General features: G+C 65.9%; 39 protein-coding genes and 2 pseudogenes (2 of these 41 running past the window's edge). 12 read left to right on the plus strand and 29 right to left on the minus strand.

Annotation, left to right across the window (positions count from 1 at the left end; genetic code table 11):
* The 18 genes and pseudogenes from PDM28_RS18335 to PDM28_RS18420 form a co-directional block, all read right to left on the minus strand.
* Window positions 1–212: the 5' portion of a flagellar basal body rod protein FlgC gene (locus tag PDM28_RS18335; protein ID WP_311183150.1), read on the minus strand. The gene continues 163 nt to the left of window position 1, outside the view; the window shows 212 of its 375 coding nt (coding positions 1–212); it begins with the start codon at window positions 210–212; its stop codon lies off the left edge, out of view.
* A gap of 2 nt (window positions 213–214) precedes the next feature.
* Complete coding sequence (locus tag PDM28_RS18340; protein ID WP_311183151.1) at window positions 215–583, minus strand: flagellar basal body rod protein FlgB; 369 nt, start codon at window positions 581–583, stop codon at window positions 215–217.
* Between the two features lie 13 nt (window positions 584–596).
* Window positions 597–1,733, minus strand: a complete 1,137-nt coding sequence (locus PDM28_RS18345) for a flagellar basal body P-ring protein FlgI (protein ID WP_311183152.1) — start codon at window positions 1,731–1,733, stop codon at window positions 597–599.
* Window positions 1,715–2,422 (minus strand): annotated as a pseudogene (locus tag PDM28_RS18350) (flagellar basal body L-ring protein FlgH). The gene PDM28_RS18345 and the pseudogene PDM28_RS18350 overlap by 19 nt, the downstream one beginning before the upstream one ends.
* Window positions 2,304–2,984, minus strand: a complete 681-nt coding sequence (gene flgA / locus PDM28_RS18355) for a flagellar basal body P-ring formation chaperone FlgA (protein WP_311183153.1) — start codon at window positions 2,982–2,984, stop codon at window positions 2,304–2,306. Before flgA ends, PDM28_RS18350 begins: the two are co-directional and overlap by 119 nt.
* Before the next feature lie 3 nt (window positions 2,985–2,987).
* Entirely contained in the window at window positions 2,988–3,761 is a 774-nt protein-coding gene (locus PDM28_RS18360; protein ID WP_311183154.1) for a flagellar hook-basal body protein, read from the minus strand.
* Between the two features lie 11 nt (window positions 3,762–3,772).
* The gene (locus PDM28_RS18365; RefSeq protein ID WP_311183155.1) at window positions 3,773–4,462 is read right to left on the minus strand and encodes a flagellar hook-basal body protein; all 690 of its coding nucleotides are present in this window, start codon (window positions 4,460–4,462) and stop codon (window positions 3,773–3,775) included.
* A gap of 3 nt (window positions 4,463–4,465) precedes the next feature.
* Complete coding sequence (locus tag PDM28_RS18370; protein ID WP_311183156.1) at window positions 4,466–6,526, minus strand: flagellar biosynthesis protein FlhA; 2,061 nt, start codon at window positions 6,524–6,526, stop codon at window positions 4,466–4,468.
* The gene (locus tag PDM28_RS18375; protein ID WP_311183158.1) at window positions 6,523–7,590 is read right to left on the minus strand and encodes an EscU/YscU/HrcU family type III secretion system export apparatus switch protein; all 1,068 of its coding nucleotides are present in this window, start codon (window positions 7,588–7,590) and stop codon (window positions 6,523–6,525) included. The genes PDM28_RS18370 and PDM28_RS18375 overlap by 4 nt, the downstream gene beginning before the upstream one ends.
* A gap of 2 nt (window positions 7,591–7,592) precedes the next feature.
* Window positions 7,593–8,351 (minus strand): flagellar biosynthetic protein FliR, encoded by a 759-nt coding sequence (locus tag PDM28_RS18380; RefSeq protein ID WP_311183159.1) that lies wholly within the window; start codon window positions 8,349–8,351, stop codon window positions 7,593–7,595.
* A 3-nt stretch (window positions 8,352–8,354) separates the two neighbouring features.
* A complete protein-coding gene (locus PDM28_RS18385; RefSeq protein WP_068854410.1) occupies window positions 8,355–8,618 on the minus strand; it encodes a flagellar biosynthetic protein FliQ in 264 nt (87 codons plus the stop codon).
* A complete protein-coding gene (locus tag PDM28_RS18390; protein ID WP_311183160.1) occupies window positions 8,615–9,682 on the minus strand; it encodes a tetratricopeptide repeat protein in 1,068 nt (355 codons plus the stop codon). Before PDM28_RS18390 ends, PDM28_RS18385 begins: the two co-directional genes overlap by 4 nt.
* A 719-nt stretch (window positions 9,683–10,401) precedes the next feature.
* Window positions 10,402–10,677: a DUF6966 domain-containing protein gene (locus tag PDM28_RS18395; RefSeq protein ID WP_311183161.1), complete on the minus strand. Its 276-nt coding sequence runs from the start codon at window positions 10,675–10,677 to the stop codon at window positions 10,402–10,404.
* Window positions 10,674–14,114, minus strand: a complete 3,441-nt coding sequence (locus PDM28_RS18400) for a LysM peptidoglycan-binding domain-containing protein (protein WP_311183162.1) — start codon at window positions 14,112–14,114, stop codon at window positions 10,674–10,676. The genes PDM28_RS18395 and PDM28_RS18400 overlap by 4 nt, the downstream gene beginning before the upstream one ends.
* A 96-nt stretch (window positions 14,115–14,210) precedes the next feature.
* Window positions 14,211–14,660, minus strand: a complete 450-nt coding sequence (locus tag PDM28_RS18405) for a hypothetical protein (protein ID WP_311183163.1) — start codon at window positions 14,658–14,660, stop codon at window positions 14,211–14,213.
* 8 nt (window positions 14,661–14,668) lie between these two features.
* Window positions 14,669–30,970: a putative Ig domain-containing protein gene (locus tag PDM28_RS18410; protein ID WP_311183164.1), complete on the minus strand. Its 16,302-nt coding sequence runs from the start codon at window positions 30,968–30,970 to the stop codon at window positions 14,669–14,671.
* Between the two features lie 137 nt (window positions 30,971–31,107).
* On the minus strand, window positions 31,108–31,452 hold the full coding sequence (locus PDM28_RS18415; RefSeq protein ID WP_311183165.1) for a hypothetical protein: 345 nt from the start codon (window positions 31,450–31,452) through the stop codon (window positions 31,108–31,110).
* 38 nt (window positions 31,453–31,490) lie between these two features.
* Window positions 31,491–32,051 (minus strand): tetratricopeptide repeat protein, encoded by a 561-nt coding sequence (locus tag PDM28_RS18420; RefSeq protein ID WP_311183166.1) that lies wholly within the window; start codon window positions 32,049–32,051, stop codon window positions 31,491–31,493.
* Window positions 32,052–32,200: 149 nt separating this feature from the next.
* Here PDM28_RS18420 and PDM28_RS18425 point away from each other — a divergent pair, with 149 nt between their 5' ends.
* On the plus strand, window positions 32,201–32,437 hold the full coding sequence (locus tag PDM28_RS18425; RefSeq protein WP_311183167.1) for a hypothetical protein: 237 nt from the start codon (window positions 32,201–32,203) through the stop codon (window positions 32,435–32,437).
* A gap of 396 nt (window positions 32,438–32,833) precedes the next feature.
* Here PDM28_RS18425 and PDM28_RS18430 read toward each other — a convergent pair.
* Window positions 32,834–33,076 (minus strand): annotated as a pseudogene (locus PDM28_RS18430) (SymE family type I addiction module toxin); the annotation flags it as partial.
* 412 nt (window positions 33,077–33,488) lie between these two features.
* Window positions 33,489–34,238: a ferredoxin--NADP reductase gene (locus PDM28_RS18435; RefSeq protein WP_311183168.1), complete on the minus strand. Its 750-nt coding sequence runs from the start codon at window positions 34,236–34,238 to the stop codon at window positions 33,489–33,491.
* A 105-nt stretch (window positions 34,239–34,343) separates the two neighbouring features.
* Here PDM28_RS18435 and PDM28_RS18440 point away from each other — a divergent pair, with 105 nt between their 5' ends.
* Genes PDM28_RS18440 through PDM28_RS18455 form a run of 4 tightly spaced genes read left to right on the plus strand, consistent with a single transcriptional unit; the run spans window position 34,344 to window position 37,856 of the window.
* Entirely contained in the window at window positions 34,344–35,303 is a 960-nt protein-coding gene (locus PDM28_RS18440; protein WP_070209484.1) for an ABC transporter ATP-binding protein, read from the plus strand.
* Window positions 35,300–36,100, plus strand: a complete 801-nt coding sequence (locus PDM28_RS18445; protein ID WP_102946246.1) for an ABC transporter permease — start codon at window positions 35,300–35,302, stop codon at window positions 36,098–36,100. The genes PDM28_RS18440 and PDM28_RS18445 overlap by 4 nt, the downstream gene beginning before the upstream one ends.
* Window positions 36,100–37,038, plus strand: a complete 939-nt coding sequence (panE, locus tag PDM28_RS18450) for a 2-dehydropantoate 2-reductase (RefSeq protein ID WP_311183169.1) — start codon at window positions 36,100–36,102, stop codon at window positions 37,036–37,038. Before PDM28_RS18445 ends, panE begins: the two co-directional genes overlap by 1 nt.
* Before the next feature lie 44 nt (window positions 37,039–37,082).
* Window positions 37,083–37,856 carry a Rossmann-fold NAD(P)-binding domain-containing protein gene (locus PDM28_RS18455; RefSeq protein WP_311184732.1) on the plus strand — a complete coding sequence of 258 codons (774 nt, stop codon included), beginning with the start codon at window positions 37,083–37,085 and terminating at the stop codon, window positions 37,854–37,856.
* An 80-nt stretch (window positions 37,857–37,936) separates the two neighbouring features.
* On the opposite strand, the gene PDM28_RS18460 is transcribed toward PDM28_RS18455, so the two are convergent.
* On the minus strand, window positions 37,937–38,752 hold the full coding sequence (locus tag PDM28_RS18460; protein ID WP_311183170.1) for a TatD family hydrolase: 816 nt from the start codon (window positions 38,750–38,752) through the stop codon (window positions 37,937–37,939).
* 81 nt (window positions 38,753–38,833) lie between these two features.
* On the opposite strand from PDM28_RS18460, the gene hrpB reads away from it, so the two are divergent.
* Both hrpB and PDM28_RS18470 read left to right on the plus strand, forming a co-directional pair.
* Complete coding sequence (gene hrpB / locus PDM28_RS18465; RefSeq protein WP_311183171.1) at window positions 38,834–41,338, plus strand: ATP-dependent helicase HrpB; 2,505 nt, start codon at window positions 38,834–38,836, stop codon at window positions 41,336–41,338.
* Window positions 41,339–41,501: 163 nt separating this feature from the next.
* Window positions 41,502–41,891: a hypothetical protein gene (locus tag PDM28_RS18470; RefSeq protein WP_070207147.1), complete on the plus strand. Its 390-nt coding sequence runs from the start codon at window positions 41,502–41,504 to the stop codon at window positions 41,889–41,891.
* Between the two features lie 100 nt (window positions 41,892–41,991).
* Here PDM28_RS18470 and PDM28_RS18475 read toward each other — a convergent pair whose 3' ends face one another.
* A complete protein-coding gene (locus tag PDM28_RS18475; protein WP_311183172.1) occupies window positions 41,992–42,528 on the minus strand; it encodes a pseudouridine synthase in 537 nt (178 codons plus the stop codon).
* A gap of 53 nt (window positions 42,529–42,581) precedes the next feature.
* Complete coding sequence (locus PDM28_RS18480; RefSeq protein WP_311183173.1) at window positions 42,582–43,436, minus strand: class I SAM-dependent methyltransferase; 855 nt, start codon at window positions 43,434–43,436, stop codon at window positions 42,582–42,584.
* Window positions 43,437–43,610: 174 nt separating this feature from the next.
* On the opposite strand from PDM28_RS18480, the gene PDM28_RS18485 reads away from it, so the two are divergent.
* On the plus strand, window positions 43,611–44,561 hold the full coding sequence (locus tag PDM28_RS18485; protein ID WP_311183174.1) for an aldo/keto reductase: 951 nt from the start codon (window positions 43,611–43,613) through the stop codon (window positions 44,559–44,561).
* 63 nt (window positions 44,562–44,624) lie between these two features.
* On the opposite strand, the gene PDM28_RS18490 is transcribed toward PDM28_RS18485, so the two are convergent.
* Both PDM28_RS18490 and PDM28_RS18495 read right to left on the minus strand, forming a co-directional pair.
* On the minus strand, window positions 44,625–45,512 hold the full coding sequence (locus PDM28_RS18490) for an NAD(P)/FAD-dependent oxidoreductase (RefSeq protein WP_311183175.1): 888 nt from the start codon (window positions 45,510–45,512) through the stop codon (window positions 44,625–44,627).
* Complete coding sequence (locus PDM28_RS18495) at window positions 45,502–45,954, minus strand: Rrf2 family transcriptional regulator (protein WP_311183176.1); 453 nt, start codon at window positions 45,952–45,954, stop codon at window positions 45,502–45,504. The genes PDM28_RS18490 and PDM28_RS18495 overlap by 11 nt, the downstream gene beginning before the upstream one ends.
* Window positions 45,955–46,147: 193 nt before the next feature.
* Here PDM28_RS18495 and PDM28_RS18500 point away from each other — a divergent pair, with 193 nt between their 5' ends.
* Complete coding sequence (locus PDM28_RS18500) at window positions 46,148–48,271, plus strand: methyl-accepting chemotaxis protein (protein ID WP_311183177.1); 2,124 nt, start codon at window positions 46,148–46,150, stop codon at window positions 48,269–48,271.
* Between the two features lie 31 nt (window positions 48,272–48,302).
* On the opposite strand, the gene PDM28_RS18505 is transcribed toward PDM28_RS18500, so the two are convergent.
* Window positions 48,303–49,205, minus strand: coding sequence for a LysR family transcriptional regulator (locus PDM28_RS18505; RefSeq protein WP_311183178.1), 903 nt, complete (start codon window positions 49,203–49,205; stop codon window positions 48,303–48,305).
* Between the two features lie 107 nt (window positions 49,206–49,312).
* Here PDM28_RS18505 and PDM28_RS18510 point away from each other — a divergent pair, with 107 nt between their 5' ends.
* Window positions 49,313–50,527: an MFS transporter gene (locus PDM28_RS18510; RefSeq protein ID WP_311183179.1), complete on the plus strand. Its 1,215-nt coding sequence runs from the start codon at window positions 49,313–49,315 to the stop codon at window positions 50,525–50,527.
* Window positions 50,528–50,597: 70 nt separating this feature from the next.
* Entirely contained in the window at window positions 50,598–51,401 is an 804-nt protein-coding gene (gene dkgB / locus PDM28_RS18515) for a 2,5-didehydrogluconate reductase DkgB (protein WP_311183180.1), read from the plus strand.
* Between the two features lie 247 nt (window positions 51,402–51,648).
* Here the strand turns inward: dkgB and PDM28_RS18520 are convergent, their stop codons facing one another.
* From PDM28_RS18520 to mgtE, 3 genes are all read right to left on the minus strand, one after another.
* On the minus strand, window positions 51,649–52,347 hold the full coding sequence (locus PDM28_RS18520; RefSeq protein ID WP_311183181.1) for an alpha/beta fold hydrolase: 699 nt from the start codon (window positions 52,345–52,347) through the stop codon (window positions 51,649–51,651).
* 66 nt (window positions 52,348–52,413) lie between these two features.
* Window positions 52,414–55,143: a bifunctional acetate--CoA ligase family protein/GNAT family N-acetyltransferase gene (locus tag PDM28_RS18525; protein WP_311183182.1), complete on the minus strand. Its 2,730-nt coding sequence runs from the start codon at window positions 55,141–55,143 to the stop codon at window positions 52,414–52,416.
* 68 nt (window positions 55,144–55,211) lie between these two features.
* A complete protein-coding gene (mgtE, locus tag PDM28_RS18530; protein ID WP_311183183.1) occupies window positions 55,212–56,579 on the minus strand; it encodes a magnesium transporter in 1,368 nt (455 codons plus the stop codon).
* Window positions 56,580–56,886: 307 nt separating this feature from the next.
* Between mgtE and PDM28_RS18535 the strand changes: the two genes are divergently transcribed.
* Window positions 56,887–57,671 carry the 5' end (the start) of a monovalent cation:proton antiporter-2 (CPA2) family protein gene (locus tag PDM28_RS18535; protein ID WP_311183184.1) on the plus strand. Its footprint extends 1,018 nt past the window's final position, so the window shows 785 of its 1,803 coding nt (coding positions 1–785); it begins with the start codon at window positions 56,887–56,889; its stop codon lies off the right edge, out of view.

The raw sequence follows: 57,671 nt of genomic DNA on the forward strand, positions 1-57,671 counted from the left end.
TGGCCCGGGTCACTGACTTCACGGGTATCTGCCGGAACTGCCTGCAGTTGCGCCGCGAAGTCGCGACCCGCGCCCACCTGCCAGCGCTGGGCACTTCCGTCCGCCGGCAGCGCCACATTGGCACTGGCAATGTTGCGGCTGGCTGCATCCAGGCGCAGACGCTCCTGCGCCATGCCGGCACGCACCGTGTCGAGAATGCTGTCAATCGCCATGCTCAGCTCCTTCCTGTTACGGCAAGGCGCATCAGACCGAACTGGCGGCTGAGAACTTCGCCCAAGGTCTGGTAGTTCATCGACGCCGCCGACATCTCCGCCACCTGCGTGTCCAGGCCCAGCGCCGAGGCTTCCACCGTCGCGTCGTGCGGCTTCAGCGCAGACAGTGCGCGCAGCCCATCGGAGAGCGCCGCGGACGATGCGTTGCCGCTGCCATAAGCTTTAAGCAGACCCTCCAACTGTGCGAAGTCCGCCGTCTGCGCGCGCGCCCCCGGCGTTCCGGCTCGGGCCACATTGTTGCTGGCCAGTTCCGCCCGGAGTTGCTGCAGGCCCATGGACAGCCTTACGGCGTCCAGCGTTGATGCTTCCATCCACGTTCCCCTGTTATTGAATGACCAGCTCGCCATCGAGCGCGCCGGCGGTCTTGATCGACTGAAGGACGGCAATCACATCGCGCGTAGTGAGACGCGCCGTACGCAACGCTCCAATTAGGTCGGCCACCGAGGCGCCTTCTGGCACCTGTACCAGCGGTGCCACGCCCTCCTCGGCGTCGATCCGCGTGGAAGGTGTCACCACCGATGCAATGCCCCGGCTGGGACGGAAGTACACACCGTCTGGCTGCGACACCTGGAACTCGTTGCTGATCTCGACCTTCAAGCTGCCATGCGAGACGCTGACCCGCCCCAACCGCACGTCGCCACCTGCCACCACTGTGCCGGTTCGCTCGTTGACCACCACCCTCGCCTTGCGTTGCTGCTCCAGCGTGAGGTTCTCCAGCCTCGAGATCACTGCTATCAGGTCACCTGGCGGACGCGCGAAGGTGACACTGACCTTTCCAGCATGTTCGGCACGCGCACCGCTTACCTCACCCATGCCGCGAATGGCGTCTGCAATTCGCGTGGCGTTGGTGAAATCCGGCTCATTGAGCACGATCGACAGCGATCGGCCGTCGGTGGCGACCTGCAGCGGCGAAGCCTGTTCGATGCTGCCGCCTGATGGAATCCAGCCCACAGTGGGGTGATTGCGTTGCAGCGAAGCTGCCAGGCCCTCGAACTGGTAGCCGCCGACCGACAGCGCGCCCTGGGCCATGGCATACAGACGGCCATCGGCACCGCGCAGCGGCGTCAGCATCAGGGTGCCCCCCGTGAGGCTGCGCGCATCGCCGGACGAGGCTACCTGTACGTCTACCAGCTGGCCGGGCTCGGCGAACGCAGGAAGGCGAGCCGTGACGATCACCGCCGCCACGTTGCGGCTGGCCACGTCCTGGTCTGAGACGTTTACGCCGAACGTGCGCAGGGTGTTGGCCACCGACTGCACGGTTGCGCGGTTGCGGCTGGAGTCACCAGAACCGGACAGGCCGAACACCAGCCCATAACCTGTCAGCTGGTTCTCGCGGACGCCGGCCACGCGGGCAATGTCCTTGACCTTCACCGTTGCGGCCATAGCGGGGTCGATGGATGCCAGCATGGCCAGCAACGAAACGAGCAGAACGCGCAGGGTGATCACAGCAACCTCAGCCATTTCAGGGCGCGGTAGATCATGCTCTGGCGCTGGGAGGTACTTACATCGCCCACCCCGTCCAGTTCGATGTCCGCATTGGCGATCCGGTGCGACCAGACCGTGTTGTCGGCGGCGATGTCCTGCGGACGTACGCGTCCACGCAGGCGAATATGCTGTCGTTCGCGGTTGACCAGCAACGTCTGCTCACCCTCGATGTCCAGCATGCCGTCAGGCTGCACCGACACCACCTACACCGAAATCTGCGTACGCAGTTCGCCACTCCGCGTGGTCTGGGCGCCGCCGGCAACGGAGCCGTTCAGCCCGGCCTTGGCCGAGTAGTCGGTCGTGGGCGAGGACAGCGAAGCACCCAGACCGAGCTGGCTGGACGCGTCGGTCGCAGCCTGGGACTTGGCCCGGGTGGCTTCGGCCACGTACACAGTGAGCACATCACCGGGTCGGTATGCACGGTGGTCGGCCATCAGCGGCCGGTAGTTCTCTACGTCCACCAAGGTCTGTCGCGCCGGCGGTGCCGCCAGCGCGCAGGCCGTGACCATCGCCAGCAGCACGCCGGCGGTGAAGCGTTGCGGGAACTTACTCATGAACCTGTACCTTCCCGGGTGCGGTGACCACCGCGACGATCGCTTCCTGCGCGTAACTGGGGCGGACCGGGATGCGCTCGCCGAGTCGCCCGTCCTGCAAGGCAACCGCATCGGCAGAAAGCCGGATGGAACCGCGCTGCACCAGCAACTGCACGCTCTGCATGCCCTGTACCGCCGGGCGGGCTTCGACGCTGCCCTCGGTGAGCGGCATGCCCGCGCGTACATCGGTACGCAGCCGGTAGTCATCCCCCGGATGCTGCTGCAGGATTGCACCGGCGCAGCACACCATGTCCACCTGGGCGGCTTGAAGCCGTACGTCGCCCAGTGCAGTGCGCGCGGCGTAATCCGCCGCAAACACCTGGACCGTGCGCACATCGCTGGCCGTGACCGGCATGCTGAGGGTGCGCACCAGGCGACCATCTACCCGCAGCCGCACCGGCACCGTGGCCCGCGCGCGTGGCCAGCGTCCGGCCACCTCGCCCACCTCTGCACTGACCGCACCGGCGGGCAATGGCTGGACCTGCAGAGCACCCACTGCAACCTTCGCGGTGCTGCCCCCGGCCTGTAGACGCGCCTGCAATGTCTCAGCGACCTGTGCAGGCAAGGCGTCGCCGTTGCCGACCACAGGCATGGCGGCAAGAGTGAACGACAGCAGCAGGGATGCGAGCGACATGCCTCAACGCCTCAGGTTGTTGATGGTGTCCATCACCTGGTCCGCCGCCTGCAGTACGCGAGCATTGAGCTGATAGGCGCGCTGCGCAAGCACCAGGCTGGACATCTCTTCGATGATCTCCACGTTGGCCATTTCCATCTGGCCCTGGCGGAGCTTGCCCGCACCGTCATCGCCGGCACGGCCGTAGACCGCCGTACCTGCCTGCGCTGTAACCGCATAGAGGTTGTCGCCAATGGAGCGCATGGCGTCAGCCGCAGCGAACCGAACCACCTCGATGGTTCCCACCACGGTGCGTTCCAGTTCCGCCGGCATCTGCACGGTCACCTCCCCTTCCGGCGAGATCCGCAGGTCGGCGCCTTCGCGCGGAATCTGCACGTCCCCGGACAGCCTCAACCCCTGGAAATTGCGCAGGTAGCCGTCTTCGTCCAACCGGAACTGGCCACTGCGCGAGTAAACCAGGCTGCCGTCGGTGGCCTCGAACTCGTAGAAGCCATTACCGTCGATGGCGACATCCAGCGGGCTGCCGGTCTGGCGCATTTCGCCAGGTTCGAACGAAGTGCTGGTGGAAGTGATTCGCACGCCACCGAGGCGCTGTTCCGGCTGGGACTGCTCAAGGGTCTCGCCCAGTGCTGGCAGCGGCGTGGCGATGTCCGCGAAATTGACCCGGCTGGCCTTGAATCCAGGCGTCTGCAGGTTGGCCACGTTGTTTGAAATGGTGTCCAGCTGCCGCTGGCCACTGCGCAGGCCGGTGGCCGCGATATGCAATGCGTCGATCATGGATATCCCTCTCAGTTCTCGCCGATCTTGTTGATTCCGGTGTCCAGCACCTGGTCGTAGGTACTCATCGCCCGGCGCACCGCGTCGACGTGGCGGGTCAGCTCCATCAGTCGCAGCATTTCGTCGGCCGGGTCCACGTTGGCCTGCTCCACCGCGCCCTGCACGACGCTGCCCTGCCACTGCGCGGGTGCACCCTCATAGCGGTAGGCACCATTGCCCATGCTCCGCAGCTGAAGGGGTTCGGCAACGGCTACCAGCTGAAGCTGGCCGAGTGGCTGCTGGCCAGCCCACAGCTGGCCGTCGGCCTGCACGCGCAGCGGCGTGTCTGCGCTCAACTGACGGGGGTCGATGCTGATCGGGCCGGACTGGCCCAGCACTGCGTCGCCGTGGCGGGTCACCAGGTTGCCGTCCGCGTCGAGCTGGAAGCTTCCCGAACGCACCAGCAGCTGCTGGCCCTGGCGCTCGACCACGAAGAAGCCCGGCCCACGGAGCGCGAGGTCGAATGAGCGACCGGTCTGCGCCAGGCTGCCGTCGCGCTGGTCGGGCACCACGCTCAACCCGGCCTGCGTCGCGAAGTCGCTGCCCATGCGCTCGGCCCGGTAGCCCGGCGTCTGCAGGTTTGCCACGTTGCGGCTGATCGAGGCCAGTGTGTCCACATCCGTGCCCAATTGTCGGCCCAAGGCCTGCAAGGTATCGGTCATCGCTTACTGACTCCGGATGGCGGCAAAGGAGCGCACTGGCAGCGTGGCCGGGATCTCGTTGAGGCTGATCACCGCGAGGTACGGCATCGAGCGCGAGAGCAGCTGGCGCAGCGAGCGACGCACCGGGCCAGGACAGAGCAGCACCGGTACCAGGTTGCGGCCCATCATCGACTCGCTTTGCGCAGCCAGGCTTTTCATGAATCCATCCAGCTGCGCGATCTCGCCGAACAGGCTGCCGCGTCCCTCGCTGCCGCGCACGCTGGACAGCAGCTCGTGTTCGAGTTCCGGCGCCAGCGTCATCACGTGAAGATCGCCATTGGCGTCACGCAGGCTTTGGCAGATGCTGCCGCCCAGGCGCTCACGAACCCGCTCAGCGAGATCCTCGGCGTTCTTCACGGTTCGCCCGGCGTCCACCAGCACTTCAAGGATGGCCTCGAGGTGGCGCACGCTGACCTGCTCGCGCAGCAGAAGCTGCAGTACCTTCTGCACCTCGGAGTAGCTCAGGATGGCCGGCACCAGCTCTTCCACCAGCGATGCGTTCTGCTCGCGCACCCGCTGCAGCATCCGTTCGGTGTCCTGCCGGGTCAGCAGGTCCGCTGACTGCCGCTTGACCAGCTCGCTCAAGTGGGTGATCAACACCGTATCCGGCTCGACCAGCGTGTAACCGGCGGTGCGTGCGGTCTGCCGTGCCTGGGGTTCGATCCACTGCGCGGGCAGGCCGTAAGCTGGGTCGCGGGTATCAGGGCCTTCCAGGCGTGCGCGCTGGCCGCCGGGATTGATCGCCAACACTCGATCGGTCATCAGGCTGCCTTGTCCCACACGGCACCCATGGAAATGGACCTCGTAGCTTTCCGGCGGCAGCTCGCTGCGCTGCTGCTGCACCTTGGGCATGACAAAGCCAAGGTCCTGCGCAAACTGGCGCCGCAGGTGTTCGATCCGCTCCGCCAGGTCGCTGTCTGGGCCGGTAAACGTATCGAACAACGCGCCTCCAAGGCGGACCTCGATCGGCTCGATACGCAGCAGCTGGCCGATCTCCTGCGGAGCCACAGCCCCGGCCTCCAGACGCGGCAGTTCAATGTCGGTGTGTTCTTCGGCCTGTCGTGCCTGCTCAGAACGCATGGCCAACCAGGCCAGCGCCCCCAGGATGCACAGCACCACCAGCACCGGCGCCACCGGGAAGCCAGGCAGCACCAGCACGATCAGCAGCACCACCGCCACGATGACCAATGCCTTGGGGTTGGCCAGGATCTGCTTTGGAATTTCCGACCCCAGCTGCGCGTCTGCGGCAGCGCGGGTGATGATGATGCCGGTGGCCACGGCAATCACCAGCGACGGGATCTGGGTGACGATGCCGTCGCCAATGGTCAGCAGGGTGAAGCGCTGCACCGCTTCCCCCCATGGCAGGCCAAGCTGGGCGATACCGATCGCCAGGCCTCCGACGATGTTGGTGAGGATGATCACGATACCGGCAATGGCATCGCCCTTCACGAACTTGGTGGCACCGTCCATTGCACCGTAGAAGTTGGCCTCACGCTCGATCTGGCGACGCCGTTCACGCGCCTCCTTCTCATCGATGAGCCCCATGTTCATGTCGGCATCGATGCTCATCTGCTTGCCCGGCATCGAATCCAGGGTGAAGCGCGCGGCGACCTCCGCCACGCGCTGCGCACCGCTGGTGACCACCACGTACTGCACGACCACAAGGATGATGAAGACCACGATGCCCACGATGTAGTTGCCGCCCACGACGAACTCGCCGATCGCGTTGATCACCCGGCCGGCATCGGCACCCTCCAGGATCAGGCGGGTTGCCGAGACGTTGAGCGCGAGCCGGAACAACGTGGACAGCAGAAGGATGGTGGGGAACGTGGAGAACTTGAGCGGTGAATCGGTAAAGAACGTCACCAGAAGGATCAGCAGCGCCATGCTGATGTTCAGCACCAGCAGCAGGTCCAGCAGCATCGGCGGCACTGGCACGAACAGCACGATGAGCACGCCCAGCACCAGCGCCACCATGGCCAGGTCGCGCTTGCCTTCCCAAAGCTGGGCGAACAAGGCCTTCATGCCGCCGCCCCGCGCTGCGCCCACAGTCGGCGATAGAGCGGCGCAAGCGTTCCGTACTGCGACTCGGGCACCATCTGGTCGATGTCGCACTCGCGATACAACGCCCGCGCCAACGTCATGGAAGGCCAGACCGGCACGCTGTGGCGCGAGGCCAGGCTACGGATGTGCGCTGCCATCATGCCCGCGCCCTTGGCGATCACCACTGGACCAAGGGTCTGGCCCGGCCGATAGCGCAGGGCAACGGCCACATGGGTGGGGTTGGTCAAAACCATGTCGGCTTCCGCGACACGACCAAGCGCACGGCTCTTCTTCAGCAGTTCGCGCAGCTTCTCGCGGCGACGGCCCTTGATGCCGGGGTCGCCGTCACGACGTTTCACTTCTTCCTTGAGCTCACGCCGGCTCATGCGCATCTGCCGCATGAAGTTGCGACGACTGAACATCAGATCTGCCAAGGCCACCAGGCCCAGGATCATCAGTACGTACACCGAGGTGCGGACGAAACCGTGCAGCAGCAGGCTGCCGGCGTCGCCGGGAGACGTGCGCATGGCGGATTCCACCAGTTGGGTGGCGTGGCGTACCGTCAACCAGCACAGCACCGCCAGCAGCAGGAACTTCACCCCCATCTTTCCAAGCTCCCAAAGGCTGCGCAGCGCGAACAGCCGCTTGAACGCCTGGGCCGGGTTGAGCCGCTTCGGGTCGGGCGTGAGCGGGTGGGTAGTGAAGATCAGACCGGTCTGCAGGACATTGCCCAGCACGGCCGCCACCATCAACGCCAGTACCAACGGCATCAGCGCATGACCCAACGGCGCGCAGATCGACGCGATGCCGCGCATCAATCCCATGCCCGGCGTGGGTGCACTGGCCGCCACCTGTACCATCGCGCGGGTGGCGTTGGCCAACGCCGCGGTGATATCCCCGACGGTGAGCGTCAGCACACTGGCGAACACAATCAGTACCAGTACGCCGGTGATGTCCTGGCTGCGCGCCACCTCGCCCCGCTTCCGCGCTTCTTCGAGCCGGAACGAGGTGGGCTGTTCGGTCTTGTCCTGGTCGGCATCCGACATGCTCAGCCTCCCAGTACCGTAGGAACGCGCGCGAACGCGTCATTGAACAGACGCGAGAACAGCGTGGGCACGAATGGCAGTGTGGCCATCAGCAGACCGACTGCAGCCAACAGCTTCAGCGGCAGCGCAAGGAAGTACACATTTGCCTGCGGCATCGACCGGGTGGCATAGGCAACACCCACATCCACCAGTAGCAGGCCGAGGATCACGGGCAGGACAATCATGAAGCCCAGCAGGAAGCTCTGGCCCAGCATGCCGGCCAGGCCATCCCACTCAAGCCGCACACCGCCTCGACCCAGTGGCACCGTCTGCAGGCTCACCGCCAGCATGCGGTAAAGTTGCAGGTGGAGGTCGAGCACGAAGAAGAGCGCAGTGGCAACCAGCATCAATGCGGTGCCGAACACGGCCTGCATGTCATTCTGGCTGCCCGGGTTGAACAACGCACCGGCGCTGCTGCCCGCCTGGATGTCCAGCACCCAGCCTGCCGTGTGCAATGCGGCATTGGGTAGCATCACCGCCAGACCAAATGCCGTTCCAATCAACAGTTCGCCGCAGATGGCGGAGATCCACGCCGGTCCGCCCTGCAGCGAAACGGCCGCCGGCATCAAGCTGGTGCCCAGCCATGCCAGCAGCATCAGTAGTGCAATACGCACCATGCCGGGCGCCCAACGCAGCGGCGACAGCGGAACCAGCAGGACAGTCGGCAGGAACCGCAGCATGGCGAGCAGGTAGGTCGTCAGGAAGTCATGGAGGGCGGGCATTGCTCAGAGTCCCGACGCTGTCTCGAACATGCGGCGCGCCAGCTCTACCGCTACGCCCAGCATCCATGCACCAAGGGTTACGCAGACGATGACCACCACGATGATCTTGGGCACGAACGTCAGCGTCATTTCCTGGATCTGGGTGACAACCTGAACAATGGAGATGAGCAGCCCCACCACCAGCGTAGCCAGCAGGATCGGGGCACTCATCTTGACGGCAGCGAGCAGCGTTTCGATGAGCAGACGCATCGCGAAGTCTGCGGTCATCGGCTCGGCTTCGCCCGCCCGGTGAGGATGCGCATCAGGGCATCAGAGAATGCCGGGATAGGCATACCTGCCTCCACCCCGGCCGAGCTCAACAGCGACGCAAGCCCCTGCTGGGCCAGCAACGCTTCGCCCCGGCCGCTACGCAGCACCACCTGCGCGTACTGCGCGGTCATGGAGCGCGGATCCAGCCGGAACGCACGCTTCAGCGCCTCCTCGGCTTCATGGCGCCGACCCTGAAGTGCGTGCACCAGTGCAAGGCCACCGTGGGTGTCACCGAAGTTTCGATCCACAGCAAGTGATTGCTCGAAGCTCGCCTGCGCTGCGACCACGTTGCCCTGCAACAACTGCGACCACGCCAGTGCGTGCCATGTGCCGAGGTGCTCGGGCATGGCACGGGCGGCCTGCTGAAGGGTGCGCTCGGCATCCGGCATGCCCCCCTGCAACATCTGACTCTGACCCAGTCCGGACAACGCGCGGCCAGAACCCGGATGCGTGTCTGCGGCGCGCTGGAAATAGCCCAAGGCCACGGCGGGCTCAGACCGCAGCGCGAGCGATCCAAGTACCAGCAGCGCCTCATGTTGATGCGCCTGCAACGCAACCGCCGCGTTCGCATGCAGCTGTGCCCTGCCGAGCTCATCGTTGTCGAAGAGTGCCAGCGCAAGCACACCCTGCACCTGCGCGTCTGCTGGGTGTTCCGCTCCAAGCGCACCGAGCATTGCTACCGCATGCGTCAGGTCGCCGGCCAGCATGGCCAGGCGTCCCTGCAGCAGCTGTAGCGAGGGGTTGCGACCGTGCTTTTCCTGCGCGGCCGCAGCGGCCACCGCAGCATCATCCAGCCGCCCAAGGCACATCAGCGCAAACGCGTAGTCATGGTCGACCGCAACGTCGCTGTCATACTGACTTCGTAGAGTTTCCAGGCAATGCAGCGCAGCGCTGTAGTCGCCCACGGAAAGTGAGAGCTGGGCCAAGCGGTGACGGAAGCCGGGGCTTTTCGACGCAGGGTGATCGGCTAGAACGGCATAGGCATCGCCTGGCTGACCATCGAGCACCAGCTCGTCAGCCAACGCCCATGCCAATGTTTCGTTTCCCCGATCTGACGCCAAAAACCCGCGCAAACGCGCGGCACGCGAATCCGTGCGGACCATGATTGGTGACTACCCCTAGCTACCACTCGCCGCAGCCCGGAATACCGGGCCGCCCCCTGAACATCCCCTGCATGGGTCAGCCCGAGCGCCGATCATAGACGTGAGTTTTGCGTGAAAGCAAGGGTCTTTGGATAACCACTTGGTGCAAGGGTAGAATGAAGTTTGGGTCTTGCGCGCAGGCCAGAACAGTAGTAGCGATGGATGATTTGGCAAATCAGTTATGTTGCGAGCAGACAGTGGCCGCATAGCCGGCCCGCCGCCAATTGAACAGAGGCACTGGGAATCTTCACCATTACTTGCACAGCAAAGTCCGGTCGATTGCACAATTCCACTGATCTTGACCTACTTTGTGCGCGGCTTATTCCTCATAAGACAGCTCTTACTATTAATTACGATTCTGTAGGCGTCTTCAAGAGCTGATACGGATGTCTGCCGGCATTCCGCGATCCACCGAACCTGCACTGTACCTCGTGGAGGATAGGGCCTTCGGCCAGTCAATCCACCCGATGCATGCGTCTAGGCGGACGACCCTCCAACAAGACCGCATAGCACCAGAGCCACGTTCTCGCAGCAAATGGGCCGGAGCGAGTGAGCATTCCTATTGCTGCGGATGCGCGCTGGCGAGACCAAGGAGTAGGCTAATTTCGGCTACAGAGCGTGTAGAGCCTCTCCCTGAGATCATCAAATTCATTGTTCTCTTTGACCGCGGGCCTCCCCTCCAGATATAGAACTATGTCACTCAGTGAACCCATTCCTCCATACATTGCCAATATCCTCGCCTCTGCGGAGATTGGATCAATCTTCAGATCACGCTGATGCCGTTCAAGCGCAAGAGCCCAATCTGGCAGTGAGCTAGCTCTAAGGAGCGTGATCATTCTGCAAATAATGAAATCGATGTCCTGTACTTTTGTCATCTCAATGGTCTCGAACCAAGAACTTCTACGCCGTCAATTTGCCAAGGCTTTAGCACGACGATTTGTTGGGTGCCACCGACATAGATTCCCCCCTGCGAACCCACCTCTCCGACGTAAACCTGTGTTCCCTTGGGGATTTTAACCGCGAACGCGGTATCAATTGGAGATTTTCCGCCCCCTGGCCATACCGGAAGCACGGCTTTGTCCACCCGGCTCTGCAGCGCACCCAGCGGCCGGTCGCTACTGAAGAACTGTCCAAGCTCCGTATCCTTGGTCCCTGCTCTGTAGAGAACAGTGTCCTGCTCGAGGACAACAACTCGATAGCGGCCGCCCGAGAACGTGGCAGCCACGGAGTCTGCTAACGGCCCTGGTTCGACGAGTGAGTATGCCCCCTTTGTCTCACCAAGGCTTCTGACGCCCCACCCATCCAGCTCCCTTGCCGCCAAACCTCTCGCTGCAAACGGCGCATACTCCGTCACGCCCTTTGCCAGGCGGATGCCTTGCTTCGTGATGCCAAATATCAGGGTCGCGGACTCCACGGCTCCAGCGGCCGTCACTTCTCCATTCGAGTACTTGAGGTGTGGAATGTCATAGATGGTGTCAGTGCCGCGGAGCGCCCAGCCTACAGGCGTGGTCAGCGTTGTAAGATTTATCGCGTCTATTCCGACGTTTGCGACCAATTTGAGAGGGCCGGTCAAGATGTCCAATCCCTCGGGCTTTGTCCCCCGCCTCATGGCATCCGCAGCCGTGGGCGCAACTAGGGATGTTGCACTTATGCCTATCGTCTTCAGCTCTTCTATGTCGCTAAATCGGTACTCCATACTTGCCGTGTAGTGCACGGGTGCGTAGATACGCAAAGCAGGACTACCATCAGGGGAAACCGCCTGCACGGCAGGTAGGTTGGTGATAACAGACTCTGGCGAATAGGGACTTGATTTCCCATTGGCAAGCTTATAGGCGAGCTCGTACTTGTCTTGCTGATTGAGGCCGCGCATGTCGGTGAGGGGCTCAGCCCATGCGATCAGCCTATCCGAATAGCTGGCAAACTCCGGGCTGTCATCACGATATCGCCCATCAATACCACGCCTTGCTTGTGGCGCAGTTTTTGCGGAGGTCGCAAGTGGCGCTCCATCGGCCGCATCGTCCTTCATCGCGATCGTGCGTTCACGGACATTAGTGGTGCCGCTCTGGAAGTCAGCAATCAGAGACTGCATCCCCTGCTCGCTCTTCGCGCTCAACTCTGCGTTGATCTGGCTGAGGCTTTCGTTCGCTTCCTCCAGGCTGCGCTCGAATCGATTTGAGTAAGGCGCTGCAAGCTCAGTGCCCAACGCATTGCCAAACGCGTCGGCAACCCTGTCGCCGGTGTTCCAATGCTCCTTGGATTTGAGCGCCTTGCCGACACCGTAGGTAACTGCGCCGGCAACGAAGTTGAGTGCCGTATTGCGTGCCACTGCCGTCCAGCTAAAGCCCTCCGCTCCATCAGTCCTTGCAACGACGGTCGTGTTTCCATCCAGCCCGGACCTGGTATCGGTCCCGAACATGCCCGACTTGTTCACCCCTTGGCTGATTGCAACCGCTGCGAGGTTCTGACCCAGCTGGCGATTGCTCCAGCTCACGTCGTAGCCGGCCCACTTGGCGTACTGGTAGTTGGTTGCATAGCTGGTCGCCGCGTAAGAGTAGGCGTTGGCGCCACCTACATAGGACGCGGTGTAGGCAGCTGCGGCGGAGACTGCGATGCTCTTGTAGTCGATCTGACCCGGCATGCCGTGGCCGATGGGATCGAAAACGGTAGTAACCGCATCGTTGGCATTGCCCTGGAACGGATTGGCGGTCATGCTCGCCCACCGACTCCAATCGAACTGCCCATTCAGCATTGCCGCGCTGACCTGACCGGCATGGTTGCCTGCGGCTGCACCCGCTGCGTATGCAGCTTCCGCGTTGCCAGAGTAATACGCGACCACTGCGGTCACCACCACCTGCACCACTATCGCAATGACCTTCGACAGTGCGCCACACTTCTGCGGCGGCGGCGGCGGGATGAAAGGCAGCCCAGGTGCGGTGCTGCCAATGGCTGCTCCCGGATCGTAAGGCTTGAAGGTGTTTGCGTTGTTGCTGCTTACCGAGCTTTCAGGCGTATTGATCCGTGTGCCGGCCCCAATCTCCGCATCGGCATCACCAAATCCGTTAGCGTCGGCCAGCACGTACCACAGCTGATCAGTGCCGTAGATGCGCTGGGCGATGGTGCGCAGGGTGTCGCCGGCCTGGGCCACGGTCTGCCCGCCGCCGGCGTCATAGCCGCCCCGCCCTGCCAGGCTCTGGATCTGCTGGGTGTTGTATGGCTTGTTGAGGAAGACGCCTTGGTAGCCTTCACGAATTTCCGCAATCTGCTGGCCGTTGGCGTGCACCAGCCGTGAGTTGGCCGGCCCGGCCATGCCGTCCTGGGTGAAGGTGCCGTTGCTGGACAGCAGGCCTTCGCGACGATTGACCACCTTGCCGTCCGCGTCGTTGGCGTAGTAGCGCATGCGGTCGTCGATGTTGCCGTTCTGCAGCGGCGTGGTTTCACGCTGCGAGAGCAGCCGACCGTATGCGTCATAGGTCAGTGTGTTGGTAGTCGTGCGGTAGCTGCTGTTGCTGCTTGTCGCGGTGACGGTCTTCTGCAACCAATTCTCGCGTCCCTCATAGGTGGTTGTGTAGGTGTGGGTGTACTGCGGGGTGACATACCGGTAGCTCACCATCCGGCCGAGCACGTCGTAACCGCCGGCGTAGTCGGTGCCTGAGCTGAAGTCGAGCACGCCCAGATCGGTGGACTCGCGCCCACCGACGTTTGCGTTGCCCATCAACCACATCTGCCTGTTGTCACTGCGCTTCAGTGTCTGCTGGACAGTGATGCGACCGTCGCCGTCGTAGGCACAGGTTTCCGCGGCAGACAGCCAACCGCCGTAGTAGTACGTGTCGTAGTACTCGTAGTGCTCGCCCGGCCCGGTGCCGGTTTCGTGAACCCAGTAGCTGTTGGCTGCGAAGTAGCTCAGCGAAGCGGTCATGTGGTTGGCCGCGTCATAGGTCAGCTGCTTGCGAATGCCACCGCCTGCCTCGAACACACCATTGCGGATGGTGTCGGTGTAGTACTCGAACTGACGGCTGCCGCGCAGATCGTAGGAAGTGCGGTCGATCCAGTACAGCGACAGGCCATTGGCGGTGCGGTTGGTAGTGCGCGAGACCACGTTGCCGGCCGCGTTGTAGGCCAGGCTGTAGGAGTCCTCGTTGGCCAGGGTCAACACGATCTGGCCGTTCTGCAACGTAGCGTTGTTGACCAGGATGCGGCTCTCGCCGTCGTAGGTGTGCCAGTACTCCTTGGTTTCAGCCGGTACCGCGCCGGTACCGCTGGCGACCGCGACGTTGCCCAGGCCGGACGGCGGTGCGCCGCCCGCGATGTTCACCGGACCGGCCCATGGGGTCAGCGTCGATGTTGCACCCGCTTGCGCGGTGCGGCAAAGGCTCCAGACGGTGGAGGAGTGGGCGCGGGTGCGAAAGCTTCAACCGGTCCCTACGCGCCCAAGCGCCCAATTCCGGCGATTAGCTCGAACATCTTCGAGAAGCTGCATTGCATCGACCGTCCTTTCCCCAGAGCCCCGCACGTACGACTCCAGCGCGTCGCACAGAACGCCGTAGAATTCTTGACCGCTCATGTAAACCTCTGGATGCGCGAGGTTGTATGCCTCGGGCTCTACATACGCGCGGAAGCTTGCCCACGTTGGCCATGATTCGTAACCAGGCTCGCCCGAACTGGAAGATGAATTACGTCGCTCCACTTCCCATCCTGGCTCTCCTGAAGCCCCGGCAAAATAGTGTCCATCCGTAGCAAGCCAAGATAGATCATCCAGCCTATCTTCCATCAACAGACAGTTGACAGAAAAGACCATCGCAGCATTTGGATTCTCCTGTGGCGAGAACCCATTGAAGAAGTCAAACTTTTTCGCACTCATCGTTTCGCCTAATCGATTGGGTGAGCGTTCCCTACGTACCAATCTCCAGACGGGGATTGATTCATGTACGAGCGCATCTTCACTCCATTGACATTGCTTTCGTGAACGAGCTTCGAAGGATCCTTGAGGAACGCCTCATATCCCAATCTACCCGCCGCATCCGCGTTTCGCAGCATAGCACTGTCGCTTATCACACTTGGATCATAGACTGTTTTCCGGCCAATCATCTGTGCACCGTTAGGCTTAGTGTACGGATATGAAAGTTCGAAGATGCCCGGCGTACTCGTCGGCGTAAGGGTGGGCGTCAAGCCCCTAGTTCTTAGCTCATCCAAGGCGTTCTGCATATTGTGCGTCCCGTGCAGCTTGCCTGCATTCGTGAAGCCGTGAGGACCAGCAAGATGCTCCGGAAGGTCGGTTCGATACGAAATTCCGTCGGGATACTGCGCGGGGGAGGCAGTACCCCCTCCATTGGTGGAAGACAGCTTGATCGATCCTCGTTGCGCTCCTGGGCTGCCATAGCTTCCACGACTACCTACCAATTCCAGCTTCTTAGCTGCGGCATAGCCGTCCCTGACCACTGTCTCCAGCCTGTTCCTGGCTATCTCAAGATAGGACTTGGCACTTGTGGCCGCCTTGATAATCATCTCCCTGCCCGAAGCAGCCGCGACGCCAATGGTTGAGGCAGCCATTCCCACGGTGAACTGAGCGGCAAGTTCGGACGCAGGTCGCACGGCCTCAATTTCGTCCGGGCCGTGAGCACCAAAGCCACCTTCAGCATATGCACTGGAGAGGGGCTTGATCAGGTACTGATCCATCTTGCTGTTGACCCACTCACCTGCGACAGAGTCCAAGCCCAATCCAATGATTGTCTTCGGGATACCGCCGAGAGCGAATTGGGTGACTATGATTGCTCCCCGCACGTTCTGTTCGCCGACAGTCTCAATCGCACGACCCAGCGCCGCTTGGCCGTCCATGATCACGCCAGACGCCGCCACACCGAAGCTGTAGAGACTGGATTTCTCCGATTCAACGCGGCCCCCGATGATGTCAATGTTCAGCCCGACGCTAGTCGGTTCATTTAGCTGGTACTCCCCAGCTATGGCCGCTCGATCAATTCCATTTGTTGCTCTAGATCCTCTGCTCAGCAGGACCTGCTGTTGGTCGGGGGTCAGGTCGTCGAAGCTACCCATCCCATAGGTCTGGAAGGCCATTGCATTTCGCTGGTCCTGGGCGGAAAGCAGCTTCTGCATGTCCGCTCCCTTAACGAGCGCACGCGCTTCTTCAGGGCTGTAGCCGGCATCGCGCAGCGCCCCGTAAGCCCCCTTCGATGCGCCGATCAGGCCCTCGGTCGCGGCGGACTCTCGAATTCCGCGGATAGCCGCATTGCCAAGTGCGTTTCCAAATGCATCGGCCGCCAAGCTCCTGTAGTCGACGTCATCACCGATGCCCATGGCGCGACTTGTGTGCAGGCGCATTGCCCCACTCAGCATCCCATTTCCCATGTCGTGCCAGAACTCGCCGCTCCCGCCTGCGTCCGTGGTGGGGTTCCAGCCCAGCTTGTCGCCGATGCCGGTGCTGATTGCTGCGGATACCGCATTGGCTGCGATGCTTCTCCAGCTGAAGCTTGCATCTACGCCGATCGCCCGGCTGGCGGCGTAGCTGCTGACACCCCCAGCCATCGAGGACGCTGCAGCACGGGCATAGTTGACGTCCCTGATGAAGTTGCCGAACGTACCTGCATTCGCCGCAGCGCCAAATCCGGCGGTGGCCATCGCAGTCGCGCCTGCCACCGCAGCGTTCTTCCAGCTAAAGCTGGCGACACCCATCATGCTGCCCGCTGCCTGGCCTACGGCACTTCCTACGAAGGCGCCGAGGCCTGCGGCGCCAAGTCCCGCTACCCCCAAGTTACCCGAGAGCGCCGCCATTCCGGCAGCCATGATCTGCCCTGACGTGGCTGCGGCGGCCGTGGTAGCCGCTGCCGTGCCTGCACCCGCTCCGAGTGCCCCGCCGCCCACGGCCGCCCCGCCGCCCACGGCCGCCCCGCCACCTACGGCCGCCCCTCCTCCCACCGCTGCCCCGCCACCTGCGGCGCCGGCGGCTGTGCCGCCTGCCGCTGGCGCCGCCGCGCCCGCGGTGTATACCGTGACCACGATGATGATGACGATCATGATGATCATACCGAGCGTGCCGCACCCACCGCTCGGCGGCGGCGCGATGTAGGGCAGGCCTGGCGTGGTATTCCCGATAGCCGAGGCCGGATCGTACGGCTTGAACGTGCCCGCGTTGTTGCGGTTGACCGACGCCTCGGGGGTGTTGATGCGCGTACCGGCACCGATCTCCGCGTCTGCATCGCCAAAGCCGTTCGCATCGGCCAGCACGTACCAGAGTTGGTCCGTGCCATACACCCGCTGCGCAATGGTGCGCAGGGTGTCGCCGGCCTGGGCTACGGTCTGGCCGCCACCGGCGTCATAGGTGCCCCGCCCTGCCAAGCTCTGGATTTGCGGCATGGTGTAGGGGCGGTTGGCGAAGACGCCCTGGAACCCTTCACGAATCTCGGCAAACTGCTGCCCGTTCGCCTGCACCAGACGGAAGTTGGACGGGCCGCCTACCCCCTCCTGAATGAATACCCCGGAGCTGTTCAGCGTGCCTTCGCGACGGTTGATGACCTTGCCGTCCATGTCGTTGGCGTAGTAACGCATGCGGTCATCGATGCTGCCGTTCTTTAGCCGCGTCGTTTCGCGTTGGGACATCAGGCGCCCGAACGCGTCGTAGCTGAGTACGTTTGTGGTTGTCTTGTAGTTGCTGTTGGTGCTGGTGCCGGTGATGCTCTTCTGCAGCCAGCTCTCACGGGACTGGTAAAGCGTGGTGTAGGTATGGGTGTACTGCGGGGTGACATAGCGGTACATGGTCAAGCGACCGGCGATGTCATATCCCCCGGTGTAGTCGGTACCGGAGTCGAACCTGAGCACGGACAGATCGGTGGACTGGCGACCTCCCGTGTTGTCCACATTGCGAAGCCACGTGTAGGTGGTGGTGTCGCGAACCAGGGTCTGCTGGACCGTGATCCGTCCATCACCGTCGTAGCCATAGGTTTCGGCACGGGAGAGCCACCCACCGTAGTAGTAGGTACCGTAGATCTCGTAGTGTTCGCCCGGGCCGGTGCCTACTTCGTCATTCCACACGCTGCCACTGGCGAAGTAGCTGTATGACGCGGTGAGGTGATTGGCGGCATCATAGGTCATCCGCCTCTGGATGCCACCGCCGGACTCGAACTTTCCATTGCGTATGGTGTCGGTGTAGTACTCGAACTGGCGGTTCCCACGCAGGTCGTACGAGGTACGGTCGATCCAGTAGAAGTTGACCCCGTTTGCACTGCGGTTGGTGGTGCGCGAAACCACATTGCCCGCCGCATCGTAGGCGAGGCTGTAGGAATCTTCGCCGGCCAGGGTCAAGACAATCTGGCCGTTCTGCAAGGAACCGTTATTGACCAAGATCCGGTTCTCACCGTCGTAGGTGTACCAGTACTCCTTGGTCTCCACCGGCACTGCGCCGGTGCCGCTGGCGGCCGAGACATTGCCCAAGCCCGACGGCGGCGAGCCACCGGCAATGTTCACCGGGCCGGCCCAGGGGGTCAGTGTGGAGACTGAGCTTGCCTGCGCGGTAGCCGCGGACAGCATCATGGGCTGCTCGGTCCCATCGCCGGAAACAAGGGACGATGCGAATGCTTCGTCTTCTATGCTTTCGAGCAGGAACTCCCCGCCGCGCATCGACATCATCATTGCCTCTTCGTCGTTTGAGGCAATGATCGGCTCGACCGGGCCACCGGGCTTGTACTTGTAGTACTCGGAGGTGACCGTGAAGGACACATCCACGTAGAGGCCACTCGGGTCCGTGGCGCGGATGATGATGGTATGCGTTGCCCAGGCACGCTGGTCGTTGTTTACGCCGGAGAACTGGTGACCCACACCAGGCGTATAGCTGTACGACAGGAATGCGGGCTTCTGGATGATGGCGTAGCTGAGCGGGTTGTTGTCCGGATCAACGAAGGTGTTTGGGTTCAGCGTGAAGCCCGAAGGGCTCACAATGTACTTGTTGGTGCTGTAGAAATGCGCAGCGGGGGAAGGCGGGGTCACCGCAACATAGGGCGCGCGGTTTGGAATGGGAGCGGCCGCCACTGCGATCTGGAAACCGACGTAAGTCACCCCGCCGCGATTGTCCACGCCGGCCATCGTCATGCCATAGGTACCCGCCTGCGATGGTGTGCCACCGATCACGCGGCCGACCGGGTCCCACCACAGTCCCGGCGGAAGTGCCGAGAGCTGGTAGGTCACCGGGTCGCCATCCACGTCGGGGAATGCCGGCAGTACAACACCTACGCCGGTGCCAACCTGCATGGACAGGTTGCTGACGCTGGGTGCGGTCGGCGCATTGTTGGCTTGAACCGTGAGGACAAAGGAGTACGTCCCCACCGCGCCACGACCGTCGTTGGCGTAGATGGTGATGGTGTACGCGCCAGCCGGCGCCGATCCATTGATGGTGAGGTTCGATGCGTTGAACCACATGCCCGGCGGCAAACCACCGGCGTCGTATACCAGCGGGTCACCGTTCGGATCGGTGAGCGCGTTGACCTGGATGGTGGTAGCCAGATTGGACTTGATCATACGGTTACCCATCGACCCCGTGGGGGCCAGATTGGTATAGGCGCCGAATACTGCCTCTGCAGTGGCATACCCGTCGGAGGCGATGACCTTGACTCGGAAAGACGGAAGGTAGCCACCGCCGATGCCCGTTTGTGGATGACGCGGCTGGGTGAATACGGGCATCGGGCCGGTGATGTTGCCGGTATTGGGGTCGATACTCAGCGAGTAGGAGGGCTTCCATGTGGCCGGGATCGAGCGGGTAGCCCATGCCGCATCTGAAGCGTCCCAGAACCATTCCTCATACGCGGGAGTCTCGATCTGGATTGAGTAGGTGAGCCTGTCGCCGTTTGCATCGCTGAAAGCACCCGCCGGCAATGGCCAGTTGACCTGCTCATTAGCCTGGGCATTCCGATTTACAAACCCGCCGTTGTAAACGGGCCATGCATTGGTTACGTAAATGTTGAAGTTGGTGGAATTGCTGCCGCCGCGCCCGTCGCTGACACTCACGGTGACGGTATAGGTACCCAGCGTGGTTGCGTAGCCAGAGAACGTGCGGTTGACCGGATCGAAATTGATGCCTGCGGGAACACCGCTGGCACTCCAGGTCAGCGCGTCACCGTTCGGGTCCACGAAGGTGTTGGCCGGAATCTGGATCCACCACCCGGTATTGCGCCACGTCTCATGCGACGGCAGCCCGCTTGTGAGGACCGGACCGCTGTTGGGTGTGGTGATCGTAAGCGTGGTGGAGGCACTTGCGCCTGCGGTGTCGGTACCGGTGATGGTCAGCGTCCATGACCCGACCGTGGACGGCGTTCCGCTCAAGGTACGGGTTGCCGCATTGAAGCTCATCCACGCCGGCATGTTGCTGACGGTGTACGTGATGACTTCCTGATTGGCATCCGTGAACGCGGGGAAGGCATAGCTCCACGCCGATCCAGCGATCGCCGAGCGCCCTGACAGGGTTGGGGCAACGGGCGCGGCGTTGAGCACGTTGAGGTCGAACTTTCCGACGCCTACGGCACCCTGCGGATCGCGTGCCATTACCTGGATGCGGTAGTTCAGGTATGCCAGGTTGGTCGGCGTGCCGGTGATGGTACCGGTGCTGGCATTGATCGACAGGCCAATGGTGGCCAGGTCGACCAGCGGACCCGGCTGCTGCACCGGGTCCGGCAGATACTCGCTGGGATTGCGCGGGTCACGCACGTACTCCCAGGTGTCCGGCAGCTGCACGTAGGCACTGTAGGTCAGGCTGTCGCCGTCGGGTTCCACGAAGGCCCCCGGCGGCAGAGTGAAGTTCACTGGCGTGCCGTGATTGATGACGCGCATCGGCATGCTGCCGGCAGCGTAGACCGGCGCCGAGTTGACGAACGGCACCAGGTTGAAGCGCATGAACGAGTCAGTGGTGACCCCCGCCGCGCCGATGGTCTCGCCGGGGTTGGTACGGTTGCCGCGGCCGTCGCGGGCCACGATGCGCACCGCGAAGTTGCTGGTCGCGGTTCCCGGTGGCACCTGGCCACTGAAGGTACGGGTGGCCGGGTTGAACACCAGCCACGAGGGCCAGGCCTCGATGTTGAGCCTGTTCTCGTAGTGCGGATTGGAGTCGTCCACGAACTCGCGCCACTGCGTGACCACGTCCGCTTCCAGCGTGTAGCCGTCGCCATCCGGCTCGGTGAACAGGTTTTCAGGCAGGGTGAAACTGAAGTTGCGACCGATGCTCAGGGTAGCGTCATTGAGGGCGACGCCGGCCGTGCGATACGGCGCTACGTCCTGGCCGATGTTCACAAGCACCTTGCTGGTACTGGTCAGGCCGGCGATGTCCCATGCCTTGATTTCGAGACTGGCCGAGCCTGCGGTCGGCGCAGTGCCGACCAGACGCACCGTGCCGGCGGTCTGGTCCAGCGTGGCGGTGATCCAGCTGGGCAGCTTGAGCGCCTCAAAGGAGAGTGCGTCTCCTTCGAGGTCGGTGAACAGGCTGCTGACGGCGAAGGTGACGTCCAGCCTGTCGTGCACGCGAATGCCCGCCAGCTGCAGGCCTTCCGGATGCAGCACCACCGGCGCGCGGTTGGCTCGGACTACCAGCTGCAGGGTGACGCTGCTGGTCTGCCCGTCTGGATCGGTCGCGGTCAGGGTGACCGCGAAGGTCGCGCCGTCTGCGACCGTCGAGGGTACGTTGCCGTCCAGGCGCAACACCGGGTTGGCCTGGTCCAGGAAGGTGAAGTTCAACCAGCCCGGCAGGCCGCTGGCGCGCACCTGCAGCGGGTCGCCATTGGGGTCCACAAACAGCTGGGACAGCGATTGTGACCAGCTGTAGGCGCGACCCTGGACGGCCTCGCCGAGGCTGGGGGCGGCCACTACGTTCGGGCCAGCATTGGCGGCCGTGTGCAGTTGCAGCGTCTTCACCACCGAGGCGCCGTTCTGGTCGGTGGCGCGGATGCTGAGGGTGATGCTCTGGTCAGTGGTGGGGGTGCCGCTCAGGCGCACCACGTACGGGTTGCTGAGGTCCACCTGCAGCCAGGATGGCAGCGAGGCGGCGTTGTCCACGCTCAGCGACAGGACATCGCCCACGTCGTCGTCGATGAAGTACAGCGCGGACGGCAACTCCGCCGCCCACGGACGGCCGGTCTTGGCATTGAGCTGGGCCACGCTCGGGCTCAGCAGGCGCGGTGCGGTATTGGTGCGGCTGCGCACGGTAAACACAGTGGCGACCGCATTGCCTGCATTGGCGGTTTCACGGGCCGTGAGCTTCACGGCCACGTCTGCGTCGCCGCTCCCGGCCGGCGGGGCGGCGATGAAGATGATCTCACCGGTCGCCGCGTCGTAGCGGGCGCCCAACCATGACGGCAATGCGCTGCCATCGGCCAGGGTGATGTCCAGCGTCAGCGCGTCCTGCTCGGCGTCGCGGAAGACGTCGGTGAACAGTACCTTGAACTCGGACTGGGTACCCTTGCGCACGGTCCTGTCGGCCACCGGCTTGACTGCGGTGGGGGCGGTGTTGGTCACCGGCATCGCAGCCGCGTTGGGTCCATGGCTGGACTGAGCCAGCACGCGGCGGCGATTGCCGACCGCGTCGTAGTCGTAGCGGATATCGAACATGCGGCGGGCGTTGCCGCCAGCAGACGCGTCGTCCTGCACCACGCGCTGGATGCGGTTGTGGCTGTCGTACCAGGTGCGGGTGTAGGTGTGCACCAGCGCGCCGGAACCGTCGCGGGTGTACACCTCCTCCAAGGTCCTGTTGCCGGCCGCGTCGTACTCGTAGTAGGTGAAGTTGCCGCCGCTCTCTTCGATGCGGCGCAGCTGTCCGTTCGGGTAGTACTGATATGTGCGGCTGGTATCGACCGCCTGCCCGCCATTGCCGGTTTCCTGCACCAACTGGCCGCTTGCGGCGTAGTCGTAGTTGAAGTCGCGTGTGCCCAGGTCGTTGTGGTCGCTGGTGCGGCCGAAGACGTCGTAGCGCCAGCTCAGTTCGTTCATGCGAACCTGCTGGCCATCACGGTCGGCGCCCCACGTAGTGCTGAGTGCGTTGCTTTCCAGGATCTTGCGGCCCAGCACGTCGTAGCCGTACTGCTGGGTCACGCCCATCGCGGTCTGGCTGCGCACCACCAGGTGCCGGCTGTCGTAGTCGTACAACGCGGTGTAACCCAGCGCATCGGTGACAGCCAGGCGGTCGCCGTTCTCGTTGAGGCGATATTGCTGCAGCGTGGTGCGGTAGCGCGCCGTTCCGGCGTCATTGAGCAGGTAGTCGCCGATGGCGGTGACCCGCCCAAGCCGGTCGTACTGCTTGGAGGTGATGTAGCCCAGCGCATTCTGCTGCAGGCGCTGGTTACCCAGCGCATCGTAGGCATAGAGGGTGGTGGCACCCACGCCGTCGCGCGACTTCACCAACTGTCCGGCGGCGTTGTACTCGCTGGTGCGCATGTGCCCGTTGGCATCGCGTGTGGCGACCAGACGGCCGTACACATCGTAGAACCACTCGTTTACCGGGCGTACCCAGTTCCGCGCACCGGTCTCGCTTACCACCTCGACCAGCGGGCGCTCGTCGCGGGTGACCTGGTTGAAACTGTTGTACTGATAGTTGGTCTGGTAGCCGCGCGCGTCGATGATCTGGGTGACGTTGCCCCAGCGGTCGAACTGACGTGCGACGGAGGACACCCCGCCGTTGGCGGCCGGCGTGTCGGTGCGCAGCGCGCGACCGAGATTGTCGGTCTGGATGCTGGTCACGGCCGACACGGCCGACTGGCCGTCCCAGCTGCTGCGGCTCTGGCGCACCTGATACCCGGCCAGGTTGTAGCCCAGGCGAACGTCCGCGCCGCCCTCATTGGACTGCACCATGTTGCCGCCGGCGTCGTAGCCGTACAGCAGCTCGCCGGCCAGTCCGGCGTGGGTCTTGCTGACGATCTCGCCGAATGCGTTGTAGCGGGCGGTTTCGGACAGGTCAAGCTGTTCGGTACCGCCGATGATGCGCTTCTGGGCGGTGGAGAGCTGGCGGCCGGTGCGGTCGTAGGTGAGTTCGGTGATGACAACGGCGTTGCGCTCGGCGCTGGACCCGGCCAGCGTCTGGCGGGTGCGGACCACCTTGTCGGCCGCGTCGTAGCGGTAGGTCTGCGTATTGCCCTGCGCGTCGGTGGTACGGACCAGTCGGCCCTGGCGGTCGTACTGCTGGGTCTGCAGCTGATCGCGCGCGTCGTCGGCGGCCGGCGCCCCCTGCCCGGTCACCCAGCCACTGGCGTAGCGGCGCATCTGCACGGCATTGCCGAATGCGTCATAGACAGTAGTGGTGTACGGCGATACCAGTTCAAACAGTGCGGTGCTGGAGAGGTCGGCGTTGACGTTGGCGTCAAGCTGGGCTTCGGCGCTTGCGCGCAGCACAGCACGCTCTGGCTCGCGCACGGAGATCACGCGCCCCAGTGCGTCATAGGCCGTGGCGGTGGTGCCATTCTCGTCGCTGGTCTGAATGACGTGGCCCAGCGCGTCGTAGCCAATCCGGGTCTGCACGTCGCTCTGGCCGGCGCTGCCATCGGCGCGTTGGAACTGGCGGGTGGAGGTCTGACTGGTCTTACGGCCCAGTGCATCGTAGCTGTAGCTGGTTCGACGGTCGAAGCCGGTGACCGCGTCGCCCGGGGCCGGCACCGCGGGGGCCTGGGAGCCCAGCAATGCGGTGGACAGGGCACGGGCATGCTCGGTCTGCACCGCCACTTCGCCGGTGGCGGTGTACTCGGTGCTGGTTGGGTAGCCTTCGGCATCGACGGTGAGCGTCACCCGGCCCAGTGCATCGTAGTAGTGCCAGGTGTGTGCCCACTGTGCGTCGGCCTGGTCGGCCTGGCCGCTCATGAGTTCGGACAGCCGCTGCAGGCTGCCGTAGCCGTCATACTGGTAGCGCACGGTCGGCGTACCCTGCCGAGCCACGCCGTCGGTGCCGTAGTACTCGCGCGTGGAGCTGAGCGTCTGGACCTTCTGGCCCAGGCTGTTGTAGCTGGTCAGCAACTGACGATCGGAGGCGTTGGCGACCAGTCCACCGCCGTCGCGCAGCTGCAGCTGGGTCAGCGCGGTGCCCGCCGACCATCCGGCCAGCGCGCTTGTCTGCAACGCTGTGGCGAAGCGGCGCAGGCCGGTCTGGTTGCCAAAGGCGTCGTAGCTGTAGCCGGTGACGTAGCCTTCCGCGTCCACGTCATAGGCCAGCTGCCCGAGCGCGTCGTAGGCCTTGTAGGTGTAGTTGCCGCGAACGTCCTTCTGGACCACCGCACGGTTCAATGCGTCGTAGCTCACTTCCACCGAGGGGCGCTGGCCGCTTGCAACCAGCAGGCCAGAGGCTTCGTCGATTGCCCATGCGTCCGGGAACAGGGTGCGGATCTGGTTGCCGCGGTTGTCGTACTGATATTCGGTTATACGCGGCGTACCACCGTCTGCGTCCTCGCTGCGACGGACCACGTTGCCCAGGCCATCGTATTCGGTACGCGTGACCAGCGACCTGTGGGCAATGGTGAACTGCCCGTTGGTGCCCACGGTGGCTACATCCACCGCCGGTGAGGTTTCGCTGGTGCGTTGTCCCGCCGCGTTGTAGCCGTAGGTCCAGATCTGGCCGGCGGTGTCGGTGAAGGAGGTCAGCTGGCCGGCGGCGTCGTAACCGAAGCGTTCGATTTGGCCCAGGGCGTCGGTGTGCAGCACCGAGCGACCGGCGGCGTCGTAGCCGCGGCTGTCCAGTCGGTACTGTGCCGCGGGCTGTGCAGCGGCCCATGCGGTCAGGCTGGCCAGGCTCTGGGATTCTGCCGCACCGGGCTTGGGCAGGTAGGTGACGCTAGCCACTGCCTGGCCGACGACGTCGTAGCGGGTTTCGCGCACGCTGCCGCTGGCATCGATGCTGAACCGCGGGCGCCCTGCGGCATCCAGCACTGCACGTTCGGTGCGGTACTCGCCGGCGCTGCGCAGCGGTGCCACCAGCGCCTGAAGCGACGCGACGGTCTGCTGCGTGTCGAAGATGACGGCACGGCCGTACACGGTGGTGCTGATCCGCGCACTACCCTGGTAGCCGTACTCGGTGACGCGGCCCTGGCCATCGGCATCCCGGCGCACTTCAAAGCGGACGCGGCCTGCAGCGTCCAGTACAACGTACTGACTCTGGTCCAACTGAGAGCCCACCAGCGCACTGCCAATGGCCTGCACACTCACGCTGCCGCTGCCGAGGTCCAGCCGCAACTGCGCGGTCAGGGTAAGCCGGTTGGCATAGGAAACCGTGGCAACCTGCAGGCCGGAAGCGTCGTACCGGCGCTCCATGACGCTGCCGTCGGCGGCGATCTCGAAGCGGGTGCGCCCCATGGCATCAAGGACCTGCCAGGTGACGGCTTCGCGGCTGCTGTCGCCCTGCACGTAGTAGAGCACCCCGGCCACACCGATGTCGCCGGTCAACAGCACGGGACGAATGTTCGCGAGCGTGAGGGTGTTGGCGTAGCGGATCTGGCGTACGACGCGGCCGGCGCCGTCGCGGTCGTAGCCGGTAACCCCACCTGCACCGTCGATGGTCAGGCGTAGCTGGCCGTCGCTGTCATAGACGTTGTAGCTCTGTACGTCGCGGTTGTCGTCGGCGGCCAGGCGCGACTGGATCTGCGCTGCGGTAGCCGCTTCCGGCAGGTCGCTCACCGTAATTGCGTTGGCGTAGCGACGCTGCGCCAGCACGTTGTCGGTCCGATCGTACCAGTAACGGGTAACCCCGCCAGCTGCGTCGATGGTGAGCTCGACGCGGTTGTTGGCGTCGAGCACGAACCGCGTGACCTGGCCCGCAGGATCGATGCGCGCCACAACGTTGCCATTCTGGTCGTAGCGGAACTGCGTTGCCAGATTCAGGCGCCCCACGCCGGCGTCCACGGTCTGGCTGATGCGCCTGCCGAGTGCATCGTAGGTATAAGTGGTAGTGCTCGCCTGCGCAGTGCCGACGCCGGTGGTGACCGACAGCTGCTGCCCAGCTGCGTCCCAGGTATACGTGGTCTTCAATGCAAGGCCGGCGGGGTCGACAACGCTCTCGACCAGGTTGCCGTTGCCATCGAACCGGTTGCGGACCTCGGTACCACGTGCATCCACCACGCTGAGCTGGCGCCCTGCGGCGTCGTAGGCATAGCTGGTGGTGAGGTTCAGCCCCTGCGGGTCGAGACTGCGCTTGAGCAGCCGGCCAGTCGAATCGTAGGTGTAGGAGACGCTGCGCCCGCTGGCGTCGGTGCTGGTTGCCAGCAGATCGCGCGAATCGAACGATTGGGTCTGGCGCGTGCCATCGGCGCTTGTGATGGCCGTCTGGTTGCCGCTGGCGTCATATTCGTAGCGAGTGGTGTTGCCCAGCTTGTCCGTGACGCTCAACACCTGCCCGTGCCGGTTGTGGGTGGTCGTGATGACCAAGCCTTCGGGCGAGCGCGCAGTGACGGTGCGGGTGGCATCGTCGTAGCTGTAGGTGGTCACACCGCCTTCGGCATCGGTGCTGGTCAGCACGCGGTCAAAGGCGTCGTAGGTCTGCGTCTGCCGCTGTTCGACGCCGTTCGCCGACTGCCATGTGGCAATCTGGCGGCCATCGCGATCGTACGACCACTGGCGTACCTGGCCACGCCCGTCGGTGCTGCTGATGACACGACCGAAGGCGTCGTAGATCCAGCTCTGGCTGGCCTGTGCGGCGCCTTGGCCTGCAATCAGTGCCGTGCGCTGCCCGCGTGCGTCATAGCTGCTCTGGGTAACGCGCTGCTGGCCCTGGCCCATCTCCAGGCGGTCGAAGGTCTGTTCGCCGAAGGCGTTGTACTCGTATCGGCGCCGGTTGCCCTGCGCATCGATGGTCGAGGTCAACTGGCCCCGGCGGTCGTACTCCATCTGCACGCGCACGTCGGTGCCGGACACGAACTGCAGCGTGCTGATGGCCGAGGCGACGCTGGCCCGGCTGCCAGGATTGGGGATGGTCAGCCGCCCAACGTAGGTGATGCTGTCGATCACCTGGCCGAAGGTGTCGTAGCGGGTTTCGCTTACCTCGCCGACGCCGTTGGCGATGCCCTGCGCGTCGGTGGTGCCGCGCACGGTGTGGGTCAAGCGACCGGCTGCGTCGTGGAAGTACCAGGTGCGGTTCCCTTGCGGATCGATGCTCTCGATGCGCAGGCCCAGTGCGTCGTAGGTGTGGCGAACGCCGTACTGCGCGTACACCGCGTCCAGCTGTGCCTCGGTCATGCCGGGCAGCAGATGGGTGGCCCCATTGCCGGAGAGCTCGCCGACCAAGTTGCCGAGCGCGTCGTAACGCAGGTAGCCCTCACGGATCTCGCTGGTCCCGACCGCGACCTGGGTGGCCACCAACTGGCCCAGCGTGTCGTACTTGTACTGGGTAACCGTGCCTTCCGCGTTCACTTCGCGCACGACACGTCCGAGGGCGTCATAGCTGCTCCGGGTTTCCCGGGCGCCGCCGCCTTCTACGCGCGCGAGCAGGGCTTGCAGGGTTTCGGTGCCGGTCAGCGCATCCAGTCGGCGCGCGTAACTACGGGTAGCACGGACGTTGTTGGTGCTGTCGTAGACGACGTCGCTGAGGTAGCCCTCCGCATCGAGCACGGCAACCAGGCGATTGAGACCGTCGTAGAAGTTTCGGGTGATCTGATCCTGCGCGCTGGAGGTCGGGCGGATGGCCGACAGCGTGCCGGTGGCGCGGAGACCCGCGCTCACCGCGGTGGCGTAGGCCACGGTTCGTACCAGGCGCCCAGCGGCATCGTAGACCTGCTCGGTGAGGTAGCCGGCCGGGTCCAGAGTGGCCACCTGTCGCCCGTTTGCGTCCTGGAAGTAACGGGTGGTCCGGGCGGTATCCAGGGTGCCAGCGGCATCCAGCAGCGTGGTTTCCACCAGCTGGCCGGCGCCGTCGTAGCGGAAGACGGCCTGGTTGCCGTCTGCGTCCAGGCTACGCACGCGCAGCCCGGTACTGTCGTACTCGTTGCGCGCCACGCGGTCGTTGGTCTGCGCGGCGGGGCGGTACTGCGACCATTCGGTGACGGTGACCGTACCGGCCTGCACCCACGCTGCGGTATTCAGTGCCGTTGAATGGACGGTGGTGGCCACGACCCGGCCGAAGGCATCGCGCTCGTAGGAGACTGCCGTGCCGGTGGGTCCCACTTCGGCTTCAACCTGGCCTTGGTTGTCGTAGAAGTAGTACGTGCGACCGCCGGCAGGGTCTTCGCTGGCGCGCAGGCGGCCGTAATCGTCGTAGTAGTTGCTGTTGACCCGGCTAAGCGACCCGTTGCCGCTCATGGTCGTGATGCTGACGGTACGTCCGCTCTGGTTGCGCGACTCTATCGAGCGCCGCACCATCGCGCCGGATTCGCTGGTCATGACCCGAGTAATCAACATGCCGGAATCGGCATAGTTCCAATAGCTGGCTGAGAGCATTGCTGAGCCGCTACGATGAACTTCGGACAGCAGTCGACCCATGCCGTCATACCAGTAGCTCGCAGTCTCACGCACCTGTGCATCGGCCGGGCCGCGCAGCGTCAAGGTTGCGAGCAGCTGACCCTTCGCGTCGTAGGTGTACTGCTTGGTGGCAGCAGCGTCATCCAGCACACCATTGCCGGTGGCATCTACCTGCGCATACTCAACCCGGGAGAGAAGGCGACCCCACGCGTCGTAGCTGACGTCCACCCGCGAGCCGGCTGCACCCTGCTGCCCGGCGGCCCAACTGGTAACGGCAGCCAGTGTGATGGCACCGTCGTAGCGAAGATCGGCGTAGGTGCGTTCCGTGGCCAGCTGGCCAATGCCGGAGCCGGCCGCGTGGTACGCATACTCATGCACATCGCCGGTGGGGCTGACCACGAAACGCAGACGGTCCTGCCCGTCATACAGGAACACGGTGGTGATGCCACCGGTGGGCACCGCCGCGCTTCCGGCGCCATCCGCATCCACTCCGGTGTAACGGGTTTCGCTGGTGACCTGGTTGCTGGCCGAGTACGTGCGCTGGATGGCGCGGGCACTGCCATCGGCCACCACCAGATCCCACTGCCAGAGCACGTTGCCTCGGGCGTCGTAGCTGAAGTCGGTCTGCTGCAGGGTCTGAGCGCCACGCAGGGTGGCCACCTGCGTGATGTTGCCGTCGCCATCATAGGCATAGCGGGTTACATCGCGCAGTCCATCGCGTGCAGGCAGCTCGATGCGTCTCAGCTGGCCATCGGCGTCGAATTCATAGGTCCAGGTGGCGCCGGTAGGATCGCTGACGTCGGTGCGGCGCGTTGCCGCGTCGTAGCGGTACGTCACTGTCTGCCCCACGCCGCCAGCATCGTTGGCGTTGACATCACCCACGGTGGCCGTGACTACCCGGCCCTGCCCGTCGTAGCCGTAGCTCATCAGGGTGCCGTCGCTCTGCCGCACCAGGCTGATGCGCAGGCTGTCACCGTCGTACGCGTACGTCGTGCGGTAGAGCAGGCCGTCGTTTCCTCCGGTGTCTTTCCACGCTGCACGGTCAGTCGCGATGTTCGGAGTCAGGTCAACGAGCGACCACGACAGGCGGCCAAGTGCATCGTAGCCGTAACTGACCCTTCCGCTTACCTCGTCCGGCTGGTCGCCATGGACCTCGATCTGCTGCAGGCGACCCAGGGTGTCATAGCTGTAGCGCAGGGCCGCCAGCGAATCGGCGTCGCGAACGGCCACGATGCGGCCCTGGGTGTCGTAGTCAACTATCCACGACACTGCGTTGCTGCGGCCGTCGCGGAGCGAGAGCAGGCGCCCCTGTGCCTGAGCGTCATCCAGCGCGGCGTAGGTCTCGGTGGCCCGGCTGGTGCCTTCGACGTAGGTCCAGAGTCCGGTGTCCGGCGCGAGGGTCAGCTCGTCGTGGGCACCCTCGCCCGAGGTGGCGCGGTAAACGTTCGGCGCTATGTAGGCGAAATCCTGGAAGCCACCGTCACCGGTGTGGCGGCGCAGGACGCTGCCAGCCTGGCCTACTTGCCCCTGCAGCAGTTCAACCCGCCGTTCGAAGCCTGTGACCCAGCCATCGGCACCCGCTTGGGCGGTCGTACCCAGGCTGTTGTAGGTGCGGGCACTGCCCAGTGCCGTTCCACGGAACAGCAGCTGTTCGTCCTGCGACTGGAACACGAGGTTGCCGTTGGCCACATTGACGTACTGGCGGTCGGTCCCCTGGCCGCTGCGTGCCGATCCTGCGCCAGCACCTGCAAGGCTTGCGTTGAACAAGCCCAAGCCATTCCCCGTGAACACTGCGACCATGCCGATTCCCTGCCGTTCCGTTCGGAGCCCGGAAGGAAATCCGGGCCATCTCTGGGAACAATCCAGCGGCGCAGAAAAAAGTTTAGGGGTAATTCAGGATTTTTTTAACGTACCTGCTGGAGCTCGGCGACCAGGGCGTCGAACTGCGCGAGGTGCTGGGCGTCCTGCTCCAGCGTGGTGGCGATCGCGTCCAGCATGGCCGCCCACTGGCTGTGTTCCCGCAGGTCGGGACCGAACTGCCAGACCAGCACGGCGCGGATGATCCGGCGTCGCGCCTGCTTCATGGCACCTGGATCGGTGCGGTCCACGTTCTTCGCCGCGTCGACCAACTGCGGTCGCAGCGAAGGGCGGCCGGCACCTGCTTCGGTCGAGACGGCGGCGTTGGATGCCTTGCCGGTACTGCGCCTGCGGGTATCCGACGCCAGCTCGGCCTTGAGCAGCGATACCAATGAGGACGAAGAACTTGCCGGACCCAGTCGCATTGACGTCAGTGTCGCCCGTAGCCGCTCAGCAGCATGGACGCGGCCTCGGGAGCCGGCGGCCCGACTACGGCCGGGCCAGGAGCGGGGGCACCCTGCCCTCGCAGGCGCTGCAGCCACTCCTGCATATCACCGGTTACGCCAGGATTGGAAGAGGCGAGCGCCAGGCCTTGGGCGAGGAACTGCTCCACGCGGCCATGCTCGCCGCGGCTCGCAGCCGTGACCGCCTGGGCGTAGCAGCCGAGGTCGTCGGTCCGGTCGGCCAGGGGAGCAAGAACCGCCTGCACGGCGGCCGGATCCCCACCCAGTGTCAGCAGGCGACCCAATTGGAAGCGGGCTTCCGCGAACTCCGGCGCAGACGCCAGCAGTGCGCTCCAGGTCGCCTCGGCGCGCGCGAACATGCCCAATTGGGCGTACTGGGCGCCCAGCAGGTGCTGGGCGTGGCGATGGCCCGGCTCGAGCGCAAGCAGCCGCTTGAGTGCCTCCAATGCCTCGCCGTCGCGGCCGTTCTGCATGGCACTCAGGGCGATATGGAAAAGCTCTTCAGCGTCAAGGATGTCCAGCGACATGGAGAAGGTTGGCCGTTACGGGATGGACCGCGAGCATAGCGTACTGCTCGCCAGCCACGGGGATGCGGTAGTGTCGTTCTGTTTCCACCCTGCCGGTACCTCCGATGCTCCTTCGCGCTACAGCTCAGTTCGCTTGCCTCACCGGGGTCATGTTCGCCATGGCCATCTGGGGCACGTCTGCGCGCGCCGCTGAGGTGGCCGGCGAGAAGGATGCCCGCATCGCCTGGGGCGAATCAGGCCTGTCCCTGCCGGTGGTGATCAAGGGAAGCGGCGGCGGAAAGATGGACCTGCGCGAGCGCATGGCCTTCCACAAGGTCCCGGCTGTGAGCATCGCGCTGATCGAGAACGGGCGGATCGAGTGGGCGCGTCGCTCCGCATGCTGCTGAATCACAGTGCGGGGCACGACGGTGCACGGTTACTTCGGGTATCCGCAGGGGCAGGCTTTGCCCTCCCTTCTGCAGGTTCTGGACGGCGCCCCACCGGCCGATTCGGATACGGTGACGGGGTTCTCGCTGGTCTGGGGCACGAGCACTTACCAGGCCGTTCGTAGCTGAGTAGTCCACACCAGATTGGCCGTGAGGCTTGTGGCCCAAGGGTTTCGAGTACGCGGTCACAGCTTGCCGGGTCCATTTATGGCGCATTATGGTAGCGCCCATAATTATGGCGATTGGCATAAGCACCCATAATGAACACGCTTGCGGACATCCAGTACTTTCCCCGAGAACAGTAAGAATGCCCGCACATGGCGGGCATTGGTTGGCATTCGCAGGGACCAGACCTCCTCAGTGCGTTTCTGCTTCCACCTTCGCGTAGAAGAACCTTGTCGGGGTGATCCTGGACATCGGGTGGTAGGTCACTCCGGGGCGGCCGGTGGCGAGTGGAAACTTCACAGGCGGATCCACCTTGATGGTGATGACGCCTTTCCTGGCTTCGATCTTCAGCTTCGCGCCTGCGGTGAAGCCGATCTCACGAAGCCATTGGCCTTGGATCTTCAAGACCGGAATCTGCTTTTGCACGGTTGACCTCCAATGGTTGTAGCCCTCGCCGGAATGGCGAGGGGATCGGAGCCCACATCCGGCATGCTCGAGAGTTTTGCGCTCCGAGGTTCACCGTGCGCGTTGGTTCGCAACAAGACAATTAGATTTTGTCTATCGATTCGCGCAGTTTCATTGACGACCCCTACGCTGTGGCGTTTTTGCCCGCATTGACGCTTGCGATAGATGCCGTGAATTGCAGAATTGAGAACTGAGTTCGTGATGGATAGGCGCGCTATCCAGTGATTCGGAGAACTCTCAGTTGCGAGAAGTGACGCTATGAGCAGGAAACTCTGCCTTGCTACTGCTCTGCCGAGGTTTTTGGCCTTCATGAGGTTGCCGGCCGGCGGCCGGCACTACCGGTTGCGGGGGCGCGGGAGCCCCAGCCGGGCAGAGCCCGGCGCTACTTGCTGCTGACGTACTTTTCGCGGCGCACCTGGGGGGTGGGCAGGCCGGCGTCCTTCAGGGCTTCGAAGGTGGCGTCGACCATGTCCGGGTTGCCGCACAGGTAGGCGATGTCGGTGGCCGGGTTGGGGGCGAATTCGGCCAGGTGCTGCTGCACGTAGCCGTGGCGCACGTCCGGGTGCGGGTCTTCCGGCAGCTCGCGGGACAGGCACGGGACGTAGCGGAAGCCCGGGTGGGCGGCGGCGAAGGCGTAGAAGTCGTCGCTGTAGAGCAGCTCTTCGGGGGTGCGGGCCCCCTGCAGCAGCACCACCTCGACCCCGCGCTCGGCCATGGCGGTGGCCAGCAGCGGCAGCATGGAACGGTACGGGGTGACCCCGGTGCCGGTGGCGATCAGCAGGTAGCGGGCGTTGTGGTCGCCGGGCATCAGGCAGAACCGGCCGAACGGGCCGCTGGCGGTCACGTGGCCGCCCAGGTCCAGGCCCTCGAACAGGGCCGTGGCAGCGCCGCCGGGCACGAAACTGACTGCAATATCAACGGCTTCGCCCGGGGCCAGGGCGTGGTCGTGGATCGTGGCCAGGGAGTAGCTGCGCTTGGTGGCGGTGCCGTCGGCGTACTCGAAATGGACCTGGATGAACTGTCCGGGCTGGAAATCCAGCGGCTGGCCGTCATCACGCAGGAACTGGTAATGGCCGACGGTGGGGGCCAGCATGCGCCGGTCGATCAGCTTGAGGGGGAATTGAACAGGCACGAATTTGGGAAACAGTGTGTAGCCGGGGCAAACCCCTGAGGCCTTCTATAATAGCCGCTCCCCCGCCCCTATCCAGCGCCGACCCTTGGGCGCGAAGGCAAGAGCTTGGCATCCCAGAATCCCCCCGCGACCAGTACCGCCCCCGCCCTGCGGGTGCGCGACCTCCGCAAGACCTATGACAACGGCACCCAGGCGCTGAAAGGCGTTTCGCTGGACGTTGCCCCGGGCGACTTCTTCGCGTTGCTGGGCCCGAACGGGGCCGGCAAGTCCACCCTGATCGGCATCATCAGCTCGCTGGTGAACCTGAGTGAAGGCCAGGTGGAGGTGTTCGGCAGCGACCTGGTGCGCAGCCGCAGCGCCACCATGCGCCTGATCGGGCTGGTGCCGCAGGAAATCAACTTCAACCTGTTCGAGAAGCCCTTCGACATCCTGGTGAACTACGCCGGGTTCTACGGGGTGGCGCGCGCGGAGGCCGAGCAGATGGCCGAAGTGGAGCTCAAGCGCGCCCACCTGTGGGAGAAGGCGCAGGTGATGAGCCGCACGCTGTCGGGCGGCATGAAGCGCCGGCTGATGATTGCCCGCGCGATGATGACCCGGCCGCGGCTGCTGATCCTGGACGAACCCACCGCGGGCGTGGACATCGAGATCCGCCGCGACATGTGGCGGGTGCTGAAGGAGATCAACGCGGCAGGGACGACGATCATCCTGACCACGCATTACCTGGAAGAAGCCGAGCACCTGTGCCGCAACCTGGCCATCATCAACCACGGCCAGATCGTCACCCAAGGCCCGATGCGCGAGCTGCTGGCCAAGCTGGACGTGGAAGGCTTCCTGTTCGATATCGACGGTGAGCTGCCGGCGCAGCTGCCGGTGATCGAGGGCACCACGATCACGGCGATCGACGGGCACACGCTGGACGTGGACATGCCACGCGCGATGGACCTGAACCGGGTGTTCGCGGCGCTGAACGCGTCGGGGATCCGGGTGCGTTCGATGCGGACCAAGAGCAACCGGCTGGAGGAGCTGTTCGTGCGGCTCACCGGCAACCAGGAGAACGCGGCATGAGCAGCACCCCGACCCCGGTCCTGACCGACGGCCAGCGCAACCGGATCGCGCTGATGACGATCGTGCGCCGCGAAGTGGCGCGCATCCTGCGCATCTGGGGCCAGACCCTGGTGCCGCCGGCGATCACGATGACGCTGTACTTCCTGATCTTCGGCGGGCTGATCGGTTCGCGCGTGGGCGAGATGGGCGGCTACAGCTACATGCAGTTCATCGTGCCGGGCCTGGTGATGATGAGCGTGATCCAGAACAGCTACGGCAACATCAGTTCGTCGTTCTTCGGGGCGAAGTTCGGACGGCACGTGGAAGAGCTGCTGGTGAGCCCGATGCCGAACTGGGTGATCCTGTGGGGTTACGTGGCCGGTGCAGTGCTGCGCGGGCTGATGGTGGGCATCATCGTGCTGATCATCGCGATGTTCTTCACGCCGGTGCGCATTCCGCACCCGCTGGTGACGCTGACCACGGTGCTGCTGGGCGCGACGATCTTCTCGCTGGCCGGTTTCATCAACGCGGTGTACGCCAAGAAGTTCGATGACGTGGCGATCGTGCCGACCTTCATCCTGACCCCGCTGACCTACCTGGGTGGCGTGTTCTATTCGGTGAAGCTGCTGCCGGGCTGGGCCGAAGCGGCCACCCATGCGAACCCGATCTTCTACATGGTCAACGCGTTCCGCTATGGCCTGCTGGGCACCAGCGACGTGCCGCTGTGGGTGGCCTACGCGCTGATGATCGGCTTCGTGGTGGCGCTGACCGCGCTGGCGCTGTGGTTGCTGAAGCGTGGTGTCGGGATGCGCAGCTGATGCGCATTCTTGTACTGGGTGCCGGTGGCACCGGCGGCTACTTTGGCGGGCGACTTGCCCAGGCCGGGGTGGATGTCACGTTCCTGGTGCGGCCGGCCCGCGCGGCACAGCTCGAGCGCGATGGGCTGGTGATTCGCAGTCCGTTGGGTGATGCGGCGTTCCCGGTGGCGCATGTGACGGCGGACGCGTTGCCTGCACTGGCGGCGGAACAGCCGTTCGACCTGGTGATGTTGAGCTGCAAGGCCTATGACCTTGAAAGCTCGATCGAGGCTATTGCGCCGGCGGTGTCTTCGCGTACCACGGTGCTGCCGATCCTCAACGGGCTGCGCCATTACGCAGCGCTGGATGCGCGCTTCGGGCGCGATGCGGTGCTGGGTGGGCTGTGTTTCATCAGTGCGACCAAGGCGGAGGATGGTGCGGTGCTGCACCTGGCACCTGCCGCGAAGATCACCTTTGGCGAACGCGATACGCCCGGCGACCGTGCGCGGGTGTTGGCACTGGCGGCGGCGTGCGTGCAGGCCGGGGTGGACCATGTGGCCAGTGACGTGATCGGGCAGGAGCAGTGGGTCAAGTACACGTTCCTGACCGCGCTGGCGGCTGCGACGTGCGTGATGCGGGCCGATGTGGGCACGATCGTGGCGACCGATGACGGCGCTGCGGTGGTGCGCGGGCTGTATGACGAGTGCCTGGCGGTGGCCGAGGCGGCCGGTGAGCCGGTTCCGGAGAAGGCGCGCGCGATTGCGCTGTCTGCGCTGACCCAGGAGGGCTCGGCGCTGAAGGCGTCGATGTTGCGCGATCTGGAAGCCGGCCAGCAGGTGGAGGCCGAGCAGATCGTGGGCGACATGCTGGCGCGGGCGCGTGCGGCTGGCCAGGCGGCGCCAGTGCTGGCGGTGGCGTATGCGCATCTGCAGGCGTACCAGCGCAACCGCGCGGGTTGAATGTGACCGCCGGTGCGCTTCCGGCGCGGGTGCTGGTGCTGGGAATGGGCTACGCCGGGCGACATGTTGCGGCGTTGCTGCAGTCGTTGGGCGTGGCCTGCAGTGGCACGGTGCGGAATGTTGCGGTGGCGCCGGAGGTCATTCGCGATGCGGAGGCGGTGCTTTGTACGGTGCCGCCGGATGAGGATGGCGATCCTGTTCTGCGCTTGCTGATGAAACAACTGCGCGACAGCGCTTCGCTGCGCTGGGTGGGGTACCTCTCTTCTACTGCGGTGTACGCCGACCGCGAGGGTGGTTGGGTGGATGAGCAGTCGGATGCGGATGCCGTGGATGAGACGGCGCGACGGCGCTTGCTGGCCGAGCGGCAGTGGCGGGCGCTTGCGCGGGACAAGGGCATCGCATCGTCGGTATTCCGTCTGCCCGGACTGTATGGGCGCGGACGAAATGCGCTGGTGCAGCTGGCGGAAGGACGCGCGCGGCATGTGGTGAAGCCGGGGCTGGTGTTCAACCGGCTGCATGTGGAAGACCTTGCAACCGCGGTGGTGGCGGCGATGCGCCGTGCCGAGCCCGAGGCGTTGTATCTGCCCTGCGATGATGAAGCGGCGGCGCCGCAGGCGGTGCTGGCGTATGCGGCGGCGCTGGGCGGATTCGAGATGCCGCCTGCCGTGGCGTGGGACGATCCCTCGTTGAGCCCGGCGTTGCGGCGGTTCTATGCCGGGTGCAAGCGGATCGACAGCCGAGGAACACGTGAGGCGCTGCAGTGGGCGCCGAGGTTCGCGACCTATCGCGAAGGCCTGCAGGACGCGTTCAGGGGGTAGAGCCACGCCCTGCGTGGCTGCAATGCCCGGATGCCAGGAATGGTCGGTGATTCAGCCACGCAGGGCGTGGCTCTACCGGATCATTCGACGGGTGGAAGGCGGAAGAACGTGCGCGTTGCCGCGGTGGCATTCGCTGCCGTGGTCGCCACGTCTTCGCCCCGATCCCGTGCCAGCTCTTCCACGATGTGCTTGAGGAACATCGGCTCGTTGCGGCGATCCTTTGGCATCGGCTTCAGGCTGCGCGGCAGCAGGTACGGCGCGTCGGTTTCGATCATCAGGCGCTCGGCCGGAATGTGCTTCACCAGCTCGCGCAGGTGCGCGCCACGGCGTTCGTCGCACAGCCAGCCGGTGATGCCGATGTACCAGTCCTGGTCCAGGTAGTCGAACAGCTCCTGGCGCTCACCGGTGAAGCAATGCACCACCGCCGCGCCGATGCGGCCGTCGAAGTTCTTCATCTGCGCCATGAAGTCGGCATGGGCGTCGCGCTGGTGCAGGAACAGCGGCTTCAATGCACCATCCGCCGCGCGCACCTCGCTGGCCAGCTGCAGCTGCCGCTCGAAGGCGCGGTGCTGCGCCGGGCGCGGGGCGAAGTCGCGGAAGTAGTCCAGGCCACACTCACCCACCGCCACCACTTCGGCATGCGCATGCAGGGCGCGCATTTCGGCGTCGCACTCGTCGGTGTATTCCACCGCGTGGTGCGGGTGTACGCCGGCGGTGGCGTACAGGAAGCCAGGATGCTGGCGGGCCAGGCCCAGTGCCATCGGCGAGTGCTCGCGGCTGGCGCCGGTCAGCACCATCTGCACCACGCCGGCGTTGCGCGCGCGGGCCAGTACGGCGTCGCGGTCGCGGTCGAAGGAATCGTGGGTGAGGTTGGCGCCGATATCGATCAGTTGCATGGGGCAGCTACAGGGCAGTTGATCGCGCCATTGTAGCGTGCCGCCCGTGCGGGCCCTGCCCGCGGCCCGTATCCTTGCAGCATGAGCTCGCCTGATTTCCCGATTTCCCCGCTGCTGCCGCAGATCGCTGCACACCTGGCCGCGCACCCGCGCCTGGTGCTGGAAGCGCCACCCGGCGCCGGCAAGACCACCCAGGTGCCGCTGGCACTGCTGGACGCGCCGTGGCTGGAAGGACGGAAGATCATCATGCTGGAACCGCGCCGCGTGGCCGCGCGCAGTGCCGCGCAGTTCATGGCGCGACAGCTGGGCGAAGACGTCGGCGAGACGGTGGGCTACCGGATCCGCTTCGAGAACAAGGTGTCGGCGCGCACCCGGGTGGAAGTGGTGACCGAAGGCATCCTGACCCGCATGCTGCAGGACGACCCGATGCTGGAGGGCGTGGGTGCGTTGTTGTTCGATGAATTCCACGAACGCCACCTCGCCGCCGACCTCGGCCTGGCGCTGGCGCTGGATGTGCAGACACAGCTGCGCGATGACCTGCGCATCGTGGTGATGTCGGCCACGCTGGACGGCGAGCGGCTGGCGCAGTTCCTGGACGCACCGCGCCTGAGCAGCGCCGGACGCAGTTTTCCGGTCGCGGTCAGCCACTTCCCGGCCCGCCGCGATGAGGCGCTGGAAGCGCAGGCACGGCGCGCGGTGGAACAGGCGCTGGCGGACCATCCCGGCGACGTGCTGGTGTTCCTGCCCGGCCAGCGCGAGATCTCGCGCACCCTGGCGGCGCTGGACCAGGCGCTGCCGGGCGACATCCAGGTGCTGCCCCTACACGGCGAACTGCCGGTGGAACAGCAGTCGCGCGTGCTGCAGCCGGACCCGAACGGGCAACGCCGGGTGGTGCTGGCCACCAACGTGGCCGAGTCCTCGGTGACCCTGCCGGGCGTGCGCGTGGTGATCGATGCCGGGCTGGCGCGCGAACCGCGCTACGACCCCAACAGCGGTTTCTCGCGGCTGGACGTGGTGAGCATCGCGCAGGCCTCGGCCGATCAGCGCGCCGGCCGTGCCGGACGCGTTGCGGACGGCTGGGCGTGGCGGTTGTGGCCGCAGTCGCAGCGGCTGGAGGCGCAACGCCGACCGGAGATCGCGCAGGTGGAACTGGCGGCGCTGGCGCTGGAGCTGGCGGCGTGGGGCAGCGATGACCTGCGCTTCGTGGATGTGCCGCCGGTGGGTGCGATGGCGGCCGCGCGCGAGCTGCTGCAGCGGCTGGGTGCCCTGGGCGGCAACGGCGCGCTGACGGCGCTGGGCCGGCGCATGCTGGCGCTGGGCACGCACCCGCGCCTGGCGGCGATGTTGTTGGCGGCCGGCAACGGAAGCGAACAGGCGCTGGCCTGCGACCTGGCCGCGCTGGTGGAAGCGCGCGACCCGCTGCGCCAGGGCGGGGATGCGCTGGCCGCGCGCTGGCGGGCGCTGGCGGCGTTCCGGCAGGGCCGTGCACCGCACGACGCGAACCGCGGTGCACTGGCGGCCATCGATGCGGCCAGCAAGCAGTGGCGTCGGCGCCTGCGCTGCGACAGCGCGCCCCCGAACACGGTGGAAGCGCACCAGCTGGGCGACCTGCTCGCGCATGCCTTCCCGGACCGGATCGCCGCCCGCCACCCGACCGACCCGCAGCGCTACCTGCTGGCCAACGGCCGCAGCGCGCGCCTGTTCGACCCCAGCGACCTGCGCGGTGAACCGTGGCTGGTGGCGGTGGAACTCCGCTACGAGGCCCGCGACGCGCTGCTGCTGCGTGCCGCGCCGGTGGACGAGAACCGGCTGCGCCGCGATTTCCCCGACCGCTTCCAACAGGAAGACGTGGTGCGCTGGGATGCGGACAAGCGCGCTCTGGTGGCCCGCCGCGAGAGCCGCTTCGACCGCATCGTGCTGGACAGCCGTTCGGCTGGCCGGGTCGACCCGGCGCAGGCCGCGCAGGCGCTGACCGACGCGGTGCGCGAGCTCGGCCTGGAGGCCCTGCCGTGGACCGACGGGCTGCGCCAGTGGCAGGCGCGCGCCGTTGCACTGCGCACGTGGATGCCGGAACTGGAACTGCCGGATGTCTCCGATGCCGCGCTGATGGCGTCGTTGCCGACGTGGCTGACGCCTGCATTCAACGGGAAAACCCGGTTGGATGCGCTGGATGAGTCGGCGTTGGGCGAAGCGCTGAAGTCGCCGTTGCCGTGGGCGCAGCGGCAACTGGTCGACCGCCATGCGCCGCTGCGGATGGCGGTGCCGTCGGGGATGGAGCGCGGCATCCAGTACGCGCTTGAGGCGGACGGCCACACCCCGCAGCCGCCGGTGCTGGCAGTGAAGCTGCAGGAGCTGTTCGGGCTGGCTGATACCCCGCGCATCGCCGACGGGCGCGTTCCGCTGACGCTCCATCTGCTGTCCCCCGGGGGACGCCCGCTGCAGGTGACCCAGGACCTGCGGAACTTCTGGGCGAGTACGTATGCCGAGGTAAAGAAGGAGATGAAGGGGCGGTATCCGAAGCATCCCTGGCCGGATGATCCCTGGACGGCTACGGCTACGCATCGGGCCAAGCCGCGGGGGACCTGATTCCGCGTGGAGCCACGCAGGGCGTGGCTCTACCCCGGGGTGCGCAAGCTGAATCAATGCTGCGGATTGGTTATGGTGGTGACCGGATCGTGGCCGGCGGATAACACGCCCTACACGGCCCCCGCGCGACACTGGATCCCGAACCGAGGCAAAGGACCCCCCAATGAGCAGACTGACCGTGATTACCGACCGCGCCCTGGAGCGTGCACTGGATCTGGCAAGCAACGCCGGCGACGGCCTGAAGCATGCCGGCAGCCACCTGCGCCACCTCGGCCCGCAGGCGACCGACTGGATCAAGACCGGTGCGGCGCTCGGGGCGGTGAAGACCGGCAGCAAGGTCGCGGCCAAGGCCGTGCGCCGCAACCCGGCGGCGACCATCGCAGTGGCTGCGGTGGGCGTGGGCCTGCTGGGCTATGCGCTGTACCGCAAGCAGCAGAAGAAGAAGCTGGCCAACGGCCACGTGGTCAACGGCCAGGCCGAGCGCATCAACGCGCGCAACCGCCGCAACACCACCGTGGTGGACGAACACAGCGACATCGGCAGCGACGCCTGATTGCTGCACTACGCCGAACTGAAAAACCGCCGGCTTGCCCGGCGGTTTTTTTTTGCTGCGGTGTTGATCGGTGCCGCGTTCAGCCACGCAGGGCGTGGCTCTACCGGAGGGTTCGCCATTGGCCGGGCTGCAGACCTTCAAGATTGTGCGGCCCCATCGCCACACGCACCAGCCGCAACGTTGGCAATCCCACCGCTGCGGTCATGCGCCGCACCTGCCGGTTCCGCCCTTCGCGCAACGTGATCGCCAACCACGCATCCGGCACGGTCTTGCGAAACCGCACCGGTGGATTACGTTCCCATAACGTCGGCGTGTCCAACCGCTCCACCCGCGCCGGCAAGGTCGGCCCGTCGTTCAACTGCACGCCACGGCGCAATGCCTGCAACTGTTCGTCGCCGGGCGTGCCCTCCACCTGCACCCAGTAGATCTTGTCTTCCTTGTGGCGCGGGTCGGTCAACCGGTGCGCCAGCCGGCCGTCGTCGGTCAGCAGCAGCAGGCCTTCGCTGTCATAGTCCAGCCGCCCCGCCGCATACACGTCCGGCGGCAGCCCGAACCCGGCCAGCGTGGCACGTGGCGGCTGGCTGCTGTCGGTGAACTGGCACAGGACGTTGAACGGCTTGTTGAAGGCGATGAGCATGGGTGGGACAGCAGCGGCGGTGCGCCATTGTCCCACCCATCGGGGCTGCGGCGTTACGACTTCACGAAGCGCAGGGTCATGCGGTCGCTTTCGCCGATCGCCTTGTACTTCGCATCGTCTGCGGCGTCATGGTTGTTCACCGGCGGCAGGGTCCACACGCCATTGGGGTGGTCCTTGGTGTCGCGCGGGTTGGTGTTGATCTCGCTGCTGCCGGCCAGCTTGAACCCGGCCGCTTCGGCCATGGCGATCACCTGGGCCTGGCCCACGTAGCCGCTCTTGTCGTCGGCGGGCACGTCGGTCTTGGCGCGATGCTCGACCACGCCGAGCACGCCGCCGGGCTTGAGCACCTTGTAGAAGCCCTTGAACATGCCTTCGGCCTGGTTGGCGGTGCGCCAGTTGTGCACGTTGCGGAAGGTCAGCACCACGTCGGCCGAGTTGTCCGCGCCGAAGGTGGGTGCGTTCGGGTCGAACTGCACCACGGTGGCCTTGTCGTACATGCCCGGGGTCGCCGCGAACTTCTTCTGCAGGCCGTCGATCTGGCGCTGCTGGTAGTCACGGCCCTTGCCTTCGGCCACGGCCTTGGGGTCGACCACGGCGGCGACGTAGGTGCCCTTGTCGCGCAGCAGCGGCGCCAGGATTTCCGAATACCAGCCGCCACCGGGGGTGATTTCGACCACGGTCTTGCCCGGCTCCACGCCGAAGAAGGACAGCGTCTGCGCCGGGTGGCGGTATGCGTCACGCTTCACGTTGGCCGCATCGCGGCCTTTGCCGTCCACGGCGGCCTGCACGGCCGGGGTGATCGCGACCTGGGCGTTGGCGCCGGCCGGCTTGATCGCCATGGCGGGGGCGGCAAGCAACAGGGTGGAGACGGTGAACAGGCAGGCACAGCTGAGCGAACGGGCTTTCATCGAATCACCTACGGTGGACGGGATGCGGCGAGCCTAGCAGCCGCGATGTCAAAGGTGTTCACAAAACGTTAGTGCAGTGCAGCGAAGCGGAACACTGTTTTGTGGCCGGCGCCGCAGCGGTGTCATGGACGGGCACTTATGCTGTGACTCTTGCTTTGGATTGGAGGATTGCCCATGACTGCACCCCGCGAACTCGGCCGTTCCGGCCTGAAGGTGCTTCCCATCGCGTTTGGCGGCAATGTGTTTGGCTGGGGTGCGGACGAGAAGACCTCGTTCGCACTGCTCGATGCGTTCGTCGACGCCGGCTACAACCTGGTCGACACCGCCGATGTGTATTCGGCCTGGGTACCGGGCAACCAGGGTGGCGAGTCCGAAGCGATCCTGGGCCGCTGGTTCCAGCGCAGCGGCAAGCGCGACAAGGTGGTGCTGGCCAGCAAGGTCGCCAAGTGGGCCGAGCACCCCGGACTGTCGGCGGACAACATCAGCGAAGCCGTAGAGGACTCGCTGCGGCGGCTGCAGACCGATGTGATCGACCTGTACCAGGCGCACGAAGACGACGCGTCCACGCCGTTGGAAACCACGCTGGCCGCGTTCGGCCGGCTGATCGAACAGGGCAAGGTGCGCGCGATCGGCGCATCCAACTACAGCGCTGAGCGGCTGCAGGCGGCGTTGAAGGTCTCCGAGGACTACAAACTGCCGCGCTACGAGACGCTGCAGCCGGAGTACAACCTGTATGACCGAGCTGGCTATGAGGACGGGTTGGAGGCGGTGGCGCGCGAGCATGGGCTGGGCGTGATCAGCTACTACTCGCTGGCCAGCGGCTTCCTGACCGGCAAGTACCGCAGTGCCGACGATGCCGGCAAGAGCAGCTCGCGCGGCAGCAGCGTGGTGGGCAAGTACGTGAACCCGCGCGGCCTGCGCATCCTGCAGGCGCTGGACGATGTGGCCGGCAGCCACAAGGCGACGCCGGCGCAGGTGGCGATTGCGTGGTTGATCGCGCGGCCGGGTATTACCGCGCCGATTGTCAGTGCGACCAGCGTGGAACAGTTGCGCGATGTGCTGGCGGCGGCGCAGGTGGGATTGACCGCAGAGGACGTAGCCCAATTGGAGTCCGCAAGCGCGTAGTGCCGGCCGCCGGCCGGCTCCAGGCGATCCCCGACCCCGTGCAGAGCCGGCCAGCGGCCGGCACTACGAGATGAGGGCGTGGTGCAGGCTTACGCCTGCACGCACGCCTTCGGCGCTGGCCAGGGTGATGTTGCCCATCACGGTGGCATCGCCGGCCGCGTACACGCCGGGCACCGTCGTCTGCTTCTGCGCGTCGACGCGGATAAGCACGCCAACCGGGCTTTCATCCAGTTCGCAACCGAGCTGCTCCACCAGCGGTGACGCCATCTGCTGGCGCGCGCTTACGAACAAGGCGCGCAGGTCGATGCGGCGGCCGTCGGCCAGCAGAGCCGCGCTCAGCTGCGGGGCCTCGCCTTCGAGCGCCACCACCTGTTCGGTTTCGATGCGCACACCGCGCCGCTGCAGGGTGGCAAGGGTCTCCTCGTCCAGGTTCATGCCGTGCGCGAACAGGGTAACTTGGCCCCAGTCGGCGAGCACGCCGGCCATCATGCTGGATAACGCATGCCCACCCAGCAGGCCGATCTCGCCGCCGCCGATCTCATAGCCATGGCAGTACGGACAGTGCAGCACGCTGTGGCCCCAGCGTTCGGCGAGGCCGGGCAGTTCCGGCAGCACGTCGGTGATGCCGGTGGCCAGCAGCAGCTTGCGTGCCGCCCAGGTTTCGCCACTGGCGCTGGTGACCGCAAAGCCATCCACGGTGGGCTGCGCGTCGATGACGGTGTCGGTGGCCCAGCGCACGGTGGAGTAGTCCAGCAACTGTGCCTTGGCCTGGCGCAGCAGGTCGCTCCCGGCGATGCCGTCCAGGCCGAGCACGCCGTGCGAATGGCTGGAGAAGCGGTTGCGCGGCAGCCCGCTGTCGACCACCAGCACGCTGCGGCGCGCACGCGCCAGCATCATGGCGGCGGAGAGGCCGGCGAAACTGCCGCCGACGATCACGGCATCAAAGCTCATGCGGGACTCCTGCTGCAGGGTGGGCCAGGTGCTGGGCGAAGGCCTCGCCCAGGGTGGCCAGGGTGGTGGCGCGCAGGCGTGCCTCAAGCAGTGCCTGCGCCTGTTGGTAGCTTTCATCCAGGGCAGTGTTGACCACCTGCTGGACCGGGCAGCCCCGCCCGGTTTCGCGCACGCCGGTGTGCAGCAGCGCGGGCGAGCCGATGGCACGGTAGACGTCGTGCAGGGTGATGCTGGCCGGGTCGCGCGCGAGCTGGCTGCCCCCGCCATGGCCGCGCGCGGTGTGCACCAGCCCGCCCCTGTGCAGGGCGGCGAGCAGGCGCCGGATCACCACCGGATGGGTCGGCAGGCAGGTTGCAAGCTGCTCGGAGGTACGCGGTCCGGCCTGGCCGACCAGGTGGGCCATGATGTGGAGCGCGTCGGAGAACTGGTTGCTGGATTTCATGTAACATCGATAGTTACATATACAGGGCGCGGGTGGCAACCCGGCTGGTTGTTCCACCGGTGACACCTTTGAAACTGTAATAAATGTTTCACGTGCGTGAATGAGACAGGAAATGTGCGGTGGATCGCACTTCAGAAGGCGCGAGGGGTACCGATACCGCCATCGACCCCTCCCTCTTTTGCAGTGATCCGCGATGAAGACCTCCTCTACCGCGCCCGCGCGCGCCTTCAGCCTGCAGTTCAAGCTGCTCGGCGCCCTGTCGCTCGGCCTGGCCGTGGTGGTGCTGTGCGCACTGGCCGGGCTGGGCTCGGCCTGGCTGAACCTGTCCACCACCATTCCGCCCGAAGTCGCCCGCAACGCGCAGGCCGAAGGCCTGCAGCGCGAGTTCCGCATGCAGGTGCAGGAATGGAAGAACGTGCTGCTGCGTGGCGGCGATGAGGCGTTGCGGACCAAGCACCTGACCGCCTTCGACGCGCAGGGCGACAAGACCCGGGAACTGGCGAAGACCCTGGCCAGCGAAGGCGACGCCGAAATGGTGCGGCTGGCGCAGGTCTTCCTGGCCCAGCATGCGGTGCTGGAGAAGGACTACCACGGTGCGCTGGAAGCCTTTGCCGCCAGCGGCTACAGCCCGGTTGAAGGCGACGCGCTGGTGCGCGGCAAGGACCGTGCGCTGGGCACCACGCTGGATGCACTGGGCAAGCAGACCGCTGCGGTAGCCGAGCGTGCCGTGCAGGTGCGCTCGGAGCAGGCGCGACGCATGCTGGTCGTGTGTGCGGCGCTGACCGCGTTGGCTGCGGTGATCCTGATGGCGGTGCTGGCGATCTGGTTGCGCCGTTCGGTGATCGCGCCGGTCGTGGCGGTGGAAGCGGCGGCGCGTGCGGTGGCACGCGGCGAGCTGGACCACACGGTGCAGGTGCGCAGCCGCGATGAGATCGGCCGCCTCGGCCAGGCCATGACCGACGTGACCCACACCCTGAAGAACGTGCTGGCCGCGCAAGCCAGCATGGCGCAGCGCCACGACGCGGGCGAGATCAGCTACCGGATGGATGCCAGCGCGTTCCCGGGCGGTTATGGGCAGATGGTGAGCGACAGCAATGCGCTGGTGGATGCACACCTGCAGGTGCAGCTGCGCGCGATCGAGATCATGGGTCGTTACGCGGTTGGCGACCTCTCGCAGGACATGCAGCGCCTGCCGGGCGAAAAGGCGGTCATCACCGAAGCGCTGGATGCGGTCAAGCGCAACCTGGGCTCGATCAATGCCGAGATCAAGCGGCTGGCGATGGCCGCAGCGGCCGGTGATTTCAGCCAGCGCGGCGACGCGGCGAGTTACCAGCACGATTTCCGCGACATGGTCGGCGGCCTGAACCAGCTGATGGAAACCACCGAGCGCGACCTGGGCCAGGTCTCCGGCGTGCTGCAGGCGATTGCGCGCGGCGATCTCAGCGCGCGCATGCACGGCCAGTTCCATGGCGTGTTCGCGCGGATGCGCGACGACGTGGCGCTGACCAGCGGCCAGCTCACCGGCATCGTCGGCGACATCAAGCGCGCCGCGCAGGCGATCCAGACCGCAGCCAGTGAGATCGCAGCCGGCAACAACGACCTTTCGCAGCGCACCGAGCAGCAGGCGGCGAACCTGGAAGAGACGGCGGCGTCGATGGAAGAGCTGACTTCCACCGTGCGCCAGAACGCCGAGCACGCGCGCCAGGCCAACCAGCTGGCGATCGGTGCGGCCAGCGTGGCGGCGCAGGGCGGCGAGGTGGTGGGCCAGGTGGTAACCACGATGAGCGCGATCGAGAGTTCGTCGCGGCGCATCGCCGACATCATCACCGTGATCGACGGGATCGCGTTCCAGACCAACATCCTCGCGCTCAACGCGGCGGTGGAGGCGGCGCGGGCCGGCGAGCAGGGCCGTGGTTTCGCGGTGGTGGCCAGCGAGGTGCGCACGCTGGCGCAGCGTTCAGCCGGTGCGGCCAAGGAGATCAAGACACTGATCGAAGCCTCGGTGGACGACGTCACCAACGGCTCGCGACTGGTGCACGAGGCGGGTCAGACCATGGGCGAGATCGTCAGTGGCGTGCAGCGGGTGACCGACATCATGGCCGAGATCTCGGCCGCTTCGCAGGAACAGACCGCCGGTATCGAACAGGTCAGCCAGACCGTGGTGCACATGGACGAGGCGACCCAGCAGAATGCGGCGCTGGTGGAAGAGGCGTCAGCCGCCGCGCGCAGCATGGAAGAACAGGCCATCGCGCTGAACGACGCGGTGGATGTGTTCGTGCTGGCGCCGGTGGCGCCGTCGTTGTCGCGCGCGGCATGACCCTGGAAGCGTGCCGGCCGTCGGCCGGCACCTACCGGATGAAGGGGGCGCCGGTCATGTTGCCGGCCAGGTAATCGAGGAACGAGGTGATCCGCGCCGATACCGCCGTGTTGCGGTAGTAGACGGCGTGGATGGGCTGGCGCACCTCCACGGTGAGCGCGGGCAGTACCTGGACCAGGGTGCCGGCATCGCGGTCGCGCTGGGTCATGAAGTCGGACAGGCAGACCATGCCGGCACCCTCCAGCGCCAGCCGGCGCAGGGTTTCACCACTGGACACCGCCACCGCCGGGCGGATGTGCAGCAGCGCGTCGGTGTGTCCGGGCAGCGGCCAGTGGTTGAGCGAGTCGGGTTCGTTGAAGCCGAGCAGTGCGTGCCCGGCCAGGTCGTCCACGGCCTGCGGCGTACCGTTCGCGGCCAGGTAGGCCGGGCTGGCCAGTACCCGCAGGCGGCTGTGCGCGAGCGGGCGCGCGTGCAGGGTGGAGTCGGCCAGCGGACCGATCCGGATGGCCACGTCGGTGCGGCGTTCGAGCAGGTCGATGTAGCGCTCGCTGCTGTTGAGTTCCAGCTGCACCTCGGGGTACCGCGCGCGGTAGCCGGCCACCAGCGGGGCAATCACGTGCAGTACGAACGGGGTGGCTGCATCCACCCGAAGCCGCCCGGCCGGCCGTTGCCGGCGCGCGGCCACCTGTTCCTCGGCCGCTTCGACCGACGCCACGATGGCCCGGGCCTGGGCAAGGAAGGCGTCGCCCTCTTCTGTGAGCTGCAGGCGCCGGGTGGTACGGGTCAGCAGCGTGGTGCCCAGCTTCTCCTCCAGCCGCGCCAGCGCGCGGCTGACCCCGGAGGTGGTCTGGCCCAGCTGCTCGGCGGCCGCGGTGATCGAGCCGCTGTCGATCACGGCGATGAACGCCTGCATTTCATCCAGGGTGGTCTTCATACCGCCCATTATTGACCATGAAGCAAGAGTCATTGGCGTGAAGACCGGTTTTTCGGCAAGAGTGCGGCGCGCAGACTGCGCACCTTCTTCTTCCGCCGGTAACCGTCATGTCCCGTGGCATCCCCTTGGCCTTGTTGGCGCTCACGCTCGGTGCGTACGCCATCGGCACCACTGAATTCGTCATCGTCGGGCTGATCCCGACCATCGCCGCCGACCTGGGCGTGTCGCTGCCCTCGGCAGGCCTGCTGGTGTCCCTCTACGCGCTGGGCGTGGCGGTGGGCGCGCCGGTCCTGACCGCGCTGACCGGGCGGGTGCCGCGCAAGACCCTGCTGGTGGCGCTGATGGTGCTGTTCACCCTCGGCAACGTGATCGCATGGATGGCGCCGAGCTACGGGTCGCTGATCGTGGCGCGGGTGTTGACCGGCCTGGCGCATGGCGTGTTCTTCTCGATCGGCTCGATCATCGCCACCTCGGTGGTGCCGAAGGAGAAGGCGGCCAGCGCCATCGCGATCATGTTCACCGGGCTGACCGTGGCGCTGGTCACCGGCGTGCCGCTGGGCACCTTCATCGGCCAGCACCTGGGCTGGCGCGCCACCTTCCTGGCGGTCGCCGCGCTCGGCGTGGTCGCCCTGGTCGGCAGCCTGCTGTTCGTGCCGCGCAACCTGCAGCGCAGCGAGCCGGCCACCTTCGGCCAGCAGCTGGCGGTGCTGGCGCAGCCACGACTGCTGCTGGTGTACGCGATCACCGCGCTGGGTTACGGCGGTACCTTCCTGTCCTTCACCTACCTGGCCTCGATCCTGCAGGACGTCACGGGCTTCTCGCCCAACGCGGTGAGCCTGGTGCTGCTGGTGTACGGCGTCTCGGTGGCGATCGGCAACCTGTGGGGCGGCCGCCTGGCCGACCGTCGTGGCCCGGTGCTGGCGCTGAAGCTGATCTTCGGGCTGTTGGCACTGGTGCTGTTCGCGCTGACCTTCACCGCGCACAACACGTGGCTGGTGCTGCTTACCGTGCTGGCGTTGGGCGCGGTGGCATTCGGCAACGTGCCCGGCCTGCAGGTGTATGTGGTCAAACAGGCGCAGCGCTTCGCCCCGCAGGCGGCAGACGTGGCCTCGGGCCTGAACATCGCCGCGTTCAACGTCGGCATCGCGATGGGCGCCTCGCTCGGCGGCCTGGTGGTAGACCACCTGGGGCTGATGCACACGCCATGGCTCGGCGCGCTGGTGGTGCTGGGTGCGCTGGGCTTGACCGTGCTGAGCGGCCGGCTGGATCGCCGCGACGGTGTTTCCGAACGCGCCGACGGCCTGGTGGTTGCCGTGCATTGATCGGTGCGATTTCCCTCGTTTAACAGTGCCCGGCGTAGCCTGCACTGCCCTCCCCCCTGAAGGAGTTTCCATGAGCATTCCCGCATTCGGCCTCGGCACCTTCCGCCTGAAAGGCCAGACCGTCATCGACTCGGTCCGCAACGCACTGGAGGTGGGCTACCGCGCCATCGACACCGCGCAGATCTACGGCAACGAAGCCGAGGTCGGCCAGGCCATCGCCGAGTCCGGCGTGGCGCGCGAAGACCTGTTCCTCACCACCAAGATCTGGATCGCCAGCTTCCAGCACGACGCGTTGCTGGAGAGCCTGCGCGAAAGCCTGCGCAAGCTGCGCACCGACCATGTCGATCTGACCCTGATCCACTGGCCGTCGCCGGACGACGCGGTGCCGATGGCCGAGTACCTGGGCGCACTGAAGCAGGCGAAGGACGAAGGACTGACCCGGCAGATCGGGATCTCCAACTTCACCATCGAGCTGACCCGCCAGGCCATTGCGATCCTCGGTGCCGATGCCATCGCCACCAACCAGGTCGAGGTGCATCCGTACCTGCAGAACCGTGCGCTGATCGCGTTCCTGCGCGAACAGGGCATCCATGTCACCGCCTACATGAGCCTGGCCTATGGCGAGGTGCTGAAGGACCCGGTGATCCAGGCGATTGCCGACCGCCACGACGCCACCCCGGCGCAGGTGGCGCTGGCCTGGGCGCTGCAGCAGGGCTTCGCGGTGATCCCCTCCTCTACCCGTCGCGAGAACCTGGCGAGCAACCTGTTGGCGGCCGATTTGACGCTGACCGACGAGGACATGGCGCAGATTGCGACGCTGGATCGCGGGCAGCGGTTGGCGAACCCGGAGGGAATTGCGCCGGTGTGGGATTGAGGACGGTGAGGTGCAGCGTTTCGTTTGTGGGTCATGCCACAACGGAACCTTGCACCGTTATCGGCGGTCGATCGGGATGCGACCCTACCGGGTAAAGCGGCGCGCGCAGTGCGCGGTGCGGTTCAACCCGCATGCATTCCTGGCGCGCGCGGCGCCACCGGTAGGGTCGGTTCCCAAACGACCGCACGTATGGGCAATCGGCGCGAAGAACGCATTGCCCCCGCCGAAGCGCGCAAATGAACGCAGCTCAGGCCAACAGCCACTCCCGCATTGCCTCACTGACCTCTTCCGGCTTCTCCATCGGCGCCAGGTGGCCGCAGTCGGGAATCACCACCAGGGTTGAGCCGGGGACCAGCGCGTGCATCTCCTCGCTGATCGGCAGCGGGGTGATGCGGTCGTTGGCGCCGCAGACGATCAGAAGCGGGTCGCGGTAGCCGGCCAGCACGTCGTGGCCGTCGCTGCGCTCGAGGGCACTCTGGCGCAGGAAGACGTCGGCGCCCAGGCGCGCGGTCATGTCGCGCACGCGCTGCACCAGTACGTAGTCGTCCAGCCGCGAGGCGTCGATGTAGCTGCGCATCAGCTTGTCGCCGAAGCCATGGAAGGTACCGGGCAGGCGCACGCTGGCGCGCTGGCTCTGGCGCTGGGCGGCGCGCTCGGGCGAATCGGGATGGATGGAGGTGTCGACCAGCGCCAGCCGCAGCACGCGCTCGGGCGCTACGCGCAGGATCTGCTGGGCGACGAATCCGCCCAGCGAGAAGCCGGCCAGGGCGAAGCGCGGTGGGGCCTGCGCCAGCACGTCGTCGACCACGGCCCGCAGGGTTTCGCCGCGGGTCTGGTCGCCCACCGTGCAGTCGGCGATGTCGGAGAGGTCGGCAATCTGCGCGCGCCAGAGCTCGGCGTCATTGAGCAGGCCGGGCAGCAGCAACAGGGGAATGCGTTCGGTCATGCGCCCATTGTCGGTGATCCTGCCCGCAGTGGCGTCTTGTCACCGGTCCTGTGTGTTCCGCGCCGGTCAGTGCGTGATGCCCTCCGGCGGTACCGCCGCCTGTGCCTCCTGCACCGGCAGGGTCACCACCATCACGGTGGGATCGTCAGGGTCGAGCTTTGTCTTGAAGCCCAGCGCCTGGCACATCGCCAGCATGGTGCTGTTCTCGCGCAGCACCTGGCCTTCGACGATGTTCAGCCCGAGCCACTGGGCGTACTCGATCATGATGCTCATCAGGCGCCAGCCGATGCCGTGGCCCTTGAGGTCCGAGCGGATCAGGATGCCGTATTCGCCGCGATCGTAGTCGGCGTCGGCATGCAGGCGCACCGCGCCAAGCATGTCGCCGCTGCGCGGGTCGATCGCCACCAGCGCGATGGAACGGGCGTAGTCGAGCTGGGTCAGGCGTGCGATGAATTCGTGGCTGAAATGCTTCACCGACTGGAAGAAGCGAAGGCGCAGGTCGTCGTCGGTCACGCGTGCGAAGAAGGCGCGGAACAGCGCGTCGTCTTCCGGCCGCACCGGACGCACGAATGCCGGTGCGCCGTCGGACAGCGTGATCGTTCGCTCCCACTCCTTGGGATACGGGAACACGGCGAAGCGCGGGTGGCCCCGGCCCTTGTGCAGTTTGCGCGACGGGGCGATGGCCACGCGCGCATCCAGTGCGATGACGCCGTCGCGATCGGCCAGCAGCGGATTGATGTCCAGCGTGCGCACTTCGGGAATGTCGGCGGCGAGCTGGGCCAGCTTGACCAGGATCAGGGCGACCACGCGCTCGTCGGCCGCCGGCACGTCGCGATACGCCTTGAGGATACGCGAGACGCGGGTGCGGCCGATCAGCTCATGGGCAAGGCGCAGATCCAGCGGCGGCAGGGCCAGCGCCTTGTCGTCGATCACTTCCACCGCAGTGCCGCCGCGACCGAACACCACCACCGGGCCGAAGGTCGGATCGTCGGCGATGCCGGCGATCAGCTCGCGCGCCTTGGGCCGCACGATGGTGGGCTGCACCAGCACGCCCTCGATGCGCGCATTCGGGCGCAGTTCGCGCGCGCGTGCGAGGATGGAACTGGCGGCAGCCTGCACCGCCTGCAGCGTGCCCAGGTTGAGGCGTACGCCGTCCACGTCGGACTTGTGCGGGATGTCGGCGGAAAACACCTTCACTGCCACCGTGGCGCCCTGCTCCAGCAGCGGCTGGGCCAGGTCCATCGCTTCGTGCGCGTCGCGCGCCTGCATCACCGGCGCGGAGGGAATGCCGTACGCCGACAGCAGCTGGTGGGTGGCGATCGGATCCAGCCACTGCTGGCCGGCCGCCAGCGCCGCCTCGACGATCGCGCGCGCAGCGGCGGTGTCGACCACGAAATCCTGCGGCAGGCTCGGCGGGGTCTCCATCAATGCGGCCTGCGCGTCGCGGTAGCGCACCAGGTGCTGGAAGCCGCGCACGGCTTCGGCCTCGGTCGGGTAGGTCGGTACGCGCGCGGCGTTGAGGGTGGCGGTGGCGCGGTCGTCGTTGCCCAGCCACACCGCGAACACCGGCTTGTCGCGGTGGTGGCGCGGGCGCAGGCCGAGCGTGCGGGTGAGCGCCTGCGCCGCGTCGGCCGAGGAGGTGAACGCGGTCGGCACGTTGACCACCAGCACCGCGTCGTTGCCGGGGTCGGACATCAGTGCGTCGATGGCGGCCGCATAGCGTTCGCCGTCGGCGTCGACCACGATGTCGACCGGGTTGCTGCGCGACCAGCCTTCCGGCAGGACGGCGTCGAGCGCGGCGATGGTGTCAGGCGAAAGCTCGGCCAGGCTGCCGCGCAGGGCCAGCAGCTGGTCCACGGCCAGGCGCCCTACGCCGCCGCCATTGCTGAGGATGGCCAGCCGGCGGCCCGGGAAGGTGCCGAGCCGGCCCAGCGTTTCGGCGGCGGTGAACAGCTCGTCCAGCGCGCCCACCCGCAGCAGCCCGGCGCGGTTGAAGGCGGCGCCGTATACCGCGTCGGAGCTGGCCAGCGCCTGCACGTGGGTGTCGCCGTCGGGATCGATGCGGATGTGGCGTCCGGATTTGACCACCACCACCGGCTTGGCGCGCGCGGCGGCACGTGCGGCCGACATGAACTTGCGCGCGTCACGGATGTGTTCGACGTAGAGCAGGATGGCGCGGGTGCGGTAGTCGGTGGCGAAATAGTCGAGCAGGTCGCCGAAGTCGACATCGAGCGCGTCGCCGAGCGAGACCACGGCGGAGAAACCCACCGAACGCGCCACGCCCCATTCGACCAGTGCAGCCGCAATCGCGCTGGACTCGGAGATCAGCGCCAGGTCGCCGGCCTGCGGGAAATGCGCGGCAATGCTGGCATTGAGCCGCGCATGCGGGGCGATCACGCCCAGGCAGTGCGGACCGAGGATGCGCAGGCCCTTGGGGCGTGCGGCCGCTTCGACCTGCTCGCTGAGGGAACCCGGTCCCTGGCCCAGGTTCGCGGTGAGGATGATGGCGGCCGCCACGCCGCGCTCGGCGGCGGTGGCGACCACCTGCGGCACGATGCTGGCCGGCGCGGTGATGACGATCAGCTCGGGCACCCAGTCCAGGTCCTTGAGCCGCTTGACCGTGCTGATGCCGTCGATCTCGCCGTAGCGCGGGTTGATCCACGCGACCTTGCCCGGAAACCCGGTGGCGCGCAGGTTGCGCATCACCGCGCGGCCGGCGGAACGCTCGCGCGGGCTGCCGCCGACGACGGCCACCGACTGCGGACGGAATACGGACTGCAGGTGATAGGTGCTCATGGGCTACACGGTACACGGGCGGCCGTGCTGTCGGGATGATCCGGCGCAATCCGGTAGAGCCACGTGCATTACAACAAGGTGCCGCTCAAGATCGCGGCGGCGATGCTGAAGTAGATCACCAGGCCGGTCACGTCGACCAGCGTGGCCACGAACGGGGCCGAGGCGCTGGCCGGGTCGAAGCCGAGGCGCTTGAGGATGAAGGGCAGCATCGAGCCGGACAACGAGCCGAAGGTGACGATGCCCACCAACGCCGCGCCGATGGTGAGCGCCAGCAGCTTCCAGTGCTCGCCATAGTCGTGCAGGCCCAGCAGCTGCCAGGACACGATGCGGATCACCGCCAGCACGCCAAGGATCGCGCCCAGGGTGATGCCGGTGGGCACTTCGCGCAACGCCACCTTCCACCAGTCACGCAGGCGCAGTTCGCGCAGCGCCAGGCTGCGGATCAGCAGCGAGGTGGCCTGCGAACCGGAGTTGCCGCCCGAGCTCATGATCAGCGGAATGAACAGGGTCAGCACCACGGCGCGGGCCAGTTCGTCTTCGTAATGCTGCATGGCGCTGGCGGTAAGCATCTCGCCGAGGAACAACACGCTGAGCCAGCCGGCACGCTTGCGCAGCATCTCGAAGAAGCCGATCTGCATGTACGGCTTTTCCAACGCTTCCATGCCGCCGAACTTGTGCACGTCTTCGGTGGACTCTTCGATCAGCGCGTCCAGGATGTCGTCCACGGTGACGATGCCGAGCACCTGCTGGCGCGCGTCCACCACCGGGATGGCGAGCAGGTCGTGGCGGCGGATCAGCTGGGCCACCTCTTCCTGGTCGAGCAGCGCGTCCACGGTCACCGGCGGGTTGACCTGCGCCACGTCCAGGATCGGCTCGTCCGGCAGCCCGGTGATCAGCCGGCGCATGGTCACCACCTGCTGCAGGGCCTGGGTGCGCGGGTCGAGCACGTAGATGGCGTACACGGTTTCGCGGGTGCGCTCGACCTCGCGGATGTGCTGCAGGGTGCGGCCTACGGTCCAGTCGGCGGGCACGCTGACGAATTCGGTGGTCATCAGCGCACCAGCGGTGTGCGCCGGATAGCTGAGCAGCTGCTGGATGGCCTGGCGCGACTCGGCGCTGAGCAGCGGAATCAGCCGCGCGCGTTCGTCCTCGTCCAGTTCATGGACGATGTCGGTGGCACGGTCGTCGGCCATCAGGCCGAGCAGCGCGGCGGCCTTGGCCACTGGCAGCGCGGCAACGAGATCGCCACTGCGGGTGAGCTCGGGCTGTTCGAGCATCTTCACCGCGCGCGGCAACGGCAGCGCGGCCAGGGTGTCGGCGGCGCGCGACAGCTCCAGGGTGTTGAGGTATTCCACCGCGTCGGCGGTGTTGAAGTCCTGCAGGGGTGCGCCCAGGGCGGCGTCGGCCGCCGGGCGCAGGAGGTCTTTCTGGTTCATGGGGTTCGCCTTGTGGATCGCGTTCGCGCGACGCCAACGCTGGCGAACCGTCCCGATGTCAGGCGGTGGCCATCGCTGGCGTCGAGCAAGGTCGACTTCTACTGTCGCTGGACATGGGTGTGGACTCCGGAAGGGTGTTGCGGGGCGCACCGGTGGGCGCGGCCAGCGGGCGGGAGTCTGGACCCGTGGGCAGGCCGGGTCAACCCCTGCGGCGCAGGGGGTCAGGCGCGGTTGAAGGTCGTTGACGCGGCGGGCCGCATAATGGGCCACCGGCGACAGGCCGATGATGCGATGCGCAGGTTTCCCCATGCATAGCGGTGCGCTGGTCCTGGCCCTGGTGTTGCTGCTGGCTGCGGTGATCGCCGTGCCGGTATTCAAGAAGCTCGGGCTGGGCGCGGTGCTGGGCTACCTGGTCGCCGGCGTGGTGCTGGGCCCGGACGGATTGGGCTTCGTGCAGGACGCCGACCGGATCCTGGGCGCGGCCGAGATCGGCGTGGTCATGCTGCTGTTCGTGATCGGGCTGGAACTTTCGCCCGCGCGCCTGAAGGTGATGCGGCGCTCGGTGTTCGGTGCGGGTACGGCGCAGGTGGCGCTGAGTGCGCTGGTGCTGGGCAGCCTGCTGATGCTGGACCACTTCCAGTGGAAGGGCGCGCTGATCGTGGGCATCGCGCTGGCGCTGTCATCCACCGCGGTGGGCCTGCAGCTTCTTTCCGAACACAAGGGCCTCAACACCGACTACGGGCGGTTGGGCTTCGCGATCCTGCTGTTCCAGGACCTGATCGCAATCCCGCTGCTGGCGGCCATTCCGCTGCTGGGCGGGGCGAAGAACGAAACCCTGGACTGGGGTGATGTAACGCTGGCGCTGGGTGCACTGGCGGTGGTGATCGTGTGCGGGCGGCCGGTACTGCGCTGGCTGTTCAGTACCGTGGCGCGCACGCGCAGTCCGGAAGTGTTCACTGCGATGGCGCTGCTGGTGGTGCTGGGCACCGCATGGTTCATGCAGGAGGTCGGGCTCAGTCCCAGCCTGGGCGCGTTCCTGGCCGGCGTGCTGCTGTCCGATTCGGAGTTCCGCCACGAGCTGGAATCGCAGAT

Source organism: Stenotrophomonas aracearum (assembly GCF_031834615.1).
Lineage (GTDB): Bacteria > Pseudomonadota > Gammaproteobacteria > Xanthomonadales > Xanthomonadaceae > Stenotrophomonas > Stenotrophomonas aracearum.

Excerpts from the sequence above, each read along its gene's own strand:
- PDM28_RS18340 (WP_311183151.1), bottom strand. The coding sequence starts at position 583 with ATGGAAGCATCAACGCTGGACGCCGTAAGGCTGTCCATGGGCCTGCAG.
- PDM28_RS18345 (WP_311183152.1), bottom strand. The coding sequence starts at position 1,733 with ATGGCTGAGGTTGCTGTGATCACCCTGCGCGTTCTGCTCGTTTCGTTG.
- flgA (WP_311183153.1), bottom strand. The coding sequence starts at position 2,984 with ATGTCGCTCGCATCCCTGCTGCTGTCGTTCACTCTTGCCGCCATGCCT.
- PDM28_RS18360 (WP_311183154.1), bottom strand. The coding sequence starts at position 3,761 with ATGATCGACGCATTGCATATCGCGGCCACCGGCCTGCGCAGTGGCCAG.
- PDM28_RS18365 (WP_311183155.1), bottom strand. The coding sequence starts at position 4,462 with ATGACCGATACCTTGCAGGCCTTGGGCCGACAATTGGGCACGGATGTG.
- PDM28_RS18370 (WP_311183156.1), bottom strand. The coding sequence starts at position 6,526 with ATGAAGGCCTTGTTCGCCCAGCTTTGGGAAGGCAAGCGCGACCTGGCC.
- PDM28_RS18375 (WP_311183158.1), bottom strand. The coding sequence starts at position 7,590 with ATGTCGGATGCCGACCAGGACAAGACCGAACAGCCCACCTCGTTCCGG.
- PDM28_RS18380 (WP_311183159.1), bottom strand. The coding sequence starts at position 8,351 with ATGCCCGCCCTCCATGACTTCCTGACGACCTACCTGCTCGCCATGCTG.
- PDM28_RS18385 (WP_068854410.1), bottom strand. The coding sequence starts at position 8,618 with ATGACCGCAGACTTCGCGATGCGTCTGCTCATCGAAACGCTGCTCGCT.
- PDM28_RS18395 (WP_311183161.1), bottom strand. The coding sequence starts at position 10,677 with ATGACAAAAGTACAGGACATCGATTTCATTATTTGCAGAATGATCACG.
- PDM28_RS18405 (WP_311183163.1), bottom strand. The coding sequence starts at position 14,660 with ATGAGTGCGAAAAAGTTTGACTTCTTCAATGGGTTCTCGCCACAGGAG.
- PDM28_RS18420 (WP_311183166.1), bottom strand. The coding sequence starts at position 32,051 with ATGTCGCTGGACATCCTTGACGCTGAAGAGCTTTTCCATATCGCCCTG.
- PDM28_RS18425 (WP_311183167.1), top strand. The coding sequence starts at position 32,201 with ATGTTCGCCATGGCCATCTGGGGCACGTCTGCGCGCGCCGCTGAGGTG.
- PDM28_RS18445 (WP_102946246.1), top strand. The coding sequence starts at position 35,300 with ATGAGCAGCACCCCGACCCCGGTCCTGACCGACGGCCAGCGCAACCGG.
- panE (WP_311183169.1), top strand. The coding sequence starts at position 36,100 with ATGCGCATTCTTGTACTGGGTGCCGGTGGCACCGGCGGCTACTTTGGC.
- PDM28_RS18455 (WP_311184732.1), top strand. The coding sequence starts at position 37,083 with ATGGGCTACGCCGGGCGACATGTTGCGGCGTTGCTGCAGTCGTTGGGC.
- PDM28_RS18460 (WP_311183170.1), bottom strand. The coding sequence starts at position 38,752 with ATGCAACTGATCGATATCGGCGCCAACCTCACCCACGATTCCTTCGAC.
- hrpB (WP_311183171.1), top strand. The coding sequence starts at position 38,834 with ATGAGCTCGCCTGATTTCCCGATTTCCCCGCTGCTGCCGCAGATCGCT.
- PDM28_RS18470 (WP_070207147.1), top strand. The coding sequence starts at position 41,502 with ATGAGCAGACTGACCGTGATTACCGACCGCGCCCTGGAGCGTGCACTG.
- PDM28_RS18475 (WP_311183172.1), bottom strand. The coding sequence starts at position 42,528 with ATGCTCATCGCCTTCAACAAGCCGTTCAACGTCCTGTGCCAGTTCACC.
- PDM28_RS18480 (WP_311183173.1), bottom strand. The coding sequence starts at position 43,436 with ATGAAAGCCCGTTCGCTCAGCTGTGCCTGCCTGTTCACCGTCTCCACC.
- PDM28_RS18485 (WP_311183174.1), top strand. The coding sequence starts at position 43,611 with ATGACTGCACCCCGCGAACTCGGCCGTTCCGGCCTGAAGGTGCTTCCC.
- PDM28_RS18490 (WP_311183175.1), bottom strand. The coding sequence starts at position 45,512 with ATGAGCTTTGATGCCGTGATCGTCGGCGGCAGTTTCGCCGGCCTCTCC.
- PDM28_RS18495 (WP_311183176.1), bottom strand. The coding sequence starts at position 45,954 with ATGAAATCCAGCAACCAGTTCTCCGACGCGCTCCACATCATGGCCCAC.
- PDM28_RS18500 (WP_311183177.1), top strand. The coding sequence starts at position 46,148 with ATGAAGACCTCCTCTACCGCGCCCGCGCGCGCCTTCAGCCTGCAGTTC.
- PDM28_RS18505 (WP_311183178.1), bottom strand. The coding sequence starts at position 49,205 with ATGAAGACCACCCTGGATGAAATGCAGGCGTTCATCGCCGTGATCGAC.
- PDM28_RS18510 (WP_311183179.1), top strand. The coding sequence starts at position 49,313 with ATGTCCCGTGGCATCCCCTTGGCCTTGTTGGCGCTCACGCTCGGTGCG.
- dkgB (WP_311183180.1), top strand. The coding sequence starts at position 50,598 with ATGAGCATTCCCGCATTCGGCCTCGGCACCTTCCGCCTGAAAGGCCAG.
- PDM28_RS18520 (WP_311183181.1), bottom strand. The coding sequence starts at position 52,347 with ATGACCGAACGCATTCCCCTGTTGCTGCTGCCCGGCCTGCTCAATGAC.
- PDM28_RS18525 (WP_311183182.1), bottom strand. The coding sequence starts at position 55,143 with ATGAGCACCTATCACCTGCAGTCCGTATTCCGTCCGCAGTCGGTGGCC.
- mgtE (WP_311183183.1), bottom strand. The coding sequence starts at position 56,579 with ATGAACCAGAAAGACCTCCTGCGCCCGGCGGCCGACGCCGCCCTGGGC.